At 62.6% G+C, this 57,671-nt stretch carries 47 protein-coding genes (2 of these 47 only partly in view); 31 read left to right on the top strand and 16 right to left on the bottom strand.

Translation table 11 applies throughout. The features are described from left to right. Positions 1 to 572, bottom strand: the start of a protein-coding gene (locus EGJ68_RS10555) for a CaiB/BaiF CoA-transferase family protein (RefSeq protein ID WP_158283612.1). 1,798 nt of this gene lie to the left of the window's left edge; only the first 572 of its 2,370 coding nucleotides appear in the window; its start codon is at positions 570 to 572; its stop codon lies off the left edge, out of view. A gap of 293 nt (positions 573 to 865) precedes the next feature. Here EGJ68_RS10555 and EGJ68_RS10550 point away from each other — a divergent pair, with 293 nt between their 5' ends. After that, a complete protein-coding gene (locus tag EGJ68_RS10550) occupies positions 866 to 1,945 on the top strand; it encodes a hypothetical protein (protein ID WP_158283611.1) in 1,080 nt (359 codons plus the stop codon). Here the strand turns inward: EGJ68_RS10550 and EGJ68_RS10545 are convergent. Beyond that, positions 1,942 to 3,057, bottom strand: a complete 1,116-nt coding sequence (locus EGJ68_RS10545; protein WP_123034501.1) for an NAD(P)-dependent oxidoreductase — start codon at positions 3,055 to 3,057, stop codon at positions 1,942 to 1,944. The genes EGJ68_RS10550 and EGJ68_RS10545 overlap by 4 nt on opposite strands. A 200-nt stretch (positions 3,058 to 3,257) precedes the next feature. Between EGJ68_RS10545 and EGJ68_RS10540 the strand changes: the two genes are divergently transcribed. From EGJ68_RS10540 to EGJ68_RS10525, 4 genes are read left to right on the top strand one after another with little or no spacing between them, the layout of a single operon-like run. Then, entirely contained in the window at positions 3,258 to 4,214 is a 957-nt protein-coding gene (locus EGJ68_RS10540; protein ID WP_123034500.1) for a UDP-glucuronic acid decarboxylase family protein, read from the top strand. A 25-nt stretch (positions 4,215 to 4,239) separates the two neighbouring features. Further along, the gene (locus EGJ68_RS10535; RefSeq protein WP_158283610.1) at positions 4,240 to 5,631 is read left to right on the top strand and encodes a lipopolysaccharide biosynthesis protein; all 1,392 of its coding nucleotides are present in this window, start codon (positions 4,240 to 4,242) and stop codon (positions 5,629 to 5,631) included. Next, the gene (locus EGJ68_RS10530) at positions 5,628 to 6,533 is read left to right on the top strand and encodes a sulfotransferase family protein (RefSeq protein ID WP_123034498.1); all 906 of its coding nucleotides are present in this window, start codon (positions 5,628 to 5,630) and stop codon (positions 6,531 to 6,533) included. Before EGJ68_RS10535 ends, EGJ68_RS10530 begins: the two co-directional genes overlap by 4 nt. Then, on the top strand, positions 6,527 to 7,558 hold the full coding sequence (locus tag EGJ68_RS10525; RefSeq protein WP_158283609.1) for a glycosyltransferase family 2 protein: 1,032 nt from the start codon (positions 6,527 to 6,529) through the stop codon (positions 7,556 to 7,558). The genes EGJ68_RS10530 and EGJ68_RS10525 overlap by 7 nt, the downstream gene beginning before the upstream one ends. Here the strand turns inward: EGJ68_RS10525 and EGJ68_RS10520 are convergent. From EGJ68_RS10520 to EGJ68_RS10505, 5 genes are read right to left on the bottom strand one after another with little or no spacing between them, the layout of a single operon-like run. Beyond that, on the bottom strand, positions 7,523 to 8,299 hold the full coding sequence (locus EGJ68_RS10520; RefSeq protein WP_123034496.1) for a WecB/TagA/CpsF family glycosyltransferase: 777 nt from the start codon (positions 8,297 to 8,299) through the stop codon (positions 7,523 to 7,525). The two genes, EGJ68_RS10525 and EGJ68_RS10520, sit on opposite strands and share 36 nt — an antisense overlap. After that, positions 8,292 to 9,212 carry a sulfotransferase family protein gene (locus tag EGJ68_RS10515; RefSeq protein ID WP_123034495.1) on the bottom strand — a complete coding sequence of 307 codons (921 nt, stop codon included), beginning with the start codon at positions 9,210 to 9,212 and terminating at the stop codon, positions 8,292 to 8,294. The genes EGJ68_RS10520 and EGJ68_RS10515 overlap by 8 nt, the downstream gene beginning before the upstream one ends. Continuing rightward, a complete protein-coding gene (locus EGJ68_RS10510) occupies positions 9,202 to 10,578 on the bottom strand; it encodes an undecaprenyl-phosphate glucose phosphotransferase (RefSeq protein WP_158283608.1) in 1,377 nt (458 codons plus the stop codon). The genes EGJ68_RS10515 and EGJ68_RS10510 overlap by 11 nt, the downstream gene beginning before the upstream one ends. Beyond that, positions 10,578 to 12,002, bottom strand: a complete 1,425-nt coding sequence (locus tag EGJ68_RS18125; RefSeq protein WP_158283607.1) for a hypothetical protein — start codon at positions 12,000 to 12,002, stop codon at positions 10,578 to 10,580. Before EGJ68_RS18125 ends, EGJ68_RS10510 begins: the two co-directional genes overlap by 1 nt. Continuing rightward, positions 11,999 to 13,279: a hypothetical protein gene (locus EGJ68_RS10505; RefSeq protein ID WP_158283606.1), complete on the bottom strand. Its 1,281-nt coding sequence runs from the start codon at positions 13,277 to 13,279 to the stop codon at positions 11,999 to 12,001. Before EGJ68_RS10505 ends, EGJ68_RS18125 begins: the two co-directional genes overlap by 4 nt. A gap of 167 nt (positions 13,280 to 13,446) precedes the next feature. On the opposite strand from EGJ68_RS10505, the gene EGJ68_RS10500 reads away from it, so the two are divergent. The 9 genes from EGJ68_RS10500 (at position 13,447) to EGJ68_RS10460 (ending at position 24,814) form a co-directional block, all read left to right on the top strand. Next, positions 13,447 to 14,523, top strand: a complete 1,077-nt coding sequence (locus tag EGJ68_RS10500; RefSeq protein WP_123034492.1) for an alpha/beta hydrolase — start codon at positions 13,447 to 13,449, stop codon at positions 14,521 to 14,523. Continuing rightward, positions 14,520 to 15,272 carry a lysophospholipid acyltransferase family protein gene (locus EGJ68_RS10495; RefSeq protein WP_123034491.1) on the top strand — a complete coding sequence of 251 codons (753 nt, stop codon included), beginning with the start codon at positions 14,520 to 14,522 and terminating at the stop codon, positions 15,270 to 15,272. The genes EGJ68_RS10500 and EGJ68_RS10495 overlap by 4 nt, the downstream gene beginning before the upstream one ends. A gap of 23 nt (positions 15,273 to 15,295) precedes the next feature. After that, on the top strand, positions 15,296 to 17,206 hold the full coding sequence (locus tag EGJ68_RS10490) for an aminotransferase class I/II-fold pyridoxal phosphate-dependent enzyme (RefSeq protein ID WP_123034490.1): 1,911 nt from the start codon (positions 15,296 to 15,298) through the stop codon (positions 17,204 to 17,206). A 47-nt stretch (positions 17,207 to 17,253) separates the two neighbouring features. After that, positions 17,254 to 17,973: a dienelactone hydrolase family protein gene (locus tag EGJ68_RS10485; protein ID WP_123034489.1), complete on the top strand. Its 720-nt coding sequence runs from the start codon at positions 17,254 to 17,256 to the stop codon at positions 17,971 to 17,973. Between the two features lie 13 nt (positions 17,974 to 17,986). After that, positions 17,987 to 18,622 (top strand): maleylacetoacetate isomerase, encoded by a 636-nt coding sequence (maiA, locus tag EGJ68_RS10480; RefSeq protein WP_123034488.1) that lies wholly within the window; start codon positions 17,987 to 17,989, stop codon positions 18,620 to 18,622. A 34-nt stretch (positions 18,623 to 18,656) separates the two neighbouring features. After that, a complete protein-coding gene (locus EGJ68_RS10475; RefSeq protein ID WP_123034487.1) occupies positions 18,657 to 20,168 on the top strand; it encodes an acetyl-CoA acetyltransferase in 1,512 nt (503 codons plus the stop codon). A 170-nt stretch (positions 20,169 to 20,338) separates the two neighbouring features. Then, positions 20,339 to 21,547 (top strand): acetyl-CoA C-acetyltransferase, encoded by a 1,209-nt coding sequence (locus EGJ68_RS10470; RefSeq protein ID WP_123034486.1) that lies wholly within the window; start codon positions 20,339 to 20,341, stop codon positions 21,545 to 21,547. A 33-nt stretch (positions 21,548 to 21,580) separates the two neighbouring features. Continuing rightward, positions 21,581 to 23,728 carry a 3-hydroxyacyl-CoA dehydrogenase NAD-binding domain-containing protein gene (locus tag EGJ68_RS10465; RefSeq protein ID WP_123034485.1) on the top strand — a complete coding sequence of 716 codons (2,148 nt, stop codon included), beginning with the start codon at positions 21,581 to 21,583 and terminating at the stop codon, positions 23,726 to 23,728. Between the two features lie 36 nt (positions 23,729 to 23,764). Further along, complete coding sequence (locus EGJ68_RS10460; RefSeq protein ID WP_123034484.1) at positions 23,765 to 24,814, top strand: L,D-transpeptidase family protein; 1,050 nt, start codon at positions 23,765 to 23,767, stop codon at positions 24,812 to 24,814. 57 nt (positions 24,815 to 24,871) lie between these two features. Here EGJ68_RS10460 and EGJ68_RS18120 read toward each other — a convergent pair whose 3' ends face one another. Further along, positions 24,872 to 25,132, bottom strand: a complete 261-nt coding sequence (locus tag EGJ68_RS18120; protein WP_035527002.1) for an Lpp/OprI family alanine-zipper lipoprotein — start codon at positions 25,130 to 25,132, stop codon at positions 24,872 to 24,874. 203 nt (positions 25,133 to 25,335) lie between these two features. Here EGJ68_RS18120 and EGJ68_RS10450 point away from each other — a divergent pair, with 203 nt between their 5' ends. Both EGJ68_RS10450 and EGJ68_RS10445 read left to right on the top strand, forming a co-directional pair. Then, positions 25,336 to 25,764, top strand: a complete 429-nt coding sequence (locus tag EGJ68_RS10450) for a L,D-transpeptidase family protein (protein WP_233248764.1) — start codon at positions 25,336 to 25,338, stop codon at positions 25,762 to 25,764. A gap of 150 nt (positions 25,765 to 25,914) precedes the next feature. Continuing rightward, positions 25,915 to 26,610, top strand: a complete 696-nt coding sequence (locus EGJ68_RS10445) for a murein L,D-transpeptidase catalytic domain family protein (protein ID WP_123034482.1) — start codon at positions 25,915 to 25,917, stop codon at positions 26,608 to 26,610. Positions 26,611 to 26,647: 37 nt separating this feature from the next. On the opposite strand, the gene putA is transcribed toward EGJ68_RS10445, so the two are convergent. Next, positions 26,648 to 30,409, bottom strand: coding sequence for a bifunctional proline dehydrogenase/L-glutamate gamma-semialdehyde dehydrogenase PutA (putA, locus tag EGJ68_RS10440; protein ID WP_123034481.1), 3,762 nt, complete (start codon positions 30,407 to 30,409; stop codon positions 26,648 to 26,650). Between the two features lie 20 nt (positions 30,410 to 30,429). Here putA and EGJ68_RS10435 point away from each other — a divergent pair, with 20 nt between their 5' ends. Further along, positions 30,430 to 31,032 (top strand): winged helix-turn-helix transcriptional regulator, encoded by a 603-nt coding sequence (locus EGJ68_RS10435; protein WP_456298011.1) that lies wholly within the window; start codon positions 30,430 to 30,432, stop codon positions 31,030 to 31,032. Here EGJ68_RS10435 and EGJ68_RS10430 read toward each other — a convergent pair. Further along, the gene (locus EGJ68_RS10430; RefSeq protein ID WP_123034480.1) at positions 31,024 to 31,515 is read right to left on the bottom strand and encodes an asparaginase domain-containing protein; all 492 of its coding nucleotides are present in this window, start codon (positions 31,513 to 31,515) and stop codon (positions 31,024 to 31,026) included. The genes EGJ68_RS10435 and EGJ68_RS10430 overlap by 9 nt on opposite strands. A 49-nt stretch (positions 31,516 to 31,564) precedes the next feature. Next, positions 31,565 to 32,995, bottom strand: a complete 1,431-nt coding sequence (gene pap / locus EGJ68_RS10425) for a polyphosphate:AMP phosphotransferase (protein WP_123034479.1) — start codon at positions 32,993 to 32,995, stop codon at positions 31,565 to 31,567. A gap of 212 nt (positions 32,996 to 33,207) precedes the next feature. Here pap and EGJ68_RS10420 point away from each other — a divergent pair, with 212 nt between their 5' ends. Genes EGJ68_RS10420 through EGJ68_RS10410 form a run of 3 tightly spaced genes read left to right on the top strand, consistent with a single transcriptional unit; the run spans position 33,208 to position 39,265 of the window. Next, a complete protein-coding gene (locus EGJ68_RS10420; protein WP_332888880.1) occupies positions 33,208 to 33,771 on the top strand; it encodes a class I SAM-dependent methyltransferase in 564 nt (187 codons plus the stop codon). Between the two features lie 17 nt (positions 33,772 to 33,788). Beyond that, entirely contained in the window at positions 33,789 to 35,540 is a 1,752-nt protein-coding gene (locus tag EGJ68_RS10415) for an autotransporter assembly complex protein TamA (protein WP_123034477.1), read from the top strand. Further along, a complete protein-coding gene (locus tag EGJ68_RS10410) occupies positions 35,537 to 39,265 on the top strand; it encodes a translocation/assembly module TamB domain-containing protein (protein ID WP_123034476.1) in 3,729 nt (1,242 codons plus the stop codon). The genes EGJ68_RS10415 and EGJ68_RS10410 overlap by 4 nt, the downstream gene beginning before the upstream one ends. Positions 39,266 to 39,268: 3 nt before the next feature. Here the strand turns inward: EGJ68_RS10410 and EGJ68_RS18505 are convergent, their stop codons facing one another. Further along, positions 39,269 to 39,604, bottom strand: a complete 336-nt coding sequence (locus EGJ68_RS18505; RefSeq protein ID WP_408609911.1) for an OmpA family protein — start codon at positions 39,602 to 39,604, stop codon at positions 39,269 to 39,271. 420 nt (positions 39,605 to 40,024) lie between these two features. On the opposite strand from EGJ68_RS18505, the gene EGJ68_RS10400 reads away from it, so the two are divergent. Further along, positions 40,025 to 41,089, top strand: a complete 1,065-nt coding sequence (locus EGJ68_RS10400) for a metal-dependent hydrolase (RefSeq protein WP_123034474.1) — start codon at positions 40,025 to 40,027, stop codon at positions 41,087 to 41,089. On the opposite strand, the gene EGJ68_RS10395 is transcribed toward EGJ68_RS10400, so the two are convergent. The 3 genes from EGJ68_RS10395 to EGJ68_RS10385 form a co-directional block, all read right to left on the bottom strand. After that, the gene (locus EGJ68_RS10395) at positions 41,057 to 42,235 is read right to left on the bottom strand and encodes a pyridoxal-phosphate-dependent aminotransferase family protein (RefSeq protein ID WP_123034473.1); all 1,179 of its coding nucleotides are present in this window, start codon (positions 42,233 to 42,235) and stop codon (positions 41,057 to 41,059) included. The genes EGJ68_RS10400 and EGJ68_RS10395 overlap by 33 nt on opposite strands. A 17-nt stretch (positions 42,236 to 42,252) precedes the next feature. Beyond that, positions 42,253 to 44,868: a pyruvate, phosphate dikinase gene (gene ppdK, locus EGJ68_RS10390; protein ID WP_123034472.1), complete on the bottom strand. Its 2,616-nt coding sequence runs from the start codon at positions 44,866 to 44,868 to the stop codon at positions 42,253 to 42,255. Positions 44,869 to 45,012: 144 nt separating this feature from the next. Next, positions 45,013 to 45,900, bottom strand: a complete 888-nt coding sequence (locus EGJ68_RS10385) for an LLM class flavin-dependent oxidoreductase (RefSeq protein ID WP_123034471.1) — start codon at positions 45,898 to 45,900, stop codon at positions 45,013 to 45,015. A 216-nt stretch (positions 45,901 to 46,116) separates the two neighbouring features. On the opposite strand from EGJ68_RS10385, the gene EGJ68_RS10380 reads away from it, so the two are divergent. The 9 genes from EGJ68_RS10380 (at position 46,117) to EGJ68_RS10340 (ending at position 55,769) form a co-directional block, all read left to right on the top strand. Then, complete coding sequence (locus EGJ68_RS10380; RefSeq protein WP_123034470.1) at positions 46,117 to 47,145, top strand: TIGR03617 family F420-dependent LLM class oxidoreductase; 1,029 nt, start codon at positions 46,117 to 46,119, stop codon at positions 47,143 to 47,145. Between the two features lie 90 nt (positions 47,146 to 47,235). Beyond that, positions 47,236 to 48,423 carry an acyl-CoA dehydrogenase family protein gene (locus EGJ68_RS10375; RefSeq protein WP_123034469.1) on the top strand — a complete coding sequence of 396 codons (1,188 nt, stop codon included), beginning with the start codon at positions 47,236 to 47,238 and terminating at the stop codon, positions 48,421 to 48,423. A 12-nt stretch (positions 48,424 to 48,435) separates the two neighbouring features. Next, a complete protein-coding gene (locus EGJ68_RS10370) occupies positions 48,436 to 49,554 on the top strand; it encodes an acyl-CoA dehydrogenase family protein (protein WP_123034468.1) in 1,119 nt (372 codons plus the stop codon). Between the two features lie 51 nt (positions 49,555 to 49,605). Then, positions 49,606 to 50,316, top strand: coding sequence for a hypothetical protein (locus tag EGJ68_RS10365; RefSeq protein WP_158283605.1), 711 nt, complete (start codon positions 49,606 to 49,608; stop codon positions 50,314 to 50,316). Next, positions 50,295 to 51,437, top strand: coding sequence for a hypothetical protein (locus tag EGJ68_RS10360; protein ID WP_158283604.1), 1,143 nt, complete (start codon positions 50,295 to 50,297; stop codon positions 51,435 to 51,437). The genes EGJ68_RS10365 and EGJ68_RS10360 overlap by 22 nt, the downstream gene beginning before the upstream one ends. A gap of 46 nt (positions 51,438 to 51,483) precedes the next feature. Beyond that, positions 51,484 to 52,161, top strand: coding sequence for a helix-turn-helix domain-containing protein (locus EGJ68_RS10355; protein ID WP_123034465.1), 678 nt, complete (start codon positions 51,484 to 51,486; stop codon positions 52,159 to 52,161). Between the two features lie 50 nt (positions 52,162 to 52,211). Next, complete coding sequence (gene rlmKL / locus EGJ68_RS10350; protein WP_123034464.1) at positions 52,212 to 54,488, top strand: bifunctional 23S rRNA (guanine(2069)-N(7))-methyltransferase RlmK/23S rRNA (guanine(2445)-N(2))-methyltransferase RlmL; 2,277 nt, start codon at positions 52,212 to 52,214, stop codon at positions 54,486 to 54,488. A 320-nt stretch (positions 54,489 to 54,808) separates the two neighbouring features. Next, entirely contained in the window at positions 54,809 to 55,264 is a 456-nt protein-coding gene (locus EGJ68_RS10345; protein WP_123034463.1) for a flavodoxin, read from the top strand. A gap of 25 nt (positions 55,265 to 55,289) precedes the next feature. Further along, positions 55,290 to 55,769, top strand: a complete 480-nt coding sequence (locus EGJ68_RS10340) for a PaaI family thioesterase (RefSeq protein ID WP_123034462.1) — start codon at positions 55,290 to 55,292, stop codon at positions 55,767 to 55,769. 9 nt (positions 55,770 to 55,778) lie between these two features. On the opposite strand, the gene EGJ68_RS10335 is transcribed toward EGJ68_RS10340, so the two are convergent. Then, positions 55,779 to 56,666 carry a LysR family transcriptional regulator gene (locus tag EGJ68_RS10335; protein ID WP_123034461.1) on the bottom strand — a complete coding sequence of 296 codons (888 nt, stop codon included), beginning with the start codon at positions 56,664 to 56,666 and terminating at the stop codon, positions 55,779 to 55,781. Between the two features lie 105 nt (positions 56,667 to 56,771). On the opposite strand from EGJ68_RS10335, the gene leuC reads away from it, so the two are divergent. Next, positions 56,772 to 57,671: the 5' portion of a 3-isopropylmalate dehydratase large subunit gene (gene leuC / locus EGJ68_RS10330; protein ID WP_123034855.1), read on the top strand. 534 nt of this gene lie beyond the right edge of the window; only the first 900 of its 1,434 coding nucleotides appear in the window; it begins with the start codon at positions 56,772 to 56,774; the stop codon falls past the right edge of the window.

Below are 57,671 nucleotides of genomic sequence, written 5' to 3'. Positions count from 1 at the left end.
GCAGCCATTGCCGCCACAGCAGCAAACACGCCGCAAATATGGTTACCGATATGCCCGCCTGCGGCAAAGGGCGCACGATCCGGGTAGCCGCGGTAGGCGGTGGCACCCACTTCGGCCTGCAGCGTGAATTCCGTGGCCGGTCGACCTGACCATGGCCCCTTGTCGCCCCAATCACTGATACTGATGATGGACAGTTGGGGGTATTTCGCCAGCAATTCCGCGTCGACCAAACCAGCACTCTCCAGCTGGCCCTCTTCGAGCAGCAGGTCTGCCTCTGCCAATAACGCCTCCATAGCGGCACGACCTTGGGCGGTTGACAAGTCCAGGGTGGCGCCGCGTTTACTGGCATGCAGGCAGTTGAACAGTGCTCCCGTGTCTTCCGGTGCCAGTGGTTCGCCGCCGTCGAGTTCCGCGGATGCTCGCCACTGGCGTAGCGCCGCGCCACCCGGGGGTTCCACCAGAATGACCTCGGCGCCGGCCTCTGTCAGTATTTTCCCCGCGGTTGCCGCACTGGTGCCGCCGGCCAGCTCAAGTACGCGGATGCCCTGAAGGGGAAACGCCTCGCTTATCATGACGCTGTGCACCTGCCTGTTGTTAGGAATGGTGTTGGCATAGCGCCTTAGTATGCACAGCTCGCCCTGTGACTGCATCCGGATACGTCCGTGCTTGTGCAGTTTGCGTGAGTTGCCCAAATTCTCGTACTCAGAGGGCGCACGTAGTGTGGGCCTGTCGGCGTCCTTTAAGCGGCGAGAATGGTCTACACTAATTCACGTTTACACTGCAGGTGTGCTCGCGCTCCTTGTCAGAACAGCATCAATAACCGTTTTTTATAGGCAAGGCAGGGAAAGCAATGGATAGCTTTCGCGTGAAATACGAGATTTCCAACCCTGGGCAGCCAAGCCTGCTGCCGGAAGTCGCTTTCGCCCCGAATGGTCAAGCGTTTGCTGTGTCTGTGCAGGAGCAGAATGAAGTTCGCCTCTACGAGACCGCGACCGGGCGGTTACTGCGTTGCTGGAAGAATCCGGAGGCCGGGTTTGCCGAGCCTCACGGGGTGCTGCTCACAGAGCGGCATCTTTTGGTGTCCAACCGGAATTACTTCAAGGCACCGAGTGAGATTCGCGCGTACAGCCTCAACAGCAAGGACGATTACCCCCTGCATCGCCTGGTCACACCCTTCAGTGAGCTGGTTGAGGCTCACAGCATGGCGCTCTCGAATGGCCGTTTGCTGGTCACTTACTGTGAGGGCGAGGGGCGCACGGGCGGGGTGGTCTGCTACGCGTACGACGACGAACGCGGCAGCATAGGCGAACCGCTCTCGGTGGTGGATGCGTGTTTTCATCGTCTCGGTGACCCCAAGGGCGTGACCTTTTTCGATCAGGGTCGACGGGCACTGGTCTCGTTCAATTCGTTAAAACCAAATCCGCCGCTACAGCGACTGATCGTGCGCTCGATGCGGCGCTGGTACAAAAAAATGGCCGATTCCAGGGGGAACGTGTGGCGCAGCGCCTGGAACGTACTGGGAGAAGGGCGGGGCAAGCAAAGAAAGCCCCCGCCGATTTTGCACAACGGGCTCGCGGTTTTCGCGATTGATGCGGCGGGCAAGCTGTCACCAGAACCCGAGCGGGTTTTGCTGCGCGATGAATTCTGCCGGCTTGAAAACGTCCACTGCCTCGACGGTACCTGTGCCGTGGCGGATACCATCAACGGGCAGGTGCTGCTGTATGACGTTGTCGCAGACCCGAATCTGGAGCGCCCCGAGGAGATCGTGCAGGAAGCACTCACCTTGCCCCACGGCGTCAAGCTGTCGCCGGATGGCAACACCCTGGTTGTGAGCAATTACGGCCTGCGTGCCTGGCGACAGGAGATCATCTGGTTCGGCTGGAGCAAACCCCGCACGGACACCGTGGCGATCTATCAGCGTGAGGCCCGCCCGCAGCCAGCCTAAACGCGGCGTACCGAGGGCCGCAGCAAACGGTTGCGCGCCCTGATGATGCGAGTGGTGAGCCGTCCCCGCGAGGTTTTTGACGCGTGTGTATACAGGTCTGCAGGACGCAGTTGGTTGCGCAATGTGCGTCCACTCAGGAATCGACTGTAGTTGTCCTCGATGATAGCAATCTCGGCGCTCTCGCGATCCGCCACCCGCGGCGTCACGTGCGGTGTAATGAGCACATTCTGCTGCCGCCAGAGGCTGTCCCAGGGGGGTAAAGGTTCGGGGTCGGTAACGTCCAGACCGGCGCCGGAGAGGGTGCCCCGTTTGAGCGCAGCTTTCAGCGCGGCGGTGTCTGCCAGGCGCGCACGGGCAACATTGATCAGCATCGCGCCGGGTTTGAGCAGAGCGAACTGACGCTCGCCGAGCATGAAGTGGCTGCTGTCATTGAGAGAGGCCGCCAGCACAACAATGTCGGCGTGCGGCAACAGATCGTCGACGGAGTCGCCTGCCGCGAGGCTGGCAACGGGAATGCCGAGGCCTTCGTCTCCCGCCGCGCTGCGCCGGAACGCGAAAACCTGCAGCCCCAGCGCGAGGCAGCGGGGAACGAGGGCTTTGGCGGTGCATCCGAGGCCAATAAGCAGCACGCTGCGGCCCTCAAGCCCGCGCATTGTACCGGCACCGCTCAAACCCCACACGCGGTTGCGTTGTGCCTTCAGCTGCTGCGCGCTGTTGTAGGCCAGTGCCAGCATGAAGAACAGCGCGTGCTCGGCCAGCACGGCGGCAGAGCGCCCGGATGCCGATGTCACAGCGAAGGGGGCATTGATGATTTCCCGAGTGGCACAGGCATCCAGTCCGCTGCGATTACAGTGGACCCAGCGCAGCTGCTGATGCTGGAGATAGCTTGCGTCAGGCACCGTTGGCAGCACGGCAATATCCGCTGTGCCCAACTCCCGGCGCAGGGCCGCGTGCGCGCTGGGGCGCAGGAAAACCGTCTGGGCGGGCTGGAACAGCGCCTCGAGGCGCGCGCGGTGGTGTTCACTGTAGGGCGATGCAATAACAACGCGGTTTGGCGCAGCCACAGTTGTTTGTGGTTCGGAACGGTCGCTGTCGCTTGTTGCTGGATTCATCTTCCTGGTTATCCCTCGGCCCGGTGTTTAGCGCAATCACGTCAATGCGAGTAGTAGCACGGGAGGTGTGCAGCGTCCATTCTGGCGACGCACACGAAACTGGTCTGGAAATCGTTCCTTGTGTACCCTGTGAGGTGACCTGAAAGGCTGGGCGCATCGCGCTGTTCATCGGCCAAACATCGTACAACGGAGCCCCGGCTATGCGATCTCCTTCACGTCCCCGTGTTCTGGTAACAGGCGGGGCAGGCTTTCTCGGCAGTCATTTGTGCGAGCGTCTTCTCGCCGATGGCCACGATGTACTCTGCGTGGACAACTTCTTCACCGGCAGCCGCGACAATGTGCTGCACTTGCTCGGCAACCCCCGATTCGAATTGTTGCGTCACGATGTCACATTCCCGCTGTACGTCGAGGTCGATCAGATCTACAACCTCGCGTGCCCTGCATCGCCGATTCACTATCAGCTGGACCCGGTACAGACGACCAAGACCAGTGTACACGGCGCCATCAACATGCTCGGCCTGGCCAAGCGAGTCAATGCCCGCATTCTGCAAGCCTCTACCAGCGAAGTGTACGGTGACCCGGAAGTCCATCCCCAGCAAGAGGGCTATTGGGGGCGTGTGAACCCTGTGGGCCCACGTGCCTGCTATGACGAGGGGAAGCGCTGTGCTGAAACACTGTTCTTCGACTATTACCGTCAACATGGGTTGCGTATCAAGGTGGCGCGCATTTTCAATACCTACGGGCCGCGCATGCACCCCAACGATGGCCGCGTTGTTTCAAATTTTATTGTTCAGGCACTCAGCGGCGCACCGATAACGCTCTATGGCGACGGCCAGCAAACCCGCTCTTTCTGTTACGTGGACGACCTGATCGAGGGCTTGATTCGGCTCATGAACACGCCGGATGACGTGACCGGCCCCGTGAATCTGGGCAACCCGGTGGAGTTCACGATTCGCGAGCTTGCAGAGCAGGTGCTGGTAAAAACCCGGTCTTCCTCCGAGTTATTGCAGGAGTCCCTGCCGGAGGACGATCCACGTCAGCGTCAGCCCGATATCGGCCTCGCCAAAGCGCTACTCGATTGGGAGCCCGCCGTGCCCCTGGCCGATGGGTTGGAACGCACCATAGACTACTTCAGGCGCATTGGTTCCGACGTATGACACCGTTTGTGCTGCCATGAGTCCGGTGGTACATCTCAGACATGCGGCTGCGCGACTGAAACAGAAAGCGAATGGCAGTCGTGTGTTGCGCGCAGGCTTCCTGGCCTCACTGGTGCGCGGTACCGGGCTGCTGATCACCTTTGGGTTGCAGCTATTGCTGGCACGCCTGATTGGCGACGCCACCCACTACGGGCTCTATGCCTGGGGGCAGAACCTGCTGTTCCTGCTGGGCGCTGTCTTTGCCATTGGTATTCCACTCGCCAGCAGTCGTCTCATTGCGGTGCATCACGCCCGGGGTGACCAGGCCACGGCCTCGAGAGTGGCCTGGCACAGTACAGGCTGGTTGCTGCTAACGTGCGCCCTGGGCGTCGCCGGGGTGACTGCGCTGGTGCTTGCCATGCCGGCTGAGCGGTTTGTCGATTTTCCGCGCGCGCTGATCCTGTTGGCCGTGTTTGCCGCACCTCTGGTTGCGTTTACCACCTTGCTGCAGGCGCATGCCAGGGCAAAGGGTCGGCTTCTGCTGGCTTTTGGGCCGACACAAGTGCTGCGCCCACTGTTTACAGCGCTTATCGCTGGCGTCGTTGTACTCTGGGTGGGCTTCCAGTTCGGGGCAATGGAGGCCATGCTCGCCCTGGCTGGCAGTTTGCTGCTGGTGCTCTTGCTGCAATGCGTGCTGGTTGCGCGCTCCGGGCGCCGGCATGAGCCCTTGCCCGTCAACGAGCCATTGGCAGAGGAGGGGAACTATGCGCCTTCGCAGCTTATGCACAATGCACTCCCGCTGTTTGCGACGCGCTGCGCCACCTTGACCATGCAATACAGCAGTACGCTGCTGCTGGGTATTCTGGGCGGACCAGCGATTGCCGCGAGTTTTTTTGTGGCAGATCGTCTGGCGCGCCTTGGTGCGATACCGGGTACGGTTGTCGCGGCGGTGGTGCAGCCCTGGCTCGCCAGCGCGTATGCCGAGCGACAGCATGAAAAATTGCAGGCGGTGGTTACCGAGGCGAGCCATGTCAGTCTCTGGCCCACTCTGCTCGGCTGCGTTCTGCTCTATCTCGCTGCCCCGTTTCTGGTAGGGTTGTTTGGCGCCGATTACCAGGGCGCGCTGGAGGTGCTGGGCATTCTGCTGCTTGGCTACGTTGCGGGTGCAAGTCTTGGTCCCAGTCAGCAAATGCTGGTCATGAGCGGCCATCAGAGAGTGCTCATGCACATCATGACGCTGTCGGCCCTGGTACACGTCCTGGCGCTTATACTTCTCATTCCGGATTTTGGTGCTACCGGTGCTGCGGCCGCCACATTGCTCAGCACGACCCTCGCGCGTTCGCTGTGCCTGGTGATTGTGCGCCGACGCCTGGGTCTGCAGCCATCGGCGCTCGTCCACCTGGCGCAGCGATTGCGAAACAAGGAGCCATTGTCATGATCAGTGAATCCGTCCCCGCGTCGCCCGGAGGCAAGGCTCGGCGGCGCGTTGCGGTAGTCGTGCGGCGCAGGTTGCGGGCGTACCGTATGGATCTCGCCAAGTATTACCGCAGGGACTGCGTGTTACCGGACTTTCTGATTATCGGGGCGATGAAGTCGGGCACCACAACCCTGTTTCATATGTTACGACAACATCCGGGCTTTTTGCCGCCGCTCGCGAAGGAACTGCAGTACTTCCATCAACCCCGCAATTTTCGCCGCGGCGAAGCCTGGTACCGCGCCCATTTTCCGCGCCAAAGCCAGTTTGACGCGGCTCGCGTCCGGCTCGGATACAGGCCGGTAACGGGAGAGGCAACACCGGCTATGTCAGCACCCGGTTATGCACGGCATGCGGCAGCGCTGGTTCCCGGTGCCCGCCTGGTGGTGACCTTGCGCAACCCGGTGGACCGCGCCTGGTCACACTATCAGCACATGCGTCGCAACCTGTTGCCGGAAAAACTCGACTTCGGCTCGGCACTCACAAGAGAGCAAGACTGGTACGCGCGTGGGCTGGAGCTCACGACAGACAACTTTGCAACGCTCGGGCCCCGCCTGCACAAGTTGGGCTACATCAAGCGCGGCCAATACGCCGAGCAGATTGAAGAGTGGCTGCGTCATTTTCCGAGGGAGCAGTTCCTCTTCCTCAACTTCGATGCCTGGAGAAACGAGCCTGTTGCTGCTGCATCACGTATTGCAGCGCATGTTGGCCTGCCCGCTCACAGTTTTCAGGCGGCCGCAGCGAATACCGGCGGCTACGGCGACGCCATGCCGGCGCAGAGCCGGGAGTATCTGACCGAGCACTTTCGGCCATGGAACGCGCGTCTGTTCGATCTGCTCGGCGAGGACTGGGGGTGGCCTTGCTAGCTTCAATGACGCCAGGTCCACCACTGTCCATTGTGGTGAATAATTATAACTATGCACGCTATCTGTCGGCGGCATTGGAGTCAGTGCTTACCCAGCTAGGTGAGCAGGACGAGATCATTGTTGTCGACGATGGCTCCACTGATGACTCGGCGGAGGTGTTATCACGCTACGCGGATAACCCACATATGACCGTCATACTGCAGCCTAACCAGGGGCAATTTGCCGCCGTATTGAATGGGCTGGCTGCCGCGCGTGGTGAGCTGTGTGTGTTGCTCGACAGCGATGACTGCCTGCTGCCGGGGTATCTGTCACGCTTGCGTACCATCTCGCGCGCGCGGCCGCAGGAAGACTTTTTTTTCAGCGCGGCCGAGCCCGGGGGGGATAGTGTGTCCGCGGCTGAGATGACGCGTGCAACACTGGCCAGAATGGCGCTGCCCGAGGGGCCGACCGGGGCCAGCCGATGGGGAACCTGGGCCGCGGGTGAGTTTCTGGGTACCCCCACATCGGGGCTGGCATTGCGCGAGAGCCTCGTCGCGACCATTCTTTTGATGCGTGAACAGCTGGATGATCGGCTGGCGTGCCCCACGTGGGCGGTGCGTGTATTTCGCATGAACGCCGCAAGTCACACCGTCAGTCGACTGTCGGCTGATGGCATCATCGTGCGCGCGAGCTCGCTGCTCGGTGCGCGCAAGTACTGTATCCGAACGCCCGGATTCTTCTACCGTATTCATGGTAGCAACGCGTTCGCCGGGCTCGGTACGCTGGCGCGATTGTATTTACGCTTCAAGCGCGGCAAGCAGGTGGTGCACATGGTGGGCGCAGCGATGGACATACCCTCGAGGCCGAGCGTGCGGCAGGTTTTGCTGGAGGCAGGGGAGCGCAGCGCACCCCTTCGAGTCAGGCGTCGCATCACACTCTGGCTCAACTACAGCCGGGCCCTGCTTTGTGCAGCGGATGCTATTCCAATACGGGTGACCGCGCTGGTGCAGTTACCGTGGCGCCTCTTTCGACAGAGCGAGGCGTAAGCGGAAGAGGGGGCCGAGCAAACACCAGGGTGTCAGCAGGTAGCGGCGCCAGAGCCGTCCGGGGTCGTGTAACAGGCGGTACAGCCAAGCCGCGCCAAGCCGTGACCAGGAGGCGGGTGGTTGCGCCTGCTCACCGCTGTAATAGTCCAGCGTGCCCCCCGCCTGGAGGATAATGCCGGCGGTGAGCGCATCGCGGTGCTCAAGTATCCACTGCTCCTGCAGAGGCATCCCGAGCCCGACCAGCAACAGGTCCGGAGCGAAGGCATTGATCTGCTCAATGACCCGTCCGCTGTTCGATGCATATCCGTGGTGCAGGCCGATGGCGAGTTCCGGCCAGGATTCTCCCAGCCAGTGGCGCGCCCGCTCAACACTTGCTGGTGACCCGCCCAGGTAAAAAACGCGTAGAGAGGCGCGTTCCGCCATGGTGAGGAACTCAGGCAGGCAATCCATAAAGGAAAAGCGCTGCATGCCCGCAGTTTCGACGCCGGCAACCCGTAACGCCCACAATGCGCCCATGCCGTCGATGTAGCACTCGCAACTCGTCTGGTAAAAGCGGCGCACCTGCTCGTCGGTTTGCACCAGATACAGGCTGTGCAGGTTGTGGTGTGCGAATATAATGCCTTTCTCGCCCTCTGCAAGGCGGGCCGTCAGTTGCAGGAAAAAGTCGGGCAGGCTGCGTGCCCGAATCGTGCAGCCGGCAAACGCGGCCAGTGCAGGCCCGCTGGAGCTGTCTTCATTCATCCGGCAGCCATTCGCGCAAATTCCGGTTGGTGACGTTCATGAGCCCCTCAATCTCAGCGCTGAACTCGCGGCTCAATGCGTTGCGCTGTGCTCTCGGCAAGGGCGGCAGGCGGCGCAGATTGGATTGATCGATACGCTCCTTGGTCCAGCTTACAAAGGGCAATGGCAGCAGGCGACGCGCTGTGCGTTTGAGGCGAGGAGAGCGCACCAGTCGATACAGCGCGCGGCTGCGCGGTAGGCCTGAACGGTTTTGTCGGTGTGCGGCGGGGGTTCTGCCCGCTGTTTCCAACTCAAGGAAATTGCAGCAGTCCCGCCACAGACTTTCTGGCCTGTCGCGCAAGTCCTCGTAAAACATGATGTGTACGCGGTCCCTGCCGAACTGTTTGATATAGTCGCGCACGGGCGCCAGGTAGTGACTCATTTCCCGATATCGCAACAGGTGTGACGGTTTTTTCCGCTCGGGTTCCGCCTGCAGCGCCTGTGCAAACTGCTCACACGGTTCTTCGTTGTCGCGCCGGGCATGACACCAGGCGGAATAAGCGCGGTCGGCGGGTTGGCGCAGTATGATCAGAATCCTCGCCTCGGCATTGAAGTTGTGCAGGCGCGCCGCCATACCCGGCTCGGAAAGGTACCAGGTGCTGGCATCGCCGAGGTAGCGGGCCTGTGCCGGGGCATCCTGGAACAGGTCGAGATACGCCGCGCGCGACGCGACGACCCATGAGCTTGCCGCTGCCGGGCGTCCATAACCGTCCAGCGCCCGGTAACCCGCAGCGCCGAAAGCGAGGTAGCCTGGCTCCTTTGGTTGGCACATGTAGATCTCAGGGTGCTGACTGAGCATGACTGCCAGGGTGGTGGTGCCGCTCTTTTGCGCGCCAACCAGAAACAGATTGGGGAGGCGTGGCTCAGTAGGCATTGCGGCCACTCCAGCCCAGCAACGCCGTTTTTGCCAGAATTTTGATGTCAAGCCAGATCGACCAGTTCTCGATGTAGTAGAGGTCGTATTCGAGTCGCTTCTGCATTTTATCCAGGGTCTCCGTCGCACCTCGGCAACCGTTGATTTGTGCCCACCCGGTGATGCCGGGCTTCACGCGGTGACGTTGCATGTAGGTGTCCAGCCGTTTGCGATATTGATTGTTCAGTTCCAGTGGATGTGGCCTCGGCCCCACCAGGGACATGTCGCCCTGCAGCACATTGAACAGTTGCGGTAGCTCATCGAGGCTGCTGCGCCGCAGAAAACGTCCCAAACGGGTCACACGCGGGTCATTGCGGCTGGCCTGTCGTGTGTCAGTGCTGGTTGCGGTGTGCATGGTGCGGAACTTGAATACCCGGATGATCCTTCCACCACCACCGTGACGGGGTTGGGTAAAAAGCGCCGGTCCCGGGGAGTCCAGGCGCACCAGCGCGGCGATCAGCAAAAGCAGCGGTGACAGAGCCAGCAGCGAGACCGCCGCCAGCGAGCGGTCCATCAGCGCCTTGATTACCGCTTCGGGGCCATCCAGCGGGGTGGCGTTGAGTTCTATCACCGTGAGGCCATCCACATCGTTGATGCGGTGCTGCAGCATGCGCAGCACGGTGAGGTCGGGCACGTAGCGCACTGGCAGGCTGCTCTGGCTCAGGCCACTTTGTAGAACCGTGTCGGGAATGGCGCTGGCGCCATCGGGCGCGAGCCAGAGCTCGTCTACATGACTTTCAGCGCCGTTCAGGAGTTCGTCGAGCTCGGTGAAGTGTCCGAGAAACGTGGCGGGTAGATGCAGGTCTGCCGTTTCCGGCTCCCCCGGTAGCGCCAGCATGCCAATCACCTGGTTGTGCGCTTGCCGGCTTTGCAGCTGTGACACTGTCGCACAGGCCAGTGGACCGGTGCCCAGCATCAGTATCCTGCGGCGGGCTGACTTGGTCAGCCTGCTGGCAAACAGGCGCCAGACTGCCATGCCCGGAACACTCACTATGACCCAACCCAACATCCACAGGCGGGAGAATTCCGCAGTGGACTTGGTCAGCATGGCGATTGCCAGCAGGCTGCCAAATACCAGCAGTAAACCGGGAGCCGCCGCGACCACGCCGCGCACTGGGTGGCACCATTGCGGGTGGCGATAGGCGCCGGTAAGCGGGAGCAGGACGATCGCGAGCAGAAAGGCCAGTAGCAGGGCGATAGGGTAGGGGGCGCCCATGTTGGCGTCGGGGAAGCGCAGCAGCCAGCTGATTCCTCCTGCCGTTACCAGGGCGAGAGCATCCAGCGGCGGTGCATAAGCCGTCAGGCGGGTGTTGGTTGATGCAGCCACTAGCGGGCCTCTGTTGTGCTGTTGGCACGCCAGAGCGTACCCAGTTGCGTAAAGGCAACGTAGACACCCAGCGGTACGACGTAGAGCAGCGCTCGATCCAGTGTGACGCCGTTGGCGGCCTGACGGAAATAGTGGGTGAGGCCAAACACCGCCAACAGAACGCCCAGGCCACAGACAAACACCACGAGGGCGATACTGTGCAGGGTCCTATACCCACGTAGCCACAGGCCCGCGACCAGACAGGTGAAGAGCAATAGCCAGAACAGATGCCAGTTGGCGGTGATAAAAAAGCTGTCCCAGAGTAGTGGTAGCAGCGGAGCGGGCGCGAGCTGCAGGGTGGGCAGCGCTCCGGGCAAGTGGATTGTCAGGTGGTCGGCACCAAATTGCGCGGCGTCGGGATGCAAACCCAGCAACAAGCCCACAGCGGTCAGCGCCAATGCGCTGCCCAGAAACCAGCCAACCCAGCGGACCGGGGGGCGCCACAGGAGCAGCCCTGCAGCGGCGAGCAGAATCACCGCGTAGGCGAGCCCGGGCACTTTGAAGAGAGCGCAGCATAGCGCCAGTAACGCGGCGAGCACCCCCCAGCGCCACTGGCCAGAGGCATGCCATTCCGCCAGGGCCATGCCGCCAAGCCCAAATGCCACTGCAAGCCAGAGGTCCGCGTACCCGGGTAGCGCTGTGTGGGTGTTGGCCAGGGGCTGGCTAAGCAGTGCAAAGACGGCGAGCGCACAGACGGCTCGAGGCAAACACAGTTGGCGCAGGTGTCCCCAGAGCGCGAGCCCCGCTGCGGCTGGTAGCAGCAGCCAGGGCAGGTACAGGAGGTTGTGGTCGTAGGTGCCGCCACCCAGCATGGGCCAGAGCAACAGCAAGGGCACGCCGGGCGGATAGACATTGGCCCGCGGATTGCCCAGGGTGTAGGGCGCGGGGTCTGCCGTGGCGGCCAACCATTGCTCGGGCATCACAAAGGTGGCCAGTGTGCCCTGATGGAACCAGACCACCGCACGCGGCGCCCAGTTCATCCACGCATCCCATGCGAACAGCGGCCGCATTGTCACTTCGCTGGCGAGGCTCAAACCGCGTTCAGCGAGGAAAGCCAGGAGTGGCAGCAGCCACAGTGCATCACGCCAGCCCACTGTCAATTCTGGCCCTGACGACGGTGTGTTCCGTCTCCACGCCAGTACCAATAGTGCGGTCAGCGCAGCCAGGACCCAGGCGAGAGGTGCGAACGCCAATCTCAGACCGAGGAGGTCCCATGCGAGCAGAAGCAGAATGATGAGCAGCTGCCCGACCATGAATCCATGCCCCAGCAACAGTGTGACCCGGAGTGGCCCGAGCAAGGCGCGCACGGCGACCACGCCGGCCAGCCAGGGCAGGGCCAAGGCGAGCATGAGTCCTGTCGTGTCAAGTTCGGGAATCGTCGTCATGGTGTGGTCGGTACCCCCAGGTAGCCGGATAGCAGATACAGATTGCCTCTGGCATGTGAGTCCACCAGGCGCGCCCGATAGGCGTGGTGACCATCGCTGAGTATTTTCTGTTGCGGCACGTACTGGATCTGCGGCATTGCGCCCAGCGTCAGCACGTAGTCGCCGCGGCGCATTTGACCGGGTGGCAGCAGCTCGCCACCGTAGTTGTAGGTGTTGGCCGGAAGCATGTGGAACTGCAGGCGCAAGCGATCAAAATTGTGACCCGCCGCCGCGTTCAAGAGGAACACCCGCGCATCCTGCGAGTGCAGTCGACCCTGTATGTGCCCGGCGTAATCGTATAGCTCTGCGTGGCGACTCGCGGCATGTTTCTCGGCCTGTGTTTTACCTGCGAAGGCTTCGCCAGTGAGGCGGGACTGCCGATCGAGTTGTGCCTGCCACAAACGATCCAATAACAACCAGGGCAAAAATATGGCGAGCAATCCTGCGGCCAGCAGAGCGCGGGACCCCGGCCGCTGCCAGGCCGCCCAAAGTGCAACAAGCGTCAGTGCCAGTGCCGCCCAGAGGCCGATGAGTCGCGCTGGGGAATGATCGCTACCCAGGGGAGCGCCAAGGTAGCGATTGATGGCGAAAGCCGGCCAGCTGCCACCTGCATGCCAGTGCGACCAGGCCGTCCCCAGGTTCGCCGTGCGGGAATCCGGATGAAAGGCAAGTGCGCGCAATGCGACCGGGGTGGCTGCATCGGCACTGAATGCGCCCAATGCCACGTGTGTTGTCGTACCTCGCCAGAGCTCCGAGGTGGACATCCGGTGCCAGCTCACACCATTGCCCGCCGCCTCAAGGGGTGCGTAAAACTGTTGCCCGGGCTGCTCCTGTGTGCGCCAGAAAAGGAAATAGCGCAGCGATGGGTTGCCCCCCACCGCGTCGAGCCGAATGTGGGGATAGCGTTCCAGTGGCAGCCGCGCCTCAACGGCAAACACCGCCTCGCCGCCGGTCAGCTGGCCAATGATCTGGGTGCTACCGTCGATATAGGCGCCGTCGCCCCGCTCGGCCCGAAAATCGCTTCCCGCAAATACGCGGCTGGCAGCTGTGCCAGATACCGCAGCGCCATGCCCGGCATCCAGTTGCGGCAATAGCGCCCACAGCGCGAGAGCGGCAAGCAGAAGTGCGCCGCCCGAGGCCAGCACGCCCCGCAGCATGCTCTCTGCACTGCCATCGGACACCGTAGCGGGGTCCGATGGTAGGGCACCAGGCCCCTCTGCGTTTTGCCAGCTATTCATAAATACCAGGGACTTCACTGCTGAAAAAACTGCAGCTTAGCGCTTGGCGCTCCACAGGCCAAGGTTCGGACAGGGGTTTGAGCCGCGTTTTAGCCGGCAAAGCTCTGCGTTGTGTACTCCACAGGCCTTCTGGTTTAATGCAGGCCTCATCGCTCCGGGAGGTTCACATGGTCTGGTTTATTGTTGTGGTGCTGGCACTCGTGCTGTTCAGCCTGCTCTATTTGCGCGGCGCTGACATGTCGCGTTTTGACGGGCCTGCACTGCCTGCACCGACATCGCCGCCCAGCTCGGGGCATGCGGACGTCTTGCAGCGCCTGCGTGAGCTGCTACCGGCAGGGCAGGCGAAGCAGCGCGGCCGTGCACAGCTTGTGCACATGCGCAGCCTGATGGATGGCCTGAGCGCCGGCCGTGATTTTACCTGCAGTTTTGTGCCTGTCAGTGCGGCGAACGTGCGCGGCGAATGGGTCCTGGCGCCGGGACACGATGCCAGGCGTCGCCTGCTGTACATACACGGCGGCGCGTGGATTGCCGGTAGCCCGCTCAGTCACAGGGCAATTACGGACCGTCTGGCTCGCCTGACCGGCGCGGCGGTGTTTTCACTGGACTACCGTCTGCTTCCGGAAAACAGGCGCATAGATGGCATTCATGATTGCCGCAACGCCTGGCGCTGGCTGTTGGAAAATGGCCCCGATGGCCCGACGCCTCTGGACTATGCCATGGTGGCCGGAGATTCCGCGGGGGGTAGCCTCACCCTCGGCTTGATTGCCTGGATTCGCGACGAAGGCCTGCGCCAGGCCGATGCGGCTATCGGCTTTTCGCCGTCGACGGATGTAACCATGAGCGGCGGCAGTCTGCGTACTAATCTGGCGACCGACCCGATGCTGGGCCCGATGTTCAGCTGGATGGCGAGGGTGCCGGCGCTGCTGCTCCTGTGGGGTACCTGGTTTACCAATCGGCTGCCACCCTCGCACCCGGATGTGTCTCCGCTGCGCGGCAATCTGGCCGGCCTGCCTCCCACCCTGCTGCAGGTGAGTGAGCAGGAAATGCTGCTCGACGACTCCCGCCGCTATGCGGCCCGAGCAGAGGAGGCAGGGTCGCCAGTGGTGCTGCAGACCTGGCCGCACATGGTGCACGTGTGGCAAATGTTCACGCCGGAGCTGGAGGAGGCGGAAGAGGCCTTCGCCAATATCGCGGAGTTCCTCACCAGCGCGGGTGTTCCCGTGACGGAGGGCGGCGACCTGTGAAAGTGGTGCGCTCTCTGCTGGTTTTCCTGTGGATGGTGGTGACGGTCATTCCGGTTGGCTTGGCTTTGGTGGTGATGTCGCTGTTTCTCAACGATACCCGGCTTTGGTGGTGGTTTGCCGTCCCGTGGCTGCGCGGCGTGGTGGAAGCGGCGCGGCTCATCGCCGGTGTACAGTATCGTATTCACGGCATGGAGAACCTGCCGGCGCCGGATGACATGCGCCGCATCGTACTGTGCCCCAAGCACCAGTCGACCTGGGAGACCTTTTTCTTCCCGAGCATGACGCCGCATCCGTTGGCGTATGTTTTCAAGAAAGAGCTTCTGTACATTCCCATCTTTGGCTGGTGTCTCGCGCGGCTCAAGATGGTGCATATCGATCGCAGCAAGCGTTCTGAAGCCTGGACCCGCGTGGCCGCTCAGGGCAGGGAGCTGATGGACCGTGGCAAGTGGGTCATCATGTTTCCCGAAGGCACGCGCACGGCGCGTGGCAGCAAGGGGCAGTACAAGAGCGGCGCCACCCGTCTTGCCGTTGCCACCGGCGCCAGCGTTATTCCTGTTGCCGTGACCTCCGGGCGCTGCTGGCCACGACGCACATTCCTGTTTATCCCCGGTGTCATTGATGTGTCGATCGGCACGCCGGTTTCCGCGCTGGACAGGGACCCGGGAGAACTCATGGACGAGGTGGAGCGCTGGATAGAAGCCGAGATGCACCGGCTTGACCCACTGGCATACCAGGCCCCGGCGAGCTGAGCGACCAACACAGGACACCCGCGATGCGAGAACCTCAGGTGCACGTTGCGATCGTCAGTGGCGACCCTGTGTTTGCGACTCGCTGGGTGGATGAGTTGACCCGTTGCGCGGCACTGGAACAGCGGGCTCTGCACAGGGGTTTTCACTTCCGCGCGCTGAAAACGGGTGCAGATATGCTGCGTGCGGCAGGCGAGGATGGCCTGTTGCAGGCAGCGGTGGTGGACGCCAGCACGCTGCCGGATGCCGCCTCGGTACTGCCGGTTCTTGCCCGGCTGCGCCCGGAGCTGGACCTGTTTCTGATGCCCAATGGGGATACGGTCCCCGATGCCGTCGCGGTGGAGTTGTTGCACAGGGAGGACACCCGGCCCTCGCAGCTTTTCCGTCAGCTGGTAAGTGCCCTGCAGCGTCGGTCGCGTACCCCTTTTGCCGACACCCTGCGCGACTACGTTTACAGCGCCAAGGATGCCTGGCACACCCCCGGTCATTCCGGGGGCGACAGCCTGCGTGACAGCCCCTGGGTGGCGGATTTCTACGAACTCATGGGCGAGCATATATTCAATACCGATCTGTCCGTGTCGGTGCAGACGCTCGATTCACTGCTGGAACCCCACAGCGTCATTCAGGAAGCACAGGCACTCGCTGCGCAAGCCTTCGGCGCACGCCATACGTTTTTCGTCACCAATGGTACGTCCACCGCGAACAAGGTCATCCTGCAGCAGCTTGCCGGTGCCGGTGGCAAAGTGATCCTGGATCAGGCCTGTCACAAATCGGTGCATCACGCGGTGGTTCTGTTCGGCGTCGAGCCCGTCTATCTGCCTGCCTCCATGAATACACGCTTCGGATTTTACGGCCCCGTGCCACAGCAGGAGGTGATTGCGGCGATTGACGCAAATCCGGATGCGCAGCTACTGGTGCTGACGAGCTGCACATATGACGGCTTTCGCTATGATCTGGCGCCGATCGTTCGCCATGCGCATGCTGCAGGCATCAAGGTGTTGGTGGATGAAGCCTGGTATGCGCACGGTCGCTTCCATCCCGAACTGCATCCCTGTGCACTCGATTGCGGCGCAGACTACGTGACTCAGAGTACGCACAAGATGCTGTCCGCGTTTTCCCAGGCGAGCATGATTCACGTCACCGACCCGGATTTTGACCTGCACCGGTTCCGGGAAAATCTCAACATGCATACCTCAACCAGTCCGCAGTACGCGATGATCGCCAGTCTTGACGTGGCGCGGAAACAAATGAGTCTTGAGGGCTTTGCGCGCCTGCAGGGCTGCTTCAGGATCGCGATACAGCTGCGCGAGGGTATTGATCGAACGGGAGTGTTTCGAGTCTTGACCCTCGATGACATGCTGCCGCATGCATTGCGCGACGACGCGATACGGCTGGATCCGCTCAAACTCAGCGTGGATGTGTCGGCGTCGGGGTATTCCGCGCGTCAGCTACAGCTGTTGTTATTTGAAGACTACGGCATTCAGATCGAAAAGGTGACGCACAATACCCTGAGTATTCTGGTCACCCTGGGTTCCACCGAAAGCAAGGTGTTGCGCTTGCTCAACGCACTGCAGGCACTGGCGCGCGCGGCGCCGGGACAGGCAGACGCCAGCTCGCCGCGGCGCCAGGGCGCAGGGTTGCCGGCGCTGAGCGACTTCGCCTGTCTGCCGCGGGAGGCCTATTTTGCGCCTGCGGTGCTGGTGCCCTTGCAGGGGGTGGAGCAGGGCGTCAACCCGGCAGTGGTGGGCGCTGTCAGTGCCGACCAGGTAGTGCCGTATCCTCCGGGTATTCCTGTATTGGTGCCGGGGCAGAGGATTTCGGAGGAGATTGCAATTTTTCTCTGCGACCTGTTTCGCGCCAACGCCGGTATCGAAATCCACGGTCTGGTGACACAGGGTGATGCGCCCTGTCTGCGTGTGGTGCCGGGGCTTTCCTGAGCCGGCGGCATCGTCTAGGCTAGGGGTTTTTGGAACGAGGGAACAGCATGTCCATACAGACCCGTTTGATCGAGTATTCCCATGCCGGTGTCACCTACGAGGGCTTTCTGGCCTGGGACGATAGTGCAACACAGCCCCGCCCCGGCGTTGCGGTGGCTCACACCTGGGCCGGGCGCGGCGCTTTTGAGCAGGACAAGGCTGTGGCACTGGCCGAGGCCGGCTACGTGGGTTTTGCTCTGGATATGTTTGGCCGCGGCGTCTACGGCGAGGGCACTGAGGAGTGCCAGGCCTTGATCGGCCCCCTGTTGGCTGATCGGGCGCTGTTACAGGCACTGGTAAACAAGGCCGTGGCGGTGCTGGGTGAGCAACCTGAAGTCGATGAAACACGCCTGGCCGCGATGGGCTACTGTTTTGGCGGGCTCACCGTGCTGGACCTCGCTCGCAGCGGCGCGGACGTGCGCGGTGTGGTCAGCTTCCACGGGCTGTTTAATGCACCGGAAACCAGTGCCGGGGCCAGTATTAGTGCCAAAGTGCTGTGTCTGCACGGTTACGACGACCCCATGGTGCCACCGGAAAGTGTGCTGGCCCTGGCCGCCGAGCTGACCGCCGCGGGCGCCGATTGGCAGATCCATGCCTATGGCAACACGCTGCATGCCTTCACCAATCCGGCAGCGAACGACCCCGGGTTTGGCGCCGTGTACAACGCCGATGCCGACCGTCGCTCGGCGCAGGCCCTGAACGACTTCCTTGCCGAGGTGCTGGCCTGAGGCCCGCTCGACCATGGCGTCTGTGCGGCTATATGAGTACTGGCGGTCGTCCGCCGCTTTCCGGGTGCGCATTGCGCTGCACCTGAAAGGCGTTGACTACACGGCCATTCCCGTCGACCTGGTAGCAAACGCGCAGTCATCAGACGAGTATCTGCAGCAGAACCCGCAGGGCCTGGTGCCCGCGCTTGCAGCCGGACAAGGGCCGTTGTTGACCCAATCCATCGCCATTCTGGAGTGGTTGGAGGAAACGCGGCCAGAGCCACCCCTGTTGCCGCGAGATCCCGTCGAGCGCTGCCGTGTGCGCGCCATGATGCAGTCCATCGCCTGCGACATTCACCCGCTGAACAACCTGCGTGTGCAGCGGTATCTGGTGGACGAACTGGGCGTTAGTGAAGCGGACAAGCTGGGCTGGTATCACCACTGGATCGCGCAGGGCTTCGGCGCCCTGGAACAGCAGGTCACCGGCGTTCAGTACTGCTTTGGCGAGCGGCTCACGCTGGCTGATGTGTGTCTGGTCCCGCAGATGTACAACGCGCGGCGTTTCCAGCAGGATCTCGCGCCGTACCCGAAGCTGGTCGCTATCGCAGATTACCTTGAACAGTTGCCGGCCTTCGCCGCTGCCGCACCACAGGGCAACGCAGATGCCTGACTCCCCCGACATGCCAAAAGGCTAAAGAGACCACATGAATGACGATCAACCGATACTGATTGCCCAGGCCCAGCATACCTGGCGTGACAGGGACCCGGCACGCAGCCTGGTCGATGCGCTGGAAAGCGTGTCGCGTGCAGCACTCGCGGACGCGGATGCTCCCGGATTGCGCGATGCTATTGATACCGTGGCAACCGTGCCCTTTCTGGCGGCTCAGGTGCCCGACCTGGCCAGCATGCTGCCCCCGCATGCCAGCGATGCGCTGTGCCAGCGTCTCGGTGTTGAGGCCAAAACGTTTGCCGCCGACGTGGGTGGCAACACACCGCAGCTGCTGGTGAATTACTTTGCGGATCGCCTGGTTGCGGGGGAGTCGAAAGCGGTACTTATCAGCGGTGCAGAGCTGATGTACACCTTGTTCGGTGCCCTGTCTTCCGGTGCTGACATCAGTCACTGGCAACAGGGTGGGCGTCACACGTCTGTGCAGCTGGGCGATAACCGCGCTGCCTGCAGCGACAGCGAATGGGCACACGGTCTGGTGGAGCCCATCCGCACGTACCCGCTGTTTGAGAGCGCCTTGCGCCACGCGGCCGGTTTGGATCAGGACGCACACATGCAGCGGCTGGGTGGCCTGGTGAGTCGCATGAGCAAGGTGGCCGCAGCCAACCCGCTGGCATGGCGTCAGGAAGTCCTCTCCGCCGAGGATGCCATCGACACGAGTGGCGGCAATCGCATGATCACCTGGCCCTATACCAAGTGCATGAACGCCATTCTGGCAGTCGATATGGCAGCGGCGGTTGTGATGACGACCGTGGGTGAGGCGCGCCGGCTCAAGGTTGACCCCGCGCGCTGGATCTTTCTGCGCGGTGGGGCGGCCGCCTGCGATATCTGGAACTTCAGTGAGCGCCCCGTGCTCCACGAATCTCCCGCGCTGGCAGCGTGCGCGCGCAGCGCCCTGGAGCAAGCCGGGCTGTCGCTCGCATCCATCGATCTGTTTGATCTCTACAGTTGCTTCCCCTCGGCTGTGCAGGTGGCCTGTAACGCCCTCGGTCTTGCCCTGGATGACCCGCGCGGCGTAACGGTAACGGGTGGCCTGACCCTGTTTGGTGGCCCCGGCAATAACTACTCGCTACACGCGATTGCCGAGGTTGTCGCGCAGCTGCAGGCGGAGAAGGGCTCACACGCCGTGGTCACCGCCAACGGCAATTACCTCACCAAGCATGCGGTTGGCGTTTATTCCCGCGAGGCAGGCACCCAGCCCTGGGCGTTGGTGCGTCCGGACTTGCAGACCACGATAGATGCATCCCCGCGGCTGGAGGTAGACAACGAGCCACGGGGTCGCGGCACGATTGAGGCTTGTGCGGTCGCATTTGACAAGGCGATGCCCAGCCGCGGCATCGTGCTCGGGCGCATGGAGGACGGTCGGCGCTTTCTCGCCAACACCCCGCGGGATGACAGGGCGGCGCTCGAAGCGCTGATGAACCAGGACCCGGTCGGTCTGCAGGGGCAGGTGACACCGGGTGACAAGGTGAATCGGTTCGAATTCTGAGCGTCCCTCTGACTGCGCAGTGTTATCGCCCGGCGGGTTAATCCGCGATTCGCCGGGTGACGTGTCACCTCAGGTCAATTTTTTTAGTAGCTGACGTCATTGCCACCAAGCCAGGCAACTTTCACTATGTGCGCTGACTGAATATGCACAACCCTTAGATGAGGAGTCCCATGACACACACGGCCTATATTTTCGATGCGCTGCGCACACCCCGCAGCAAGGGCAAGACGGGCGGCAGCCTCAATGAAGTCAAACCGGTGGACCTCGGTGCCGGACTGCTGCGTGAGTTGCAGGCCCGTCACGACCTGGATACTGCATATGTGGATGATGTGGTGATGGGCTGCGTGACGCCGGTGGGTGAGCAGGGGTCCGACATCGCGAAAATGATTGTGCAGAACGCCGACTGGGACGAGTCAGTCGCCGGGGTGCAGCTGGACCGGTTCTGTGCGTCAGGCCTGGAGGCGGTGAATATCGCTGCCCAGAAGGTCGCCTCCGGGTGGGAAGACCTGGTGGTTGCCGGCGGCATCGAATGCATGTCCCGTGTGCCCATGGGTAGCAACGGCGGCCCGATGGGCGGCGACCCGGCCTTCAGCCTTAAAAGTGGTTTTGTGCCGCAGGGTATCGGTGCGGATACCATTGCCACCCTCGAGGGGTGGAGCCGTGAGGATGTCGATGCCTTTGCCCTGGAATCGCAGCGCCGTGCTACCCATGCGCGTGACAACGGCTACTTCGATCGTTCCGTGGTGCCGGTGCGGGATCGCAATGGGCTGACCATCCTGGAGCGAGACGACTTTATCAAGCCCAATACCACGCTGGAAGGCCTCGCCGGGCTCAAGGCATCATTTGCGATGCCGGGGCAGATGGGCTTCGACGATGTCATTCTTGCCAAATACACCAAGCTGGACCGGGTGAACCACGTACACACCCCGGGCAACTCGTCAGGCATTGTGGATGGCAGCAGTGCGGTACTTATCGGCAGTGAACGGGCGGGTAAAGACCTCGGGTTGACGCCACGCGGGCGTATCGTGGCAACCGCGGTACTCTCCACCGACCCCATCATCATGCTCACAGGGCCCGGACCTGCTGCGGAGAAGTGCTTGCGCAAGGCAGGGCTGCAGACATCAGATATCGACCTGTGGGAAATCAATGAAGCCTTCGCTTCGGTGGCACTGCGCTACATGAAGGACCTGGGTATTGACCACAGCATTACCAATGTAAACGGCGGCGCGATCGCCATGGGGCATCCTCTGGGTGCGACGGGCGGCATGCTGGTGAGCATCGTGCTGGACGAGCTGGAACGGCGCGGCCTCAAGCGCGGGATGCTGTCGCTCTGCGTGGGCGGTGGCATGGGTATCTCCACCATTATTGAACGTATCTAAGCCCGCGGCGAACAGGAAAAGGATCGAAAGACAATGAGTGTATTCAAATACGAGAAAGATGCTGACGGCATTGTAACAGTCACCATGGACATGACCGGACCGGTCAACGCGATGAACGAAGAGTACCGCGTGGCGATGGATGAGACACTGCAGAAACTGGAAGCGGAAAGCGGGCTGACCGGCGTGGTGATTGCGTCGGCCAAGAAGGTGTTCTTTGCCGGTGGTGACCTCAACGACCTGCTGGCCGCAAAGCCTGGTGACGAGGCCGAGTTCATGGCAGAGGGTGAGCGCGTCAAGTCGGGCTTGCGCCGCCTCGAGCGCCTGCCGGTGCCGGTTGTCGCTGCGATCAATGGCGCAGCACTGGGTGGTGGCTTTGAACTGTCGCTCGCCTGTAACCACCGTGTCGCGTTGAACGACCGCAGCGTGCAGCTGGGTCTGCCCGAGGTGAGCCTGGGCCTGCTGCCGGGCGGGGGCGGTGTGGTGCGTATGGTCAACCTGCTGGGTCTGGAGAAGGCGTTGCCCTACTTGCTGGAAGGTACGCGCATTGACCCGGCGGCGGGGCTGAAAGCGGGCCTGGTGGATGAGCTGGTGGATAGTCGCGAGGCGCTCGTCCCCGCTGCGAAGGCGTGGATAGCCGCACAACAGGACAGTGCAGAGGCCGCGCTGCAGCCCTGGGACCGCAAGGGCTTCCGAATCCCGGGCGGCAACGCCTCCAGCCCGCAAATCGCGCAACTCATTACCCTGGCTCCTGCCATGCTGCGTAAAAAAACCCGTGGCCTGTTGCCGGCTCCTGAGGTGATTCTCGATTGCGCGGTGGAGGCATTGCGTCTGGACTTTGATACGGCGCAGCGGGTGGAGTCACGTGGTTTAACCTATTTGGCAATGACGCCGGTGGCCAAGAACATGATCTCCACGTTCTTCTTTGCCATGAACCGGGTCAACCGTGGCGGTAGCCGGCCGCAGGGCGTGCCCCCCCAGCATATCAAGAAGCTGGGCGTACTGGGCGCAGGCATGATGGGGCAGGGTATCGCCTACGTGGCGGCCATGGCGGGTATCAACGTGGTGCTCAAGGACGTCAGTGAAGATGCCGCCAGCCGCGGCAAGGCGTATAGCGAGCGTCTGCTGGACAAGCGCGTACAGCGCGGCAAGCTCACGGAAGACAAAAAACAGGCAATCCTCGACCTGATATTGCCGACCGTCAGCAATGACGACCTTGCAGGCTGCGACCTGATCGTGGAAGCGGTCTTCGAGAACATGAGCCTGAAACACAAGATTACCCGCGAGCTGGAAGGGCAGCTCGCAGCCGACGGCGTATGGGGGTCTAACACATCGTCCCTGCCGATTACGCAGCTGGCTGAAGCGAGCGCGAACCCGGCCAATTTCATCGGTATCCATTTCTTTTCACCGGTGGATAAAATGCCCCTGGTGGAGATTATCTGCGGGGCTGAAACGAGCGACGAGACACTTGCCAAGGCCTACGATTTTGCACGGCAGATCCGCAAGACGCCGATTGTGGTCAACGACTCGTTGGGCTTTTTCACCTCCCGCACCTTTGGCACCTATCTCGATGAAGGGGTGCGCCTGGTGGCCGAAGGGCTGCATCCGGTGCAGGTGGAGAACATGGGCAAGGCCATCGGTATGCCCGTCGGCCCGCTGGCGGTGTATGACGAAGTCAGCCTGGAATTGACACGCAAGGCACAGGAAACCTGGGCAGAAATGGGCGTGCTGGACAAGTTCAGTGACGGCACCATCACGCGCGGTGTGATCAACACACTTGTGGGTGAGCATGGCCGCGGTGGGCGTCACCACGGCGGAGGCTTCTACGACTACGCGGAAGACGGCAGCAAGACGATTTGGCCCGGTCTGCTGGAGCTCTACTACCAGCCACAAGCGAGCGTGCCGGAAGCGGATATGCGGGATCGTTTGCTGTTTCGTCAGGTTATCGAGGCACTGCGTTGCCTGGAGAGCGGGGTTCTGCGCACCGTGGATGATGGCAATATCGGTTCCATCATGGGCATCGGCGCGCCGCCCTGGACCGGCGGGCTTATCCAGTTCGTCAATACCTACGGGCTGGAGCGTTTCGCGGCGCGCTGTGCGGTGCTGGCTGAGCACTACGGCGAGCGCTTCCTCGCCCCGGCGATCGTGCAGCAGAAACTGGCCGCCGGCGAACACTTCGAGTAGCTCAACCGGCTATTTGCTCCGGGCAGGGCAGCGCGTATGATGCTGCCCTGTTTTGGCTGGATGGCCGGTTTGCTCATGAAGTGCTTTTCTGATTTTCTGCGTGTCTCGGTTGCGGCACTGGTTCTAGGCGGTTTTGCGCAAGCTGGCGTTGCCGCCCCGGAGGCCGCCGCCAGCGGTTTCTACCCGATTCCGGAGCCCGAGGACCACCTGGTGGGTGGCCTGGTCACAACCACGGCAGCCGAAGAAGATACCCTCGTCCTGATTGGCCGGCGCTACCGTACGGGCTACGGTGCCATCCGCGCTGCCAACCCGGGTGTCGATGCCTGGCTGCCAGGCGAGGGGACCCAGGTGTTATTGCCTACCTGGCACATTCTGCCCGAGGCTCCGCGCCAGGGGATTGTTATCAATACAGCAGAGATGCGGCTCTATCATTACGAGCCTGCAGTGGCCGAGCAGCCCGCGCGCGTGGGCGTCTACGCGATCAGTATAGGCCGCGGCGGGCGTGAAACCCCTCTGGCCACGGCGCGTGTGACGCGCAAGGCTCAAAACCCCACCTGGTATCCCACGGAGACGATTCGCAAGGATCGCGCAGAACGTGGTACACCGGTGGCGGCGGTAGTGCCACCGGGGCCGGATAATCCACTGGGCACGCGCGCGCTGTACCTGAACCTCCCCGCGTACCTGATTCACGGCACCAATCGGGAGCTTGGTATCGGTATGCCGGTTACCGCTGGCTGTGTGCGCATGTATCCGGAAGACGTCGAGTACCTCTACGAACAGGTGCCGGTAGGCAGCCAGGTGGAGATTGTCTATCAGCCGGTGAAGGCCGGCTGGATGGGGAATACGCTCTATGTGGAGTCACACAACCCCTTGGGCGACCTGCCGATCACGGTAGACGAGCGTGTACAACAGTTGCGAGCGGCCATAGCGAGAACGCTGGGTGAACGCCGGGATTTTACGGTGGACTGGAGCAAGGTGCGCGTTGCCGCCGAAGCGTCGACGGGTTTGCCTGTACCGGTGGGGCCGATCTGGCTTGAGCACCACAGGCCGGATAAATCGAACGACAGCGATGCCGTGGGTGAATAAGGTTGGGGCTAAAGTAAAACGGCGGGGCCGAAGCCCCGCCGGAAAACGTGCGACAGCTTACTTCTGCATGGACGTCTTGAAGGCGCGGTCGATTTTGCTGTTGGCTTCATCGGCGCTGCGCTTGGCTTCTTCAGCGATGCGCTTGGCGTCAGAGGCAGTGCGCTCTGCGCCGGCTGCAGATTGCTTGGCTTCGTCAGCTGAGCGCTGAGCGGCTTCCGCGATGCTGCGTACTTCGTCGATTTGTGACGAGCTGGCACAGCCTGTGGCCAGTGTCGCGAACGCGGCGATTGCAACAGCCTTGATGAGCGTGGATTTCATGGTAATACTCCTTGAGCAGGGTTGGCCTGTCAGAACTAGGAAGCCACAAAGTGGCGAAACGTGCAAACTTCGAACTCCCGTCTGGGGCCCTTGGTTCGAACGCGCGTAAAATATCACTCCGGGAGCATGGTAAACCAGTGAGCGTAAGAGCGTTATTGGCGTTTTGTGCATTTTTCCTGAATTTTATCTTGCCAGAGGCCGCTTTGGCCTTCAATCCAGCCGTTGATCAGGTGGTTGTGGTCAAATCGGAGCGTGTGCTGTACCTCAAGTCCAGCGGTGAGGTAGTGCGCCATTACCCGGTGGCCCTGGGCCCGGTGCCCTGGGGGCACAAGGAGCGTGAGGGGGATGAGCGCACCCCGGAGGGGCGCTATATTCTGGACTACAAGAACGCCGAGAGTCGCTTCTATAAATCAATTCGCGTGTCTTACCCCAATCAGCGCGACCGGCAACGGGCGCAAGCCCTGGGTGTAGACCCCGGTGGCAATATCATGATCCACGGACAGCCGGAGACACCGCAACCCGGCGCGGAGCTGTTCAACTGGACTGACGGCTGCATTGCCGTCAGCAACGCACATATGGACGAGATCTGGCGGCTGGTGACCGTGGGTACGCCGATCGAGATTCTGCCCTGAAAAGACCTAGCGCAAGGTCCGGCTCGCCATGGCTGCAGCCGCAGTCGTCGGTGTGCGGGAGACGGCTCGGCGGACGTGGGGCAGGACTCGCGCTCTGGTCAGTTTTGGGGCGATGCGGTAAGCTGCAGCGTTAATTGAGGGATAAGCACAATGTTGGGGCGCGCCAGTTGTGTGTTCGTCATTGCCGCCGGGCTGTGCCTCGGCGCCTCCCTGCCGGCCGCCGCGGCGGGTGGCACGGAGCTGGTGCGGGCCCTGACCGCCGTCGCTCCCACCCTCGACCGCACCGTGCTACGCCGCGCCGTTGCGGCAATGAACTGTGCCCTCGATCGTGGACTGGAGCGCGCAGAGCGCCTGGCCATTATCGATTTCTCCCTGCCCTCCAGTGAGCAGCGGTTGTGGATTTTCGACCTGTCCCAGCGCGAGCTGCTACTCAATGAGCTGGTGGCTCACGGGCAGGGCTCCGGGCAGAACGTGGCCTCCCGTTTCTCCAACGTATCTGGCAGTCACCAGTCAAGTATCGGGCTGTTTCGCACCAGTGAGAGCTACCGGGGCCGCCACGGCTATTCCCTGCGTATGGATGGCCTTGAAGCCGGCATCAATGATTTGGCGCGGGAGCGGGCTATCGTGATTCACGGCGCGGACTATGTGGATCCGCAGTGGATAGACCGACAGGGCCGAATCGGGCGCAGCCAGGGTTGCCCCGCGGTCCGTCAGGAGGTCGCCAGCACCGTTGTCGATACCCTCAAGGACGGCCAATTCCTGTTTTCCTGGTACCCGGATCCCGACTGGCTGGCCAACTCGGACTTTCTCAATTGTCCGGCAGGGGGGCTCGCCAGCCTCGACTAAGCCTGGAGAGTGCTTCGCAGCCGGTGCTGGCGTTCGCTCAGCTGGCCATGGTCATGAGCGACGCATTGCCACCCGCGGCCGTGGTGTCAATACTCACCGATTTCTCCCACAGCGTTTGCTTGAGCAGGGTTTCAGGTGCAACACAGCTGATCAGCGGCAGTACAGGGCCTTCCCGTGTTGCGAGTGCCCGCGCCGCAGCCCGCAGATAGCGGCTGCGCGCGTGTACCATCGCGCCGTGGATGCCGTCTTGCTTGAGCAGGGTGTCTGTACTCTCCAGCGGCAGCACCTGGAACAGCCCCGCGGGCAGGCCCGCGGCATGCAGGCCGGCCATGAGTGCCTGCCATTCATCCACCAGCTCAGGCGCGGCCATACCGATAACCCCGTTCCCTGTGGCCAGGGCCGAGACGGTCGCCATCAGGTACTCGCCCTGATGTTCCCGGGTGTCCAGAAGCAACAGCAGGGTGCCGCGTGGTTCGTGCTGTAGCTGATTGGACTCACCGGTCGGCCCGGGCAGTTGTTGTGATGATGCCAGCAGGGTAGCCGCGTTGTGCAGTTGTTCCCGCGCGGCGCCCAGCGTTTCTTCAAGGATGGCCGGGTTGTCATCAGGGCGGCTTGCATAGGATGCCAGGAAGCGTCGCAACACCGATACCCGATCACTGACCGGGCGACACGCCCAGCCCGGGGTGGCCTTGCACGCAGCGACAAGTGCCTCAGCCGTTGCCGGGAGTTCGCTACCGGCGGTCGGCAGCGCGAGTTGGCCCGCGGCGTTTTCTGCTTCTTCGCCGGTGGTCACCAGCCGCGACAGATACTGCGGACCGCCGGCTTTTGGGCCGGTGCCGGACAGTCCACGCCCACCGAAGGGCTGTACGCCCACAATGGCACCGATCATGTTGCGGTTGACGTAGATGTTGCCCGCCTGCACGCGCTCAGCCGCGCGTTGGCAGGCCTCCTCAATCCGGCTATGAATGCCGAAAGTGAGGCCGAAACCGGTTGCGTTGATCTGCGCTATCACCTCGTCAAAGGCCTCCGCACGATAGCGGATCACATGCACGATGGGGCCGAATACCTCGCGTTCCAGCAGCGATACATTGCTGATCTCATAGAGGTGGGGTGGAAAAAACGTGGCTGCATGCCCCGCCGGACGCTCGCCGGCGTAAAGCAGACGCCCGGTCGCCTCCAGGTAGCGCACGTGGTCGTCAAGTGCCTGCTGCGCACGCTCATCAATGACCGGTCCGATGTCGGTTGCGAGTTCAGCGGGGTCCCCCAGGCGTAACTCCTGCATGGCGCCGATGATCATGTCGATCACTTTGTCGGCAATGTCCTCTTGCAGGAACAGCACGCGCAGGGCGGAGCAGCGCTGCCCCGCACTCTGAAAGCCAGACGTCACCACATCGCGCACAACCTGCTCGGGCAGTGCGGTGGAGTCGACGATCATACAGTTCTGGCCGCCGGTTTCGGCAATCAGGGGCACCGGAGCATCGCTGCGCTCGGCCAACTTGCGCGCGAGCCAGTTGCCCGTGGTGGTGGAACCCGTGAACATGACAGTTTTTACTCGCAGGTCGGGGACCAGCTGCTCCCCTACGGCGCGCCCTTCGGCGATCAGCAAGGCGATGGCACCCTCGGGAAAGCCGCACGCCGCCATCAAATCCACAGTGCGCCGGGCAATCAGGCTGGTTTGCTCTGCGGGTTTGGCAACGACCGTGTTGCCCGCCGCCAGCGCGGCACTGACCTGGCCGATGAAAATCGCCAGGGGGAAATTCCAGGGGCTGATACAAAGCACCACGCCGCGCGGCTGTAAGCCGTGTTCGGCAAAGCCGGCCTCCACGGCGCGCGCGGCGTAGTAACGCAGAAAATCCACGGCTTCGCGCACTTCCGCGACACCATCGCGCAGTGTTTTACCCGCTTCCTTGCAGCACAGTGCGATCAGCTCATCGCGGTGGGCCTCCAGGGCGTCTGCCAGCCGCTGCAGGCACTGTGCGCGTTCCTTCACGGGCAGCGCGGACCACTGGGGAAACCCCGCATGGGCGAGCGCCAGCGCGGACTCGATGGTAGCGGCATCGGCCAGTTTGATGTGGCCGATCACCTCGCTGCGGCGCGCGGGGTTGCGCACTTCGCTTACGCTGCCGGTGCCGACGGCCGCGATGGGCAACGAGGCCTCCCAGGACAGCATATTTCTGCGTATCGCCTGCAGGGTGGGGCGGTCATGCAGGTCCACCCCCTGTGCATTGCGGCGTTCCTCACCGTACAGATCGGGTGGCAGGGGAATCAACGGGTTGCGTTTCTGCTGCCAGCCGCGGGCGGCCTCAACCGGGTCTTCCAGCAGGTTTGCCACTGGAATGTCCTCATCCACGATATTGTTGACGAAGGAGCTGTTGGCGCCATTTTCCAGCAGCCGGCGCACCAAGTAGGCGAGCAGATCGGCGTGTACGCCGACCGGCGCATACACCCGGCAGGGCACCTTTTCGGCATCGACAATCTGGTTGTAGAGTGTTTCGCCCATGCCGTGTAGACGCTGGAATTCGTAACCGCTGCGGTCGCTGTCCATCTCCAGGATAGTGGCCGCGGTGTAGGCGTTGTGTGTGGCAAATTGTGGGTAGAGGCTGTCGCGATAGGCGAGCAATCGCGCCGCGCAGGCCTGGTAGGAGACGTCGGTCGCGGCCTTGCGTGTGAACACTGGATAATCTTCCAGCCCTTCCACCTGTGCCAGCTTGATTTCCGTGTCCCAGTAGGCGCCCTTGACCAGGCGTACCATCAAGCGCCGCTGGCAGCGCAGGGAAAGTTCCCGCAGCCAGTCGATTACCAGCAGGCTGCGCTTCTGGTAGGCCTGCACGGCCACCCCGAATCCCTGCCAGTCGCCCAGCTCCGGGTCGCTGGCTACGGCCTCGATGACGTCCAGGGACAGCATCAGCCGGTCGGCTTCTTCAGCGTCCACGGTGAAGCCGATGTCGAAGGATTTCGCCGCCAGTGCCAGCGCTTTCAGGCGTGGCACCAGCTCCGTCATAACCCGTTCGCGCTGGGCGAATTCGTAACGTGGGTGAATGGCAGACAGCTTCACCGAGATGCCGGGGCTGTGCTCCGGGCCGCGGCCGTTGGCAGCGCGGCCGATGGCCTCGATCGCGTTGCGATAGCTGTCGTAGTAGCGCTGGGCATCGGTTGCGGTGCGGGCCGCTTCGCCCAACATGTCGTAGGAGTAGCGATAGCCCCGGCGTTCCGCCTCCCGCGCCCGTTCCAGCGCTTGTTCTATCGTGGTGCCCATCACAAACTGGGTGCCCATGATCTGCATGGCATAGCGCACCGAGGCGCGAATAACCGGCTCCCCCAGGCGCCCCATGGTTTTCTTCAACAGGCCGAACTGGCGCGGGTTGTCTTCGTCGTTGTAGTTCACCACCTTGCCGGTCAGGAGCAGCCCCCAGGCAGAGGCGTTGACGAACAGCGACTCGCTGTTGCCGAGGTGGGAGCTCCAGTCACCATCGGCGAGCTTGTCGCGTATCAACCTGTCCATGGTGAGGTGGTCCGGTACGCGCAGGAGTGCCTCGGCGAGGCACATCAGCACCACGCCTTCCTCCGTCGATAGCGCAAACTCCTGTAGCAGGGCATCCACGCCCCCTTTGCCCACCTGCGCTTCGCGAATATTCACCACCAGCTGCCGCGCCCGCTCCCAGGCGCGGCTGCGAGCGGCCTGGCTCAGGGTGGCGACAGGCAGCAATTGTTCCAGTACCCGCGCCTCATCGTCGCGGTGGGTGGCTTCCATGGCCTGGCGCAGCGCGTCAGTGGAATCGAGTCGGCAGTCGTGCAGCATGGCGCGGGCTCTCGGGCAGCATGAAAGTGAGAATTGTAGTCAGTGGGCGGCAGAATGAGCTGTTTTTTTTGCACGTGCTTTTGAACAATATTCTGCTAAATTCTCATTTTAAAGAATATTATGTGGTCTTGAGTGGCTTTGAGGACGAGAGTTGCATGATTTATACCTTGGATAAAACAGATTTACATATCCTCTCTTTCCTGCAAGGCGAGGGGCGCATGTCCAATGTGGAGTTGGCCCGCCGGGTCAATCTCAGCCCCAGCCCCTGTCTTGAGCGGGTGCGGCGGTTGGAGAATGCGGGTTTTATAGAAGGGTACAGCGCTCGCCTCGACGCCGCGGCGCTGGGGTTCGGCACCAGCGCCTTCATTCAGGTAACGCTGGATCGCACAACGGCGGAGGTGTTTGATCGCTTTCGGGACGCCGTAATCCTGATTCAGGAGGTGGCGGAGTGCCATATGGTGGCAGGCGGTTTTGATTATCTACTGAAACTGAGGCTCACCAGCATGGATGCCTATCGCGCCGTGCTGGCGCGTATCGTGGACCTGCCCGGTGTCGCACAGACGCATACCTATGTCGTCATTGAAGCGATCAAGCAGGATGCCGGATTGCCCCTCTTACGCTGAAGTGACCGCTTCAAAGCGGTTTGCCGCAACGTTTTTAACCACGTTGTCCGCATCGAATACCTCACCGTTCATGGCAATGTACACGCCGGGTGGCTTGCTCTGCAGTGCCCCGATGGCGCAGCCGATATTGAAGATGGCGTCGGACTGCGCGAATGCCGCCGGCTGCAGCGCGCCGGTGAGCACGATGCACTTGCCGGGAATGGCCTGCAGCGCGCGTGCTGTGGCGACCATGCCGTCGGTGCCGTGGGTGATCAGAACACACTGCTCGGGGCACTGGATTGCGGCGCGGCGGATCAGATCACGGTCAGCGTCTGTCATGTCCAGGCTATCCTTGCGCATGGCCGATTCCACGCTGTAGTCGAACCGGGCTCCCATGCGCTGCAGTAACTCACCGATAACCGGCTCGCCCACCTGGTAGTCACTTTTGGCATCGAAGTAGATCTTGTCGATGGTGCCACCGGTGGTGATGATATGCAGTTTCATGGGCTTGCGTCTCTCGGCCGTGAACGGTGGGGCAGTATAGCGCCGGGGCTCACGGCTGGGTACCGAGTGCCTGTTCCAGCCGGTCACAGAGGGATCGCAGGATCTGCACACGGGCATAACGCTTGTCGTTGGCCGCAACCAGTATCCAGGGTGCGTTCGGGGTGGATGTCAGCGCGAGCATGTCCAGCACGGCGCGCTCATAGTCCTCCCAGCGTTCGCGATTGCGCCAGTCATCCTCGGTAATCTTGTGCTGTTTGTGTGGTGTGGTTTCTCGCTGTCGAAACCGGTGCAGTTGTTCCTCCGGCGAAATGTGCAGCCAGAACTTCAGTACCACGCCGCCGTGCCCGGAAATCTGCGCCTCGAAATCATTGATTTCCTCGTAGGCTCGCTGCCATTCTTCGGTCGTCGCAAACCCCTCCACACGCTCTACCAGCACGCGTCCGTACCAGGAGCGATCAAACAACATGGTGCGACCGCGCCGTTCCAGCGCACGCCAGTAACGCCACAGATAATGCTGGGCGCGCTCTTCGTCCGAGGGCGCGCTGCTTTGCACCACGCGATAGAGGCGAGGGTCCATCGCTGCTGTAACCCGGCGAATAGCGGAGCCCTTGCCGGCTGCGTCCCAGCCTTCGAAAACCGCTACCAGAGAGCGTTGCGCCTCGTGTGCACGCCACGCGAGTGACTGCAGGCGCTGCTGTTGTTCCGCCAGTGAACGACGGTAGGTGGGTTTAGAGAGCCGCAAATCGTTCGGTACCGCTGCCAGTGTTGTCGTCACGTGCGCGGGGGGCGGGCAGGGCGTGCTGGTTGCTCCGCTGCCGCTACGGGCTACCGTGGCGCGCTCCGTCATCATGCGCAGAAGTGTTGCCCCGGCGTCCAGGTCGCGCTGGCGCGGGTCCTCTGCCGTAATCAAGTGCCAGGGCGCCGCCGCGGAACTGCTCTCTGCAAGCACCTGATCAGCCGCGCTCTGAGCGGCCGCGGGGTCCTCAGCCCATTGTGCTGCCGCCGCCGGCAGGTGTTGCAGGCGTAGTCGGTCTGCGGCGAGCCGTTGTTGCTGGGTGTCGCGATTCACATGCAGCCACAATTTCACCAGCAGGGCGCCATCGTTGTACAGCATGTGCTCAAAGCGTTGTATGGTCGCCAGACTCTCACGCTGCTCCGAGGCAGTGAGCGTTCCCGCCGCGCTGTCGTACAAGAGCCGGGTGTACCACGAGCCGAGAAAAACGGTGGTACGCCCCTTGCGCGGCATATGTCGCCAGAAACGCCAGAAATAGGGGCGATCCTCTTCTTCGTCCGAATGTCTCCACGGGGCGCTGGTGTCAATGAATCTCGGGTCCAGCCACTCATTCAGTCGGTGCACCAGTTCGCTCTTGCCGGCACCCGGCAAACCCCCGATCACAACGATCATGGGGTAGTCGCGCTTCCCCAGGTCCAGTTGCGCCTGTAACAGGGCACTCCTGAGCGCTGTTTCCCGGGCCTTCATGGCAGCGCGGGCTGGTTTGATGAAACTCGACAGGTGTTCACGGGGTCTACCTCGGTGCGGGTGCAGTCGAATTCGTTTGTCTTCGGTGCATAGGCTAGCGGAGCATACGCCGGTATAATCATACGCAATTCATGGAGATTAGCAGAATGGGTTTTTACGAGCGGAGAATCCTGCCTCATGTGATCAATTGTGCTTGTGGCAGCAAGCCAATCATGCGCCAACGCGAGAAGGTTGTCCCACTTGCGCGTGGTGAGGTGCTGGAAATCGGCATTGGTACCGGCCTCAATCTGCCGTATTACGACCCGGCGAAGGTGACTCGGCTGATTGGCCTGGATCCCTCGGAAAAGTCCTGGGAACTCGCCGGCAAGCGTGCGGCCGCCTTGCCGTTTACCGTGGAGTTCGTCGGCCTGCCAGGCGAAGCGATTCCACTGGCGGATGAGAGTGTGGACACGGTTGTCGTAACCTTTGCGCTCTGTACCATTCCCGATCCGGTCGCGGCGTTGCGGGGCATGTCGCGCGTGCTGCGGCCCGGCGGAGAGTTACTGTTCTTGGAACACGGTCTCGCCCCGGATGCCGGTGTGCAGCGTTGGCAGAATCGGGTCAACGGTTTCTGGGCCGCCGTGGCCGGGGGCTGCAATCTGAACCGAGATATTCCCGGCCTACTCGCTGCAGGTGGCTTCCAGGTGAGTGAACTGCAGACACAGTATCTGCCGGGTACACCACGCATTGCCGGTTATAATTTCTGGGGCCGTGCCCATCTCGCAGCCAGCGCCTGATTCGGGTAAAGCCCGCTGTGCTGCGACATGCTCGCTTTCTGCTGCTGTGCTGTTGTGTCCTGCCCTGGTCTGCCGTCAGGGCAGACGCGCTCCTCGAATACCGCCTGGAGGGGCTCGACAAAGCACAGCGCGCCAATGTTGAAGCCTGGTTGGGCGCGCTGCCGGAAAGCGAAGCCGCGCGCAGCAATTTCCTCTCCTCGGCCAGGGAGCGTGTGGCGGATAGCTTGAAGGCGCTGGGCTATTACCGTGCCGATGTCGACCTCACAGTCGACAGATCCTCAAGCCCCTGGGAGTTGCTGATTGCCGTGACGCCCGGTCCGCCGGTGATGGTGGAAGCGCTTGATATTCAGGTAATGGGCGACGCGCAGGATGATCCGGCCTTTCAGCGCCTGCTTGCTGCCCCGGGACTTGCCGTGGGCGATATACTGCACCACGGGCACTACGAGTCACTGCGTAATTCGCTGCTGCAGTTAGGGCAGCGCAGAGGATATTTCGATGCGCGATTGTTGCAGCGTTCGGTGGAGGTGGAACCGGGCGCGAACAGCGCACGCGTGCGCTTGCACTACGCCAGTGGCGATCGCTACCGGGTGGGGAAATTGCGCTATGCCGAGGATTTCGTGTCCCCTGAGCTGCTGCAGTCGCTCAGTCACTTCACCTCGGGAGAGCCCTACGACGTTGGCGCCTTACAGACCCTGCAGGCAGAGCTGCAACGTACCGGCTACTTTTCCGGAGTCACCCTGCGCCCGCTGCTGGAGCAGCGCGCTGATGGCAGCGTACCGTTGCAGCTGGACCTGTTTCCCGCCAAACGGCACACCGTGGATGTGGGTATAGGCTACAGCACTGATACCGAGGAGCGCGTATCGGTTACCTGGAAAACACCGCGCATCAACCGCCACGGGCACAGCCAGGAAACCCGCTTCGAGTATTCCCGCATCAACCCCAGTGGGCAATTCACGTACAACATCCCGCTGACTCACCCGCTGGAGGACATGTTGCAGTTGTCGCTGCGCGTGGAACAGAATGAGTACGGCGATCTGGACAGCAACCAGCATGAAGCGCAGGTACGCCGGGAACGACGCTATGGCAGGTGGGTACTGAGTTATCACCTGCGGGCACTGAATGAGCGCTGGGATGCGGCGACCGTAGAGGGCGACGAAGACTATCTGTTGCCGGGTTTCACGGTTTCGCACAAGTCGCGAGAGGGGTCGCCGGTCAATCCCGACCGCGGTTTCAGCCAGTTCTATGAGGTGGAAGCCACCTCGAGTCAGCTCGGTTCCAGTATCGATATGACCCGGCTCTACGCCAACTGGGTGCATGTGATGCCACTCGGCGACCGGGGCCGCCTGGTCAGCCGTGCCGAGGCGGGTGCGGCGCTCATTGGGGAGGGGCAGCGGGACGATCTGGCACCATCGCTGAGCTTTTTCGCCGGTGGCTCACAGAGCCTGCGCGGCTACGGGTATCAATCCATCGGCAATACGGTTCCCGTCATGCTGCGCAATGGTAGTGAGGTAGATTATGTGCTCGGGGCCGATCGCCTGGCGCTGGCCAGCCTCGAGTACCAGTACAGGTTCCTGCCGGACTGGCGTGCCGCCGTATTCGTGGACGGGGGTGACGCCTTCGATGAGGGTGAGTTCGAGGCGGTGATCGGTGCGGGCTTCGGGCTGCATTATCTGACTCCGGTGGGCGCCCTCAAGCTGGAAATCGCCAACAGCGTCAGCGAGGACAACCCGGACTGGCGTTTCCACATCAATATCGGAGCGGAGTTTTGAAGAAGCTGGCGGCGGTACTGAGCGCTGTTCTGTTGACGCTCGTCATCGCGCTGCTGCTGCTGCCGTTCAGTGCCAGCGGCACACGGTTTCTGGTGACCCTGATCCCGGCGAGCTCGCCGCTGCAGGTGACCTACGCAGGAGGGCGCCTGGCCGGTGAATTGCAGCTCGCGAATCTGCGTTTGACACTCGACGGCCTGAAGGTCGAACTCGCGGGTGTACACACGGAGCTGCGTCCCGCCTGCCTGTGGCAGAGTCTGTTCTGTTTTGCCAAGCTGGATATTGATCGTCTGGACGTGGTTGTGGAGCAGCAGGATACGACCGATGCAGCGGCTGCTGAAGCATCCTCCAACGAACCCATGCAGTTCCCGGTGCGCTTGCGAGCACCGGGCGTGCGGATAGCGCAAACCCGCGTGCACTGGCCCGGAGGTGTGTGGCAGCAGGGCGCTTCCGAGCTGGATATTGAGCTGACCCGGGAGGGGGTGTACTTGGGGTCGGCAATCCTGCGCAACGCCGAACTCGCCCTTGAGGCAACAGCGCCCTCAGCGCCTGCAACAGAGCCCTCAGCGCCTGTAGAAGCCCCCTCAGCGCGGGTAGCCCTCAAGCTGCCCGAGCTGCGCTTGCCGCTTATCCTGGCCATCGATGCGCTGACGCTGGAGCAGCCGCGCCTGCGATTGGGCGATGAGGTCACACAGTTCGAAGCCGTGCGTGTCGCCGCGCGCTGGCGTGGAGAACAGCTCGAGATCGAAACACTGGAGCTGGTCCAGGCGGAGCTCGGTCGGTTTGCGGCCAGTGGCCACGTCAACATGACGGGCGACTGGCCGCTGCAGCTGGCCTTGCGCGCCGACCTTACACGGGCGGAGCTGCCAGCTCAGCTCAGCACACGAACGCTGCAGCTCGAGCTGTCCGGCGGTGCGGGTGACCTGCAGCTTGAGCTGTTCTCACCGGGGCAGCCGCGCCTGGCACTTTCCGCTGCAGTCGACCTGCTTGCACCTGAGCTGCCTTTCAACCTCTCGGCTGTGCTCGACGGGGAGGAGCCACTGGGCCTTGCAGAGGTTGAGGGGGTGCCGGCAGCGCTCGCCGAGGCCGCGGTGGTGTGGCCACTGGAACTGGATGTCACAGGTGACCTGGAGGCTCAGGCGCTCACGCTGCGGGCGCAGCTACGTGAGCTGGGCTACGAGTCCCTGGATATCATGCTGTCAGCCCGTCACACCCCCGGCAGCCTTGAGGTCGATACGCTGCAGCTTGACGGGGCGAGTGCCGGCAGCCTCTCTGCATCAGGGGTGCTGGACTACGCCGAGGCAATCGCCTGGCGGGCCATTGTGGAGACGCCCGGCCTGCAGATGCCGCGCTGGAGCGATTACCTGTTCGGCTCTCTGTCGGGCGGTTTCGTCACCAGCGGTCAGCTAGAGGCGCAGAACTGGCGGGTCGAACTTGATGCTGTTGACCTGTCGGGTGATATCAATGGGCTTCCGGCGCTGGTTAAGGGGGAGCTCATACTGGATTCCGCTACGCTGGTGCATAGCGGTGCGCTGCGCGCGCAGGTAAATGGCGCAGAGATCGATATCACTGCAGGCGACGGGAGCGAGGGTGAGGTACACGCTGAGTTGGGTATTGCCGACCTCAGTCGCTGGTCACGTGACGCGGGTGGCAGTGTGCTGTTAAACGCCGACTGGTCGCCGGCGAGCAATCGTCTGGCGCTGCGGGGGAGCGTGCAAGGTGTTTACTGGAACAGCCTCCGCGCAGACCGCGGTGTGCTGGAAGGCAGCATGGACCTGGGCGAGAACCTGGGCGCGAGCCTGCGCGGTGAGGGCCAGTTACGCCTGGACCAGGTGGAATTGGCCGGCGTGGCACTGGAGGGCTTAGGGCTCAAGTTACAAGGTGGGCCCGAGTCCGCAGAGCTTGGCCTCAGCATCACGGGTGAGATAACCGGCCAGCTTGAGGTGGCGGCGACTGCCGTTGACGACGGTTGGCAATTGACGGTGCCGCCGACCGAGTTCGCCACGCCGCTCGGCCCGCTGTCCCTGGGGATACCGATTGAGGCGCGTTTGACGCAAGCCGGTGGCAGCGTCAGCGCGCACTGCTGGTTGTTACCGGAGAGCGAGTTGTGCCTGACGGACATTGCATTGGGCGCCACGGGCGGCTTCACTGGCCAACTGACCGGCGATCTGGCACTGGTTGACGCAGTATTGCCGCAGCAAGTCGAGGCCCGTGGGCCGCTGCAGGCCGAGGTCTCGATTGCCTGGACTCCTGATGCCGCGCTGCAGGGCGAGGCGCAGCTGACCAGCCTGGGGGGCGCAATTACGCAATTCTACCCCGAGGGGGAGTCTGCCTCGTTGACCTGGGAATCCCTTGCCGTCACTGTGGAGCAGGGCGACGATGGCCTTGCCCTGGAAGCCGGCCTGCAACAGGACGGCCGCCAGCGTCTTGCGCTCAATGTGGCGCTGCCGTCACGGCGCGACGGTGCCCTGCAGGGCCTGTTTGCCGTTGACGCCTTGCAGATTGCGGCCTTGCGGCCTTTTCTGCCGCAGTTGACACGCATCGATGGTGAACTGAACGGGCGCATCCAACTTTCAGGTAACCTGCAGAATCCACAGGGGCAGGGCGAGCTGCGGTGGCACAACGGCCTGGTGCGGCTGGAGGCCAACCCCACCGAGATTGACGATATCGATGTGCGTATCGCCCTCGATGGCACCACCGCATCCCTGGCGGGCGGCGCGATGGTGGGTGGTGGGCAACTGGCGTTGAGCGGCGATGCCCAGTTCGGTGCCGAGCCGGCACTGCGCCTGGATATCAAGGGCGACCACCACCGCTTACTGTACCCGCCGAGCACACAACTCGACGTGTCGCCGGACTTGCGTTTGCGCATCACGCCTTCCGGTATCCACGTACGTGGCGAGGTGCGGGTACACGAGGGGCTGCTCGCGTACGAGGAGTTGCCGCCAGGTAGCGTTACGCTTTCTGATGATGTGGTGGAGGTCGACTTTGCCGGTAATCCACTCGAAGCGCACAACCCCTTCGGTCTCGATGCCGATTTGCGGTTGCGCATTGAGGACCGCTTCCGGATACGCGGCAAGGACCTGAACCTCACCGTAGGTGGCGACCTCAATCTGCGCCAGGCACCGGAACGGCCCCTGCAGTTGTTTGGGAATCTCAACATCATCGGCGGGGAGTTTCGCGCCTATGGTCAGCGCCTCTTGGTGCGGCAGGGGCGAATTGCTTTCAGCGGCGCCCCCGAAAACCCGGAGCTGAACCTGCGCGCTGAGCGTGAAATACCGGCGGAGGATGTGCGTGCCGGGGTTACGGTCACCGGCACGCTGGAGCAGCCGGAGCTGACTGTGTATGCGGAACCGGCCATGTCGCAAACCGAAGCGCTGTCGTATCTGTTGCGCGGGCGCGGGCTGGATTCCGGCGCCGGCGCGGACGGCACTGCCATGGCCCTGTCGCTCGGCACCAGCCTGGTGAACCGCAGTGCCCTGGTGGAAGAACTGAACAAGTTACCGGGTTTGCGCAATGTGGAGTTCGGCACAGACGGCTCCGAAGACGACACGGCGGCGACCGTAAGCGGCTATATCGGCGAGCGCATATACCTGTCCTACGGTGTCGGATTATATGAGCCGATCAACGTGCTCACTGCGCGCCTGTACCTGCAGGCGCGCCTGTGGCTGGAGGTGGTCAGTCGACTGGAGAGCTCGGTAGACCTCTATTACAGCTTTGATATCGACTGATCGTCAGGCTTTCGGCAGGATCATCAGTTCCACACGCCGGTTCTGGCTGCGTCCCTGCTCGCTGCTGTTGTCCGCGATCGGCTGATCGTAGCCCATGCCTTGCACCAGCATCCGTGAGCGCTCCACCGCACGTGTTGCCAGGTAATCGGCAACACTGCCGGCACGCCGCTCAGACAGAGTCTGGTTCAGGGCCCGGCTGCCGGTGTTGTCGGTGTGTCCGGTGATGCGCAGGGTGGTATCGGCATATTTCGCGAGTACCTCGCCGACGGAGTTGAGGGCCGGGTAAAAATCGTCGCGCAGGTTGTAAGACCCGGTTTCAAAGGTAATGCTACCGGGCATGATGAGGCGGATATTGTCGCCTTCCCGTGCCACCTGTACACCGGTGCCCTGCAATTGTTCGCGCAGCTTGGCCTCCTGCACATCCATGTAGGCGCCAACCCCGGCACCAACGATGCCGCAGCCCAGGGCCGCGTTGCGCGCGTGTTTCCCCGAGTCGATCGCACCCACCAACGCGCAGACGGCGGCCGCGCCGGCACCATAGGTGGCAGCCTTGCTGGCCTGCTGTTGCCCCGTGTAGGGGTTGGTCGTGCAGGCGCTCAGCAGCACGCTGGCGGTGATGGCGGTAACAAAATTCAGGCGCATGGGGTACTCTCCTCGTCCACTCGGGGCATTGCAGCGTAAACACGCTAGGTCCGACCTGCAAGGATGATAAAAGTTGCAGTGCGGGTCGGTTGCTTACCCAGTTTGAAGAGGAACAGAATGGATCCCTTAACCCAGGGCGCCTTGGGCGCTGCGCTCCCGCAAGCGTTCGCCAACCGGCGTCAGGTCGTCACTGCTGGACTGCTGGGGTTCCTGTCGGGCATGGCGCCGGATCTGGATGTGCTGATTCGCTCTGCCGAAGACCCTCTCCTGTTTCTCGAGTATCACCGCCAGTTCACGCATTCGCTGTTCTTCATTCCGTTTGGCGGCCTCATTTGCGCCCTGGTTCTACACCGGCTGATCGGTCGCCGAGGAGGCCTGTCGCTCGGGCAAAGCTATCTATTCTGTGTACTGGGCTATGCGACCCACGGCCTGCTGGATGCCTGTACGACCTACGGCACCCTGTTGCTCTGGCCCTTTAGCGACCAGCGTTTCGCCTGGAACACCATCTCCATCATCGATCCGCTATTCTCCCTGCCCGTGCTGGCCCTGATCGCTTTTGCGGCACTGCGCCGTCGTGCCGCGCTGGCGCGCGTGGCACTGGTGTGGGTGCTGGTGTACCAGGGCCTTGGCGTTTGGCAACGCGAGCAGGCGGAGGCGCATGGCTGGGCCCTTGCACAGTCGCGCGGCCACGAGCCGCTGCGCCTGGAAGCCAAGCCCAGCTTCGCCAATATTCTGGTGTGGAAGATCGTGTACGAAACAGACAGCCATTTCCATGTGGACGCCGTGCGTACCTGGCCCTCGGTGGTCGATTACCCCGGCGGCAGTATCCCGCGACTGGACGTGGCGCGCGACCTGCCGTGGCTACAGGGCGGCACGCAGCAGCGCAGGGATGTCGAACGTTTCCGCTGGTTCAGCAACGGCTATGTGGCGCTGGACCCGGCAGTGCCCGGGCGTATCATCGATGTGCGTTATTCCATGTTGCCCAATGAGATCAACTCGTTGTGGAGCATTCAGCTGCGACCTCAGGCCACGGCCGACGACCACGTGAGCTACGCCATGCACCGCAGTGGCGGCCGCGAACAAGCCGGTGTGCTGTGGCGCATGTTGCTCGGTGACACGGCCTCTGCTGCCGCCGCCGAGCGCCGAGGGTCAGGCCTGGAGTACGGCGTCGGCGGCGATTAGCGCGGCACCCGTGTCGGTCGCAAGGCCCTGTTGTTGCAGGGCGGTCGACAGGGCGGTCAGGCACAGAATGACGTTGCTGCGGTTGCAGGCCTGACCCATCAGGCCGATGCGCCAGGTCTTTCCGGCAAGGGCGCCGAGGCCGGCACCGATCTCCAGGTTGAAATCCTGCAACAGCGTCTGCCGCAGGCGGGCATCGTCGATACCCTCGGGAATCCGCACCGCGTTCAGCTGCGGCAGCCGATGTTCGGCGGCAACCGCCATCTCCAGGTCCAGGGCGCCGAGCCCCGCGACGAGCGCCTGGTGGTGCAACCGGTGTCGCGCGTGCGCCGCCTCCAGGCCTTCCTCCCGGAGCATCAGCAGGGCTTCATGCAGGGCGTAGAGCACGTTGATCGGCGCCGTGTGGTGATAGGCGCGTTTGCTGCTGCCGCCCCAATAGCCCATCACCAGCTGCATGTCGAGAAACCAGCTCTGTACCTTGTGGCTGCGGTTCTGAATGCGCTCCACGGCGCGCGGGCTGAAGGTCACGGGCGACAGGCCGGGTATGCAGGACAGACACTTCTGGGTGCCCGAGTACACGGCATCGGCTCCCCAGGCATCGACCTGCAGTTCAATACCACCGAGGCCGGTGACGGAATCGACAATACTCAGTGCGCCGTGTTTCCGCGCCAGGGCACAGAGTGCGGCAACATCACTGCGTGCGCCCGTAGATGTCTCGGCGTGCACGAAAGCCAGCAGCGAGGCTTCCGGGTGAGCGGAAAACGCGGCCGCAACCTTGTCTACGCTGACGGGCTGTCCCCAGTCGTCCTCGACCATGATGGCGGTCGCCCCGCAGCGCTCGACGTTTTCCTGCATGCGGCCGCCAAAAACGCCGTTGCGGCAGACGATAACCGTGTCACCGGGCGACACCAGGTTGACGAAACAGGCTTCCATCCCCGCGGAGCCGGGTGCCGAAATCGGCAGTGTCAGCGCGTTGTCTGTTTGAAAGGCGTACTGCAGCAGGCCCTTCACATCGTCCATCAGGTTGACGAAAAGCGGGTCGAGGTGGCCTATCGTGGGCCTGCCCAGGGCTCCCAGCACGCGCGGCGACACGTCGGACGGGCCGGGGCCCATTAGAACCCGATGGGGCGGAAAGAAACTTTGGGTCATGGTGGGGTTACTCCTTCTCAGCCGCGCCGACTTTCGGTTTCGCGGCGCACCTTGGCCTGAGCGGCGGCAATGCGCGCCACGGGCACACGGAAGGGGCTGCAGGATACGTAGTCCAGCCCCAGGTCGTGGAAAAACTGTATGGAGCGCGGGTCGCCGCCGTGCTCGCCACAAATGCCGTACTTGATGCCAGGCTTGCGCGCGCGACTTTCCTGCACCGCCAGCTCCAGCAAGCGCCCCACGGCGCGCTGGTCAAGCGAGACAAAGGGGTCGCTCTCCACCAGCTTTTTCTCCAGGTACATGGGCAGGAACTTGCCGACGTCATCGCGGGAGAAGCCGTAGGTCATCTGGGTGAGGTCGTTGGTGCCGAAACTCATGAATTCCACTTCCGGCGCCAACCGGTCAGCGCCGAGGGTCGCCCGTGGCGTTTCCATCATGGTGCCGATTTTGTAGGGTACGGAAACGTGTTTTTCTTTCATGACCGCCTGAATACCGCGGTCAATGATTTCGCTGATCAGGCGAATCTCGCGCACGTTGACCACCAGCGGAATCATGATTTCCGGCAGGGGCTTGAGCCCTTCTTCAATGGCTCGCACGGCGCCACTGATGATCGCCTTGACCTGCATTTCGGTAATTTCCGGGTACACGATAGACAGCCGGCAACCGCGGAAACCGAGCATCGGATTCACTTCTTTGAGGCTCTCGGTCATCTCGCGAATCTTCTCCACGGGCTTGCCAATACGCTCTGCCAGTGCCTGCATATCGGCCTCATCGTGCGGCAGGAACTCGTGCAGCGGTGGATCCAGCAGGCGCACGGTCACCGGCAGGCCATCCATGACCCGGAACAGGGCCAGCATGTCCTCTTCCTGGTAGGTCAGCAGGCGCTGTAGGTAGCGCTGCCGCTCTTCCTTGTTTTCAGCCAGGATCATGCCGCGCATCTGGTCAATGCGCTCTGCCTCGAAGAACATGTGCTCGGTGCGGCACAAGCCGATGCCTTCGGCGCCCAATTCGCGTGCCTTGGCGGCATCCTCTGGCGTTTCGGCATTGGCGCGCACCTTCAGGCGGCGGTGCTGATCGGCCCAGGAGAGCAGGATCTGGAAGTCCTCGCTGCTGCTCGCTTCGGTTTTCGGTACGTCGCCCAACATCACCTCGCCTGCCGTACCGTCGAGGGTGATGACATCGCCGCGGCGCATGACAACACCCTCGGCTGTGGTTGCCGTGCCTTGCGCATAGTTGATACTCAAGCCGCCGCAGCCGGTGATGGCACAAACCCCCATGCCTCGCGCAACCACTGCGGCGTGCGAGGTCATGCCACCTAATTCGGTGAGAATACCCGCGGCGACCTTCATGCCGTGGATATCTTCCGGCGTGGTTTCCCGGCGCACCAGGATCACGCTGGCACCTTTAGCCGCAACCTCAACCGCTTCTTCGGCAGAGAACACCACGCTGCCGGTGGCGCCGCCGGGGCTGGCGGGCAGGCCGGTGGCGACAATCTCCGTTTTCTGCGCCGGGTCGACCATGGGGTGCAGGAAAGACTCGACGTGTTCGGGCGACACCCGCATCAGGGCCTCACTCTCGGAAATCAGTCCCTCGCGCACCATGTCCACCGCAATCTTCACCGACGCCCGCCCGGTGCGCTTGCCGCTGCGCGTCTGCAGCATGAACAGCTTGCCTTCCTGCACGGTGAACTCGAGGTCCTGCATGTCGCGATAGTGCTTCTCGAGCAGGGCCTGAGTCGTGAACAGCTCGTCATAGACGTCCGGCAGCCGCTCTTGCAGGGCAGACACCGGCAGCGGCGTGCGAATGCCGGCCACAACGTCTTCGCCGGCCGCATTGAACAGGAATTCGCCAAAAAAGGTGTGATCACCGTTGGAGGGGTTGCGTGTGAAGGCTACACCGGAGCCGGAGGTGTCACCGAAGTTGCCGAACACCATGGCCTGCACGTTAACGGCCGTGCCCAGTGTTTCTGGAATGTTGTTCATTTCCCGGTACACGTAGGCGCGCGGGGTATGCCAGGACAGGAATACCGCTTCCACAGCAAGCTTCAACTGTACAAACGGGTCTTCCGGGAAGTCCACCAGCGTCTTGTAGATGCGGATGATTTCCTGCCAGTCTTCGGCGCCCATGTCGACGTCGTTGGGTTTGCCGTGGGCGGCCTTGTATTGCTCGATTTCGTGCTCAAAGCGTTCGCCGTCGGCCTCCAGAACCACATCGGCGAACATCTGGATAAAGCGCCGGTAGCAGTCATAGGCAAAGCGCGGGTTGCCGGTTTTCCGCGCCAGGCCTTCAGCAATTTCGTCGTTCAGTCCCAGGTTGAGAATGGTATTCATCATGCCGGGCATGGACACCGGGGCCCCGGAACGCACTGAGAAAAGCAGGGGGTTTTCCGGGTCGCCGAAGCGCGCGCCCATTTTCTTCTCCACCAGGTCTAGGGCGACCCGGTATTCCTGCTCCAGCAGCGGTGGCAGCTTGTTGCCCGACTCGAAGTACTCGCGGCAGGTGGGGGTGGTGATAACGAAACCATAGGGTACCGGCAGGCCCAGTGAGGTCATTTCACAGAGGTTGGCGCCCTTGCCGCCGAGTAGGTCTCGGTCATCCTTGCTGCCTTCGTTGAACAGATATACGCGCTTGGCCATGGGCCCTCCGGCTTGTTAAGGGAGTTGCTGTCGGAATTCGCGCGCGAGTATAGCGGAAAAGGGGGAGGGCGTCCCGGGCGGGTAAGCGCCGGGCAGGTCAGCCCCGGCGCAGGTCAATACAGGAGCCGGCGCACACCGTGCAGCTCAGCCCCGGCGCAGCAGCAGGTCTCCGAGACGGTCTACCTCGGCCAGATCGGCAGTGGCAGGCACCAGGAAAAGCTCCTCGCAGCCGGCCGCCTGCGCATTGTCGAGCGCTTCAAGGACTGCATCCTCGGAACTGCGATGCACCGATTCGGCCATCATGGTGGCAATTTCCGGACCCGCGATGGCCAGGTATTCATAGACGTAGTCGTACAGCCGCTGCGCGCCATTGTCTGCCAGTGAGCACCAGAACCCGCCCAGTCGATAGGGTTTACTGTCGCGCCCGGCGGCTTCCCAGGCGTTGTCGGCCATCTGGAAGGCGTTGGCCAGCTCGCCTTGTTCGCCATTGCCGGACCAGGCGTAGAGGCCATCGGCCCACTGCGCACAGCGGGCGATGCTTTTTGGTCCCAGGGCGCCGGCAAGTAGCTTCGGCCCGCCGGCCTGTGTGGGCGCGGGGCCAATCACGCCGCCGCCGGGGATGACTTCCTGCTGGTTCCATACCTGGCGCAGCGTTTCGACCTGGGTGTCCATGCGGCCATAGCGGCCCTTGAACGGCGCTTCGAGTGCCGCGTAGTCCTTGTCCCTGCCGCCGTAGCCGACACACACGTGCTGTACGCGCCCGCCGGAGAGAATATCCAGGCTGGCAACTTCTTTGGCCACTTGTACAGCGCTGTGCATGGGCAATACGTAGAGCGTAGGGGTGATCATGACTTTGCGGGTGCAGGCGGCAGCAGCAGCCAGCAACACACGCATATCAAACGTCGGGCCATGCACGCGCTCGCCGCAGGAAATGCTGTGAAAGGGGCCAGCGTCGACGCGCTGGAACCATTGCAGGTAGTCGTCGCGGGTCAACCCGGCTTTCATGTACGGCAGACAGATTCCAACTTTCATTTTTATGGTGCCCCGGAAAATTAAAAGAAGCATTATGACGCAGACCCGGCAACCCGTGCCCGCCCGGGTGTACACCTATGTGAACCAGCGCGCTTGAGCCGTGTTCCGCACGCGCATGAAGCGGGCACAGGAACATGGGCAGACACCCCATTAAATGGCCAGTGCGTTTATGCTGTGCATTGCGTACCGCAAAGCCTCGGCACAGGAGCAGAGTCGATGTCGATAAAAATAGATGGCCCGTTTTACGCCCACTTGAGTGGCTCTGCCGAGGAGGCCCGGCGGCTGGCACAGCTGGGTTACGACGGTGTGTACACACTGGAAGGCAGTACCGACCCGTTCCTGCCACTGGTGCTGGCCGCCGAGCACGCCCCGGGGCTGGACCTGGCAACGGGTATTGCTGTGGCGTTTCCGCGTAATCCGCTGCACCTCGCCTATCAGGCCTGGGACCTGCAGAAATTCAGCCAAGGGCGCTTTATGCTCGGCATAGGCTCTCAAGTGAAAGCGCATATCGAGAAGCGTTTCGGCGTTGAGTTCAACCCTCCGGCGGCGCGCATGCGGGACTATATACTGGCCCTGAAGGCCATCTTCGCCTGTTGGCAGAATGGCGAGCCATTGGCTTACGAGGGTCGCTTCTACCGCCATACATTGATGACGCCCATGTTCAATCCGGGCCCGAACGCGTTCGGTGTGCCGCCGGTATTGTTGGGTGCTTTGGGGCCGCGTATGACCGAGGTGGCCGGAGAGGTTGCCGATGGGCTGATCGTGCACCCCTTCAATAACCCGCTATTCCTGCGCAATCAGGCGCTCCCGGCGGTGCAGCGGGGATTGGCGCTGGCGGGTCGACGGCGCGCAGACTTCACCCTGCAGATCAATGCCATCGTCATTACCGGTGAAGACGACAAGCAGTTCGCTGCGGCGCGCAATGCCGTGCGCGGCTTGTTGGGTTTTTACGCATCCACTCCGGCGTATCTGCCGCCCATGGCGGCCATGGGTTTCGAGGGTCTGCAGCCCGAGCTCAATCGTCTTTCCAAGGCGGGTGACTGGGAGGCCATGGGCGGGCGCATTGATGACGATTTTATTGCGGCGTTTACCGTCAGTGGCCACCCTGGCGATATTGCCGCTGCACTGTTGGCGCGTTACGGCGACTGCGCGGACCGGCTGGCTATTTACGCGCCCTACGCGGCCCCCGATGGCATGTGGCGCGACATCATTGCAGATCTGAAGCGCCTGCAGCATGCACAGTGACCGCTTTCGCCAGAAAGTCTGGCCTCTTCCCACCCTGTATTGGCCGCCGGGTGGCGCTATGATGAAGCCTTGCGGCAGGGGGAGACGCCAATGAAAATCCAGTTCACTGAGGCCCAGGTTGCATTGCGCGACGAGCTGCGCGCTTACTTTGGCGAGCTGATGACGCCGGCGCTGCAGGCAGAGTGCGAGCGCGACATGGGCGAGGGCGGCGGGCCGCTGTGGCGCGAGGCCCTCGCGCGCATGGGTCGCGACGGCTGGATAGGGCTCGGCTGGCCGGAGGAATACGGTGGCCGCAATCTCTCGCCGATGGAACAGTTCATTTTCGTCGAAGAGGTGATGCGAGCAGGCTATCCCTTCCCGTTTCTCACCACGGAATCGGTGGGGCCTACACTGGCCGAGCACGGCAATGCCTGGATGCGCGAAGAGATCGTGCCGAAGATTCTGCGCGGGGAATTGCTGGTCTCCATTGGTTATTCGGAGCCGGATGCAGGTACCGACCTTGCCGCGGTGCGCACCTCGGCGGTGCGGGAGGGTGACGACTGGATTATCAACGGGCAAAAAATGTGGACCTCACTGGCTCACTTCTGCGACTACACCTGGCTCGCCGCCCGCACCGATCCCGATGCCGCGAAAAAGCACAAGGGGATTTCGATGTTCCTGGTGCCCAACAGCGACCCGGGCTGGAGTTGTACGCCCGTGCACACGCTGGGTGGTGTGCGCACCAACGCGACCTTCTACGACAACATCCGCGTCAGTGACGCACACCGCGTGGGTGAGTTGCACGGCGGCTGGAAGCTCATCACCAGCCAATTGAATCGCGAGCGCCTCAGCCTGATCAATTTTGGCCCCATCTCCGAACTGTTCAATCAGGTCGTGCATTGGGCGCGAGCCGAGCCCGGCGAAACCGGTGGCACCATCGCCGAACAGCCGTGGGTGCAGGCGAACCTGGCCCGCAGCCGCGCGCTGATCGAATGCATGAAGTTGATTGTGTACAAACAGTCGTGGGCCATGACCGAGGGGACACTGGCCATGGCGGATGCCTCAGCGGCCAAGGTGTTCGGTTCCGAGGGGTTCATCGAAGTCTACCGGTTGTTGGGCGAGATCGTTGCAGAGCGCGGCCTCCTGCGCAGCCGTTCTCCCGGGGCTGCTGAACAGGCTGCGCGTATTGAGCGCCTCTATCGCACAGCGTCCATCATCACCTTCGGTGGCGGCGCCAACGAAATCCAGCGTGACATCATTTCAGCGGCGGGGTTGTGGATGCCCCGTGCCAGTCGCTAAGGGGAATTCGCCATGGACTTCGGTTTTTCAGAGATTCAACACGACCTGCGCGGTTTGGCGCGCAGGATTCTGGACGATGGGGTGTCGGCCAGTACACTGGCGGCTTACGACGAGTTCGCTGCGCCGCGCTTTGATCGGGCGCTGTGGCAAACCCTGCTGGACAGCGGCTTGTCGGGTATTGCCGTGGCGGAAGAGCACGGCGGTATGGGGTTGGGATTCATGGAACTCGGCCTGTTCATTGAGGAGCTGGGTCGCAGCATCGCACCCGTGCCGGTGCTGGCGCATTGCGTGGCCGGGATGTTGCCCCTGCAGCAGTTTGCCAGCGCTGAGCTGCAGTCCCGTGTTTTACCCGCCGCCGCGCGGGGTGACATTCTGCTGACGGGGGCGTTCTGGTCCGGCTCGGCAACACCGGAGCTGCGGGCGCAGAACACCCCCGAAGGACTGCTATTGACGGGTCACTGCCGCGCCGTGCCGTTTGTCCAGCAGGCGGACTGGTTGCTGGTGCCGGTTCAGGTTGCCGCTGGTGTTGCGGTTGCACTGGTGCCCACCGGTGCCGTCGGGGTGCGCAGCAACGCCTTGCAAATGACCCATTTTGAACCTCACGCAGACGTCGAATTCAACAATGTCCTTGTGCCGGAGGCCGACATTGTGCTGGCTTCCGGCGGGGAGACGCTGGTCGCCTGGACCCGGGAGCGCTGCACCGCCGCAGTGTGTGCACAGCAGTTGGGGGCCGCGGATTGTGCGCTGCGTATGGCCGCCGGTTACACCAGTGAGCGCAAGCAATTCGGCGTGCCGGTGGCGACCTTTCAGGCAGTGGGCCATCGCATGGCCGATTGCTACATCGATGTCGAATGTTTGCGGCTGTGCACCTGGCAGGCGCTGTCGCTACTGAGCGAGCAGCGTGCGGCAACCACCGAAGTACAGATCGCCAAGATCTGGGCGGGGGATGTCGGGCACCGGGTCAGCTACGCCTGCCAGCATGTGCATGGCGGCACGGGTATTGACCGCGATTATCCACTTTGGCGCTATTGCCTCTGGCTGCGCTTCAATGAGATGACCCTCGGGTCCAGCGCGGCCCAGGGGGCGGCGCTGGGGCAGCGTCTGGCGCGGGGGGAGGGGCTCTTCGACTAGCACCGGTGAGGTGGTGCCGAAACGCAGAATGTGCTCCGGTTGTTACGCGCCTTGCGTTACACTGCGCCCATGTTGCTGCGTGTCTCTACGGTTCTGCTTCTGGTGTCGCTGGTTGCCTGCGGCAATACGCCGTCGCGTGAAGCCACCGCCAGCAGGGCCGGTGTCGATTTTGGTGGGCAATGGTCGCTGGACTACGGCATGAGCGACAACCTGCAGGTTAGCCTCAATGTGCTGGTGCGCGAACTGCAGCGCCAGGCCGAGCGGCGCGCGCAGGCGGCCGGCTCCGATACGCGCGCTGCCACAGCCGGTGTGCTCTTGGGGGGCTCGGGCAGCGACAGCGGGTCCGCTATTATCGGACTGGCCCAAATGGCCGATCTGGTCAGCCGCAGCCCGCTGCTGGATATTACCCAGGATCTTCAGGGCATCCGCGTGCGCCGGGAGGATGATTTTGCCCTGGACTGCGATTTCCACGACGGGCGCCCGCAAGCGGTAGAAACACCTCTGGGTCGCGAACTCTGTGCCTGGGACGGTCACCAACTGGTTTTCGTCCTGTCTCTACCCGACGGTCTCGGCATCCGGCATCGTCTCACCCTTGGCCCGGATGGCCAGTTCCTGAATATTGCCAGCACGGTGAGTTCGGACCGTGTCTCCCAACCCTTCACATTGAACCGCGTCTATCGCCGCATGGAGCCGGGCGCGCAGGGCTTCTCCTGCCAGCAAACCCTGACACGAGGTACCGTGTGCACAACCGAAACCGAGTGAAACGGGCGAGCCTGCTACTGTCTGTTGCGCTGTGCCTCTGTGCCTGCGCCACGGCGCCACCTGAGCCGGTGCCGGGCGCTGACCCCGCGGTCGCAGGCGATACGATGCCCGCCGTGGGGAATGTCGCCCTGGAAACCGTGCCATCGCCCCTCACGCCGGCACTCGCTTTGGTGGTCGCGAGTTTTGACCCCGGGCTACCCGCATCCACCGTGGGGCTCAGCCGAGCGGGGATTTTCCCTGAAATCCGCAAGGCCGAGGCGCGCTTCATGCCAGTACTGCTACGTCAGGTGCTGCAGACCAGCAATGCCTGGGGTCCTGTGCGCGTGCTGCCGGAGCCACAGGCCAGCGCCGAGCTGCAGGTGGACGGGCGTATTCTGCACTCGGATGGCCATCTGCTGGTTTTGCAGGTGCGCGCTGTCGATGCTGCGGGCAGAGTGTGGCTGGACCGGCGCTACCGGGATGAATCACAGCCGGGGGACTTTACCGCCAGCGGCGCCGAGGACCCGTTTATCGACCTGTATCGTCAGGTGGCAAACGATCTGCTGGCCGCTTATCGCCAGCGGGCAAGTGCGGAATTGGCGCAGCTGCCGACCATTGCCCTGCTGCGCCAGGCCCGCGATCTGGCGCCGGCCGCATTCACTGGCTACCTGGACGAAGACGAGACGGGGCTGCGCCTGCGTCGCGCGCCGGCAGAGGACGACCCCATGATTGCGCGTGTGCAGCGCATCCGCGATCAGGAATACCGGTTTATTGACGCGGTGGACCAGCAATATGTCGATCTGTTTGAGACCATGCAACCCACCTATAACCTCTGGCGACAGTTCGGTCGCGAGCAGGCGGAGTACCGCGAAGAGTACGCCCAGCGCCTCGCCCAGCGCGAGAAGGCCGGACCGCGCGGCACCTATGCCGCCATGGAGCAAACCTACAACGCCTTCAAATGGAGCAAGATCCAGCAACAGGATCTCGAAGACCTCGCCCGCGGCTTCAACAATGAGGTGCAACCCACCGTGCTGGAAGCCAGTGGCAGTGTCTACCAGCTGAGCGGCAGTCTCGAGAACCAGTACGCGGAGTGGCGTGATATTCTCGGAGAGATTTTCCGCCTTGAGTCCGGTCTGCCCTGAACGGGGCGCATCGGCAAAACCCGGAGGGTTGCGCTAAGCTTGGGCCATGAGCGAGAGAAAATCGAACGATGAAGCGGAAAGCCTGCTGGCGGGCCTGATGCGATTCACCGGGCAGGTAGCGGGTGGGACGCTGGAGATCGCGCGACACACCGCGACCATGAGCGCCATGTTCGGTGAGGGTTGGGTGCGGCAGATGTTGCTGCACAGCATGGAACCGGAGCGTCTGGAGGCGATGGCAGACGCCGGGCATTTCCTCCGCGATGCCCGCGAAACGGCGGGGCTGTCGTTGAAGGAGCTCGCCGACAGCCTCGGCCTGTCTGACAAGACCGTACTGGAAGAGGTGGAGCGTGGTGACAAGATCATGCCGCTTGAGCTGGTTCTGCGCAGCGCGAGCCTGCTAGCGCGGCACGATCCGGTGCCTTTCCTGATCAAGTTTCTGCGCACCTACAACCCGCAGCTCGAGCAGGTGCTTGAGCAGTGGGGCGTTATGGCGCTGCCCCGGCAGTACGAGCGTGAACGACGCTTTGTGAATCTGTACCGCCAGCACGATGCCCTGCGTGGATTGAGCGATGACGAGCACGACCGCTTTATCCAGTATATTGATAGTGCAGCCCAGCTTGTGCTGGATGTTATGCAGAAAGAAAAGGCGGCCAACAGCCCGCCAATGTCGGCACCCAAACGGCCGTCGCCCGCGCGCAAACGCACCCCGCGCAAGCGCAGTTAGCCGCGCTTTCCGGTACACTGTGCGGCCCGCAGACATCCCCGGAATATTGCATGCCAAGCGCCACCTCATCCTCTCCCGCTTCGACCTTGCAGCCGGCCAGCGCCAGTCGCCAGTGGTTCGCCACTTGTCCCAAGGGCATGGAAGGCCTGCTCCGCGACGAGATGCTGGCGCTGGGCGCAGACAGCGCGCGCGAGACGGTTGCGGGTGTATATTTTGCAGGTCCACTCGCCATGGGCTACCGCGCCTGCCTCTGGTCGCGGCTGGCCAATCGGGTGTTACTCCCGCTGGCGAAATTCGAAGCGGGGGACGCCGATGCCCTGTATCGCGGCGTACGCGCGCTGAACTGGCGCGACATCTTTGCCCCGGAGCAGACCTTCACGATCGATTTCACCGGGGAGAACGCACAGATACGCAACACCCAGTTTGGCGCCCAGCGCAGCAAGGACGGTATTGTGGACTGGTTTGTGGGCAAGGGCTTTGCGCGGCCGTCGGTTGACCGGCGCAACCCCGACCTGCGCTTTAACGTTCGTCTGTCGAAACACGGCGCGCTGCTGGCGCTGGATATGTCCGGCGGTAGCCTGCACCGGCGCAACTATCGCTTGCAGGCGGGCGCAGCACCGCTGAAGGAAAACCTCGCCGCGGCCATTTTGCTGCGTGCTGATTGGCCGGGCATGGCAGCCCGGGGAGGCGCGCTGATCGACCCCATGTGCGGCTCTGGCACCCTGCTGCTGGAGGCGGCCATGATGGCCGCTGACATCGCGCCTGGCCTGGGCCGTGAACGCTTCGGGTTCGAGCGCTGGCAAGGGCACAATGCGCCGCAATGGCAAGCGCTGCTGACGGATGCGCAGGCGCGCGCCCGGCGCGGCCGGCAGGTGCAGCTGCCGGAAATGCGTGGTTATGACGCAGATGCGACCGTGATTCGACGCGCGCAGGAAAACATTGCGCGCGCCGGCCTGCAGGACGCTGTGCGGGTCAGTTGCAAGCCCCTGGCGGAGCTCAGCAAGCCCTCGTACCGTCCGCTGCCGCACGGCCTGGTGGTCTGTAACCCCCCTTACGGCGAGCGGCTCGGAGACCGCGAGAGCCTGCCTTATCTCTACCGGCAGCTGGGGGAGGCGTTAGTTCGTGAATTCAGCGGCTGGCAAGCGGCGATTTTTACCGGGGACAAGGGCCTGGGGCGCGCCACAGGGCTGCGCAGCCACAAGCAGTACACCCTGTGGAATGGCGCGCTTGAAGCCTCTCTGCTCCTGTTCGACCTGACCGACAACCGTCTCAGCGAGCACTCGCCGGGTGCGCCCGGCCAGGCGGCGTCACCGGCTGGCAGCGCGGAATCGGCAACGGCAGAGGGCGAGCTGTCCCCCGGTGCCACCATGTTTGCCAATCGGTTGCGCAAGAACCGACGCCGTTTTGCGGCCTGGGTGAAACGTGCGGGCATTGAATGCTACCGGCTGTATGATGCCGATATGCCGGAATACGCTGTCGCGGTCGATCTCTACGGCGACCGTGTGCATGTGGCGGAGTACCAGGCGCCGGCAGGCGTCGATCCGGAGGCCGCGGCTGCACGTCTCGCGGAGATACAATCAGCGGTGCCGCAAGCACTGGGCGTGGCGGCGTCCGATGTCGCCTACAAAGTCCGGCAGCGCCAGCGAGGCGACGAACAATACGGTAAGCAGGGCGCGCAGGGTGAATTGTTGACCGTGCGCGAAGGGCCTGCAAGGCTGCTGGTGAACCTGCGAGATTACCTGGATACCGGGCTCTTCCTGGATCATCGGCCCCTGCGGCTGCGGCTGGGGAGCGAAGCCGCAGGTTGCGACTTTCTCAATCTGTTCTGCTACACCGGCACGGCTACGGTGCACGCGGCGCTGGGCGGGGCCCGCAGTACCACCAGTGTGGACCTCTCCAACACCTACCTCAGCTGGCTGCGCAAGAACCTGGCGCAGAACGGGTTGGACGAAAGCCGCAATCATATCGTGCGCGCCGACTGCCTGGCCTGGCTGCAGGACTGCAAGCAAAAGTTCGACCTGATCCTGCTGGACCCCCCGTCTTTTTCCAATTCGCGCAAGGTCGAGGCCAGTTTTGACGTGCAGCGTGATCATGTGCCCCTGGTCCGGGCGGCGCTGGCCTGCTTGCGTCCTGGTGGTACGCTGTACTTCTCCAATAACCGCCGCGGCTTTCGTCTCGATGCCGAACTCGCGCGCAGTTTCACCTGCGAGGATATCAGCCGCGCAACGCTGGACCCCGACTTTCAGCGCAATCCCAGGATTCACCAGTGTTGGCGTATTACCCTGCCGGAAACGGCGAAGGCAGAAAACCCGTGGGCTCGCCGGTAAGTGTCTGCAAACACGAAAAATTTTCTGTCCACACGCCTTGACTCACATCGTAGCCTTTGGTAACGGCAATACTTTTTCTCGAAATGAAATCATAAGAGTTCATTAACCTTATGATAAATATAGTTTATTTAATAATTTCTATCGCAGGGTTTGGGTGGGGCAAGCCAGCCAGGCGGTTGGCGTCGCCACAGAGTGTCCCCAGAGTTATCCACAGGCCCTCCTGTGGATAACCTGTACGCAATGTGCCAGAGCGGGCATGGGCAATGTTGCAACGTGGGTCTCCGGGTCGGCCTTTGAGTGGATGTGCGGTGGAGGTGCATGTGTACAAAGTCTTGATTGTGTATCACAGCCAGAGCGGAGCCAGCGCCCGGCTCGCGGCAGCGGCTCGCGCCGGCGCGGAAGGCGCGGGTGGCATCGAAGTCGCGTTGTGCAGAGCCTGGGACGCCGGCGCCAGTGAGGTGCTGGCCGCTGACGGTTTGTTATTGGTGGCGGCAGAAAACTCGGGCACCCTCAGTGGCGGTATGAAGGACTTTCTCGACCGCACCTTTTATCCGGTGGGGGAGCAGGGCAAGGTGTTGCCCTGCGCCTTGTTGCTGAGTGCGGGCAACGATGGCCGGGGCGCTCGCCAGCAGGCGCAGCGGATACTGTCGGGTTACCCGATGCGCGAGGCGCTGGAGCCCTTGATATGCCGCGGTCCGGTGACCGACCGACTGGAAGCGCTGGCGCGGGAGTTCGGCGAAGGCTTTGCCGCCGGTTTGGAGATGGGAATATTTTGACGATGAGCGTGGTGGGAGAACAGGGATGACACTGGAAAATGGGAGCAGCGCCCAGATACCCGAGGGCTTTACGCGGCTGCCTGAGGGCCTGGGTTACACGGATACACTGCAGCCCTGTTATCGACGTATCAGTGACGCCGGCGTAAGCTTCGGTCTGGTCGTGGAGCAGCAGCACTGCAACGTGATGGGTATCTGTCACGGCGGCGTGCTGTCAACGCTGGCAGATATCGCTGCAGCCACCGGGGTGAATCATGCGTCCGGTCGCAGCGCGGGAAGCCCGACCATTAACCTTGCGCTGGATTTTGTCAGCGCGGGTAAACTCGGTCACTGGCTACAGGCCGATGTGCTGCAGGTCGACGTCAAACGGCGCTTCGGCTTCAGCAGTGGCCTGATCAGTGGCCCCGGTGGGGTCGTGGCACGCTTCAACGGGACTTTTTACCTGCCTGAACATGAGGGTATCTGGAAGCGCCCGGCGCCCGCTGACGGCTTGTTGCCTGCGGAATGATTCGCGCAGTCAAGCACGTGCGTCCCCGTCGCAGCCCTCCAGGATGGAGATAAAGGCCTGCGCCGCGCGCGAGAGGCTGCGCCCGCGGTGATAGACCAGACCCAGGGTGCGCTCCAGCGCAATCCCCTGCACCGGCAGAACGTGTAGTTCATCGCTCAGCATGGTCGCGGGCAGGACTGTCCACCCCAGCCCTACCGCGGCCATCATGCGAATGGTTTCGAGGTAGTTGGTCGCCATGGACACCCTGAGTGCAAGACGGTGCTCGGCAAACAGGCGTTTCACGATCTGCCCCGTATAGGTGTTGAGACCGGGCAGGATGGCCGGGTGCAGGGCCAGGTCGGACAGGCTGCAGTGCTTTGGGTCACTGGCCAGAGGGTGATCGGCAGCACACATGAACACCAGTGGATCGCGCCAGACCGGTCGCGCCACCACGCTGTCGTCGACCTCGGGCGCCAGGGTCACCACCGCGAGCTCCGAGCGGCCCTGCATGATGAGGTCGTAGGCCTGTTCAGAGTCTGTGAATTCAATGTCGATGTGGGCACCCGGGTGTGCTTTGCTGAAGGCGCTGAGAACCGGCGGCAGTCGGTGCAGGCCGATATGGTGGCTGGTCGCCAGGCGCAGCTCACCTGCCACCTCGCCCGACAGGTCGCGCACCGCACGCTCGGCGCCCAGCAGTTGCTGCGTGATAGCCCTCGCATGAGGCAGCAGTGCCTGGCCGGCTTCCGTCAACGAGGTGTGTCGACCAATGCGGTCAAACAGGGCGCTGCCCAGGCCTTGCTCCAGCAAGGCGATGCGCTTGCTGACAGCAGGCTGGGTCAGGTGCAGGCGCTCGGCTGCCAGGGAAAACGACCCTTCCTCGGCAACCAGCAGAAAAGCCTGGAGGTTCTGCAAATCCATTTGAATTCCTTTTAGGAATGCTGTGGATAAAAATAATAAATTTGAGTAATCGCTCAGTCAACCTTATGCTTGTCGCCTCAAATTGATTTTTTTGTGGGGGCGGGCATGGCCGGGCTGACACTGTACGACAAACTCTGGCGCAATCATCTGGTAGAGCAGCGCGAGGACGGCTCTGCCCTGATCTATATTGATCGTCACCTCATTCATGAAGTGACCTCACCGCAGGCCTTTGAAGGGCTGCGCCTCGCCGGGCGCAAGCCCTGGCGGCTGGATGCCAACCTCGCGGTGCCGGATCACAATGTGCCGACCTCACGGGAGGAGCGTGCCGGCGGTATTGCCGGTATTCGCGACCAGGTGTCGCGTTTGCAGGTGCAGACACTTGACGACAACTGCCGCGACTTTGACATCGTAGAGATACCCATCAACGACGTGCGCCAGGGCATTGTGCATGTGGTGGGACCGGAGCAGGGCGCAACCTTGCCGGGCATGACAATCGTGTGCGGCGACTCGCATACCTCTACCCACGGTGCGCTGGGGGCCCTGGCGCACGGCATCGGTACCTCGGAAGTCGAGCACGTGCTCGCCACACAGTGCCTGATTCAGCAGAAGATGAAAAACCTGCTGGTACGTGTCGACGGTGCGTTGCCGGCGGGCGTGACCGCCAAGGATGTCGCGCTGGCGATTATCGGTCGCATTGGTACGGCAGGCGGCACCGGCTACGCCATCGAGTTCGCCGGCGAAGTGATTCGCGGCCTCAGCATGGAAGGCCGCATGACGCTGTGCAACATGTCTATCGAGGCGGGCGCCCGCATGGGCATGATCGCCGTGGACCAGACCACGCTCGACTACGTGAAGGGCCGGACCTACGCCCCCAGCGGCGCGCTCTGGGATGCCGCGCAGGCCGCCTGGGCTGACCTGCACAGCGATGCCGACGCGGTGTTCGATAAAGTGGTGACACTGCGCGGCGACGACATTGTGCCGCAAGTGACCTGGGGCAACTCACCG

This window comes from Haliea alexandrii, from assembly GCF_003719295.1.
GTDB lineage: Bacteria > Pseudomonadota > Gammaproteobacteria > Pseudomonadales > Halieaceae > Haliea > Haliea alexandrii.
This window is presented reverse-complemented; position numbering and strand designations above follow the sequence as displayed.

Excerpts from the sequence above, each read along its gene's own strand:
- putA (WP_123034481.1), bottom strand. The coding sequence starts at position 30,409 with ATGCTGCACGACTGCCGACTCGATTCCACTGACGCGCTGCGCCAGGCC.
- EGJ68_RS10545 (WP_123034501.1), bottom strand. The coding sequence starts at position 3,057 with ATGAATCCAGCAACAAGCGACAGCGACCGTTCCGAACCACAAACAACT.
- EGJ68_RS10435 (WP_456298011.1), top strand. The coding sequence starts at position 30,430 with ATGAAAGTGAGAATTGTAGTCAGTGGGCGGCAGAATGAGCTGTTTTTT.
- EGJ68_RS10380 (WP_123034470.1), top strand. The coding sequence starts at position 46,117 with ATGTCGATAAAAATAGATGGCCCGTTTTACGCCCACTTGAGTGGCTCT.
- EGJ68_RS10475 (WP_123034487.1), top strand. The coding sequence starts at position 18,657 with ATGAATGACGATCAACCGATACTGATTGCCCAGGCCCAGCATACCTGG.
- EGJ68_RS10400 (WP_123034474.1), top strand. The coding sequence starts at position 40,025 with ATGGATCCCTTAACCCAGGGCGCCTTGGGCGCTGCGCTCCCGCAAGCG.
- EGJ68_RS10355 (WP_123034465.1), top strand. The coding sequence starts at position 51,484 with ATGAGCGAGAGAAAATCGAACGATGAAGCGGAAAGCCTGCTGGCGGGC.
- EGJ68_RS10420 (WP_332888880.1), top strand. The coding sequence starts at position 33,208 with ATGCGCCAACGCGAGAAGGTTGTCCCACTTGCGCGTGGTGAGGTGCTG.
- EGJ68_RS10340 (WP_123034462.1), top strand. The coding sequence starts at position 55,290 with ATGACACTGGAAAATGGGAGCAGCGCCCAGATACCCGAGGGCTTTACG.
- EGJ68_RS18120 (WP_035527002.1), bottom strand. The coding sequence starts at position 25,132 with ATGAAATCCACGCTCATCAAGGCTGTTGCAATCGCCGCGTTCGCGACA.
- EGJ68_RS10540 (WP_123034500.1), top strand. The coding sequence starts at position 3,258 with ATGCGATCTCCTTCACGTCCCCGTGTTCTGGTAACAGGCGGGGCAGGC.
- EGJ68_RS10500 (WP_123034492.1), top strand. The coding sequence starts at position 13,447 with ATGGTCTGGTTTATTGTTGTGGTGCTGGCACTCGTGCTGTTCAGCCTG.
- EGJ68_RS10445 (WP_123034482.1), top strand. The coding sequence starts at position 25,915 with ATGTTGGGGCGCGCCAGTTGTGTGTTCGTCATTGCCGCCGGGCTGTGC.
- ppdK (WP_123034472.1), bottom strand. The coding sequence starts at position 44,868 with ATGGCCAAGCGCGTATATCTGTTCAACGAAGGCAGCAAGGATGACCGA.
- EGJ68_RS10505 (WP_158283606.1), bottom strand. The coding sequence starts at position 13,279 with ATGAATAGCTGGCAAAACGCAGAGGGGCCTGGTGCCCTACCATCGGAC.
- EGJ68_RS10460 (WP_123034484.1), top strand. The coding sequence starts at position 23,765 with ATGATGCTGCCCTGTTTTGGCTGGATGGCCGGTTTGCTCATGAAGTGC.
- EGJ68_RS10395 (WP_123034473.1), bottom strand. The coding sequence starts at position 42,235 with ATGACCCAAAGTTTCTTTCCGCCCCATCGGGTTCTAATGGGCCCCGGC.
- EGJ68_RS10530 (WP_123034498.1), top strand. The coding sequence starts at position 5,628 with ATGATCAGTGAATCCGTCCCCGCGTCGCCCGGAGGCAAGGCTCGGCGG.
- EGJ68_RS18505 (WP_408609911.1), bottom strand. The coding sequence starts at position 39,604 with ATGCCCGGTAGCATTACCTTTGAAACCGGGTCTTACAACCTGCGCGAC.
- EGJ68_RS10490 (WP_123034490.1), top strand. The coding sequence starts at position 15,296 with ATGCGAGAACCTCAGGTGCACGTTGCGATCGTCAGTGGCGACCCTGTG.
- EGJ68_RS10430 (WP_123034480.1), bottom strand. The coding sequence starts at position 31,515 with ATGAAACTGCATATCATCACCACCGGTGGCACCATCGACAAGATCTAC.
- EGJ68_RS10515 (WP_123034495.1), bottom strand. The coding sequence starts at position 9,212 with ATGCCTACTGAGCCACGCCTCCCCAATCTGTTTCTGGTTGGCGCGCAA.
- EGJ68_RS18125 (WP_158283607.1), bottom strand. The coding sequence starts at position 12,002 with ATGACGACGATTCCCGAACTTGACACGACAGGACTCATGCTCGCCTTG.
- EGJ68_RS10485 (WP_123034489.1), top strand. The coding sequence starts at position 17,254 with ATGTCCATACAGACCCGTTTGATCGAGTATTCCCATGCCGGTGTCACC.
- EGJ68_RS10385 (WP_123034471.1), bottom strand. The coding sequence starts at position 45,900 with ATGAAAGTTGGAATCTGTCTGCCGTACATGAAAGCCGGGTTGACCCGC.
- EGJ68_RS10375 (WP_123034469.1), top strand. The coding sequence starts at position 47,236 with ATGAAAATCCAGTTCACTGAGGCCCAGGTTGCATTGCGCGACGAGCTG.
- rlmKL (WP_123034464.1), top strand. The coding sequence starts at position 52,212 with ATGCCAAGCGCCACCTCATCCTCTCCCGCTTCGACCTTGCAGCCGGCC.
- EGJ68_RS10370 (WP_123034468.1), top strand. The coding sequence starts at position 48,436 with ATGGACTTCGGTTTTTCAGAGATTCAACACGACCTGCGCGGTTTGGCG.
- EGJ68_RS10335 (WP_123034461.1), bottom strand. The coding sequence starts at position 56,666 with ATGGATTTGCAGAACCTCCAGGCTTTTCTGCTGGTTGCCGAGGAAGGG.
- maiA (WP_123034488.1), top strand. The coding sequence starts at position 17,987 with ATGGCGTCTGTGCGGCTATATGAGTACTGGCGGTCGTCCGCCGCTTTC.
- pap (WP_123034479.1), bottom strand. The coding sequence starts at position 32,995 with ATGAAGGCCCGGGAAACAGCGCTCAGGAGTGCCCTGTTACAGGCGCAA.
- EGJ68_RS10465 (WP_123034485.1), top strand. The coding sequence starts at position 21,581 with ATGAGTGTATTCAAATACGAGAAAGATGCTGACGGCATTGTAACAGTC.
- EGJ68_RS10470 (WP_123034486.1), top strand. The coding sequence starts at position 20,339 with ATGACACACACGGCCTATATTTTCGATGCGCTGCGCACACCCCGCAGC.
- EGJ68_RS10520 (WP_123034496.1), bottom strand. The coding sequence starts at position 8,299 with ATGAATGAAGACAGCTCCAGCGGGCCTGCACTGGCCGCGTTTGCCGGC.